56 protein-coding genes, 1 tRNA gene and 1 pseudogene (2 of these 58 running past the window's edge) are annotated in these 56,627 nt (G+C 69.6%); 27 read left to right on the forward strand and 31 right to left on the reverse strand.

All coding sequences use genetic code 11. The features are described 5' to 3' along the window. Positions 1-102, forward strand: partial view of a hypothetical protein gene (locus G6N25_RS06230; protein ID WP_083074017.1) — the 3' end only. 384 nt of this gene lie to the left of the window's left edge; the window shows 102 of its 486 coding nt (coding positions 385-486); its start codon lies off the left edge, out of view; its stop codon occupies positions 100-102. A 382-nt stretch (positions 103-484) separates the two neighbouring features. Here G6N25_RS06230 and G6N25_RS06235 read toward each other — a convergent pair whose 3' ends face one another. The 5 genes and pseudogenes from G6N25_RS06235 to G6N25_RS06255 all read right to left on the reverse strand — a co-directional run bounded on the left by G6N25_RS06235 (position 485) and on the right by G6N25_RS06255 (position 4,850). Beyond that, complete coding sequence (locus tag G6N25_RS06235; protein WP_083074018.1) at positions 485-865, reverse strand: type II toxin-antitoxin system VapC family toxin; 381 nt, start codon at positions 863-865, stop codon at positions 485-487. Next, entirely contained in the window at positions 862-1,104 is a 243-nt protein-coding gene (locus G6N25_RS06240) for an AbrB/MazE/SpoVT family DNA-binding domain-containing protein (RefSeq protein WP_197745670.1), read from the reverse strand. Before G6N25_RS06240 ends, G6N25_RS06235 begins: the two co-directional genes overlap by 4 nt. Positions 1,105-1,253: 149 nt before the next feature. Continuing rightward, a complete protein-coding gene (locus G6N25_RS06245) occupies positions 1,254-2,345 on the reverse strand; it encodes a galactokinase (RefSeq protein ID WP_083074019.1) in 1,092 nt (363 codons plus the stop codon). Next, on the reverse strand, positions 2,342-3,418 hold the full coding sequence (galT, locus tag G6N25_RS06250) for a galactose-1-phosphate uridylyltransferase (RefSeq protein ID WP_179961652.1): 1,077 nt from the start codon (positions 3,416-3,418) through the stop codon (positions 2,342-2,344). The genes G6N25_RS06245 and galT overlap by 4 nt, the downstream gene beginning before the upstream one ends. 140 nt (positions 3,419-3,558) lie before the next feature. Beyond that, positions 3,559-4,850: pseudogene (locus tag G6N25_RS06255) on the reverse strand (IS110 family RNA-guided transposase). A 406-nt stretch (positions 4,851-5,256) separates the two neighbouring features. Here G6N25_RS06255 and G6N25_RS06260 point away from each other — a divergent pair. Genes G6N25_RS06260 through G6N25_RS06270 form a run of 3 tightly spaced genes read left to right on the forward strand, consistent with a single transcriptional unit; the run spans position 5,257 to position 9,454 of the window. Continuing rightward, positions 5,257-7,329, forward strand: a complete 2,073-nt coding sequence (locus G6N25_RS06260) for an FUSC family protein (protein WP_083074568.1) — start codon at positions 5,257-5,259, stop codon at positions 7,327-7,329. Between the two features lie 4 nt (positions 7,330-7,333). Further along, positions 7,334-8,500: an FAD-binding domain gene (locus tag G6N25_RS06265; RefSeq protein ID WP_083074577.1), complete on the forward strand. Its 1,167-nt coding sequence runs from the start codon at positions 7,334-7,336 to the stop codon at positions 8,498-8,500. A gap of 57 nt (positions 8,501-8,557) precedes the next feature. Then, positions 8,558-9,454 carry an NYN domain-containing protein gene (locus G6N25_RS06270; protein ID WP_083074567.1) on the forward strand — a complete coding sequence of 299 codons (897 nt, stop codon included), beginning with the start codon at positions 8,558-8,560 and terminating at the stop codon, positions 9,452-9,454. Here G6N25_RS06270 and G6N25_RS06275 read toward each other — a convergent pair. Continuing rightward, entirely contained in the window at positions 9,366-10,790 is a 1,425-nt protein-coding gene (locus tag G6N25_RS06275) for a cytochrome P450 (protein WP_083074576.1), read from the reverse strand. The two genes, G6N25_RS06270 and G6N25_RS06275, sit on opposite strands and share 89 nt — an antisense overlap. A 181-nt stretch (positions 10,791-10,971) precedes the next feature. On the opposite strand from G6N25_RS06275, the gene G6N25_RS06280 reads away from it, so the two are divergent. Further along, positions 10,972-12,207: a cytochrome P450 gene (locus tag G6N25_RS06280; protein ID WP_083074575.1), complete on the forward strand. Its 1,236-nt coding sequence runs from the start codon at positions 10,972-10,974 to the stop codon at positions 12,205-12,207. Positions 12,208-12,278: 71 nt separating this feature from the next. Continuing rightward, positions 12,279-13,610 (forward strand): hypothetical protein, encoded by a 1,332-nt coding sequence (locus tag G6N25_RS06285; RefSeq protein ID WP_232065928.1) that lies wholly within the window; start codon positions 12,279-12,281, stop codon positions 13,608-13,610. Positions 13,611-13,709: 99 nt separating this feature from the next. On the opposite strand, the gene G6N25_RS06290 is transcribed toward G6N25_RS06285, so the two are convergent. Continuing rightward, a tRNA-Tyr gene (locus G6N25_RS06290) sits at positions 13,710-13,795 on the reverse strand. 67 nt (positions 13,796-13,862) lie between these two features. Here G6N25_RS06290 and G6N25_RS06295 point away from each other — a divergent pair. After that, complete coding sequence (locus G6N25_RS06295; RefSeq protein ID WP_083074565.1) at positions 13,863-14,354, forward strand: YajQ family cyclic di-GMP-binding protein; 492 nt, start codon at positions 13,863-13,865, stop codon at positions 14,352-14,354. Between the two features lie 10 nt (positions 14,355-14,364). Beyond that, positions 14,365-15,843, forward strand: a complete 1,479-nt coding sequence (locus tag G6N25_RS06300; RefSeq protein WP_083074564.1) for a flavin-containing monooxygenase — start codon at positions 14,365-14,367, stop codon at positions 15,841-15,843. Positions 15,844-15,858: 15 nt separating this feature from the next. Here G6N25_RS06300 and G6N25_RS06305 read toward each other — a convergent pair whose 3' ends face one another. Next, on the reverse strand, positions 15,859-17,295 hold the full coding sequence (locus G6N25_RS06305; protein WP_083074563.1) for a trypsin-like peptidase domain-containing protein: 1,437 nt from the start codon (positions 17,293-17,295) through the stop codon (positions 15,859-15,861). 163 nt (positions 17,296-17,458) lie between these two features. Between G6N25_RS06305 and G6N25_RS06310 the strand changes: the two genes are divergently transcribed. Together G6N25_RS06310 and G6N25_RS06315 are read left to right on the forward strand one after the other, a co-directional pair. Next, positions 17,459-18,484: an NAD(P)H-dependent glycerol-3-phosphate dehydrogenase gene (locus tag G6N25_RS06310; protein ID WP_083074562.1), complete on the forward strand. Its 1,026-nt coding sequence runs from the start codon at positions 17,459-17,461 to the stop codon at positions 18,482-18,484. A 218-nt stretch (positions 18,485-18,702) separates the two neighbouring features. Next, positions 18,703-20,232 carry a SulP family inorganic anion transporter gene (locus tag G6N25_RS06315; protein ID WP_083074561.1) on the forward strand — a complete coding sequence of 510 codons (1,530 nt, stop codon included), beginning with the start codon at positions 18,703-18,705 and terminating at the stop codon, positions 20,230-20,232. Here the strand turns inward: G6N25_RS06315 and G6N25_RS06320 are convergent. The 3 genes from G6N25_RS06320 to grcC1 all read right to left on the reverse strand — a co-directional run bounded on the left by G6N25_RS06320 (position 20,229) and on the right by grcC1 (position 22,648). Continuing rightward, positions 20,229-20,585, reverse strand: coding sequence for a type II toxin-antitoxin system HicB family antitoxin (locus G6N25_RS06320; RefSeq protein WP_083074560.1), 357 nt, complete (start codon positions 20,583-20,585; stop codon positions 20,229-20,231). The genes G6N25_RS06315 and G6N25_RS06320 overlap by 4 nt on opposite strands. Positions 20,586-20,666: 81 nt before the next feature. Next, the gene (gene htpX / locus G6N25_RS06325; RefSeq protein ID WP_083074559.1) at positions 20,667-21,527 is read right to left on the reverse strand and encodes a zinc metalloprotease HtpX; all 861 of its coding nucleotides are present in this window, start codon (positions 21,525-21,527) and stop codon (positions 20,667-20,669) included. Between the two features lie 104 nt (positions 21,528-21,631). Continuing rightward, positions 21,632-22,648, reverse strand: coding sequence for a nonaprenyl/(2E,6E)-farnesyl/geranylgeranyl diphosphat synthase (grcC1, locus tag G6N25_RS06330; RefSeq protein WP_083074558.1), 1,017 nt, complete (start codon positions 22,646-22,648; stop codon positions 21,632-21,634). Between the two features lie 21 nt (positions 22,649-22,669). Here grcC1 and menJ point away from each other — a divergent pair, with 21 nt between their 5' ends. The 3 genes from menJ to G6N25_RS06345 all read left to right on the forward strand — a co-directional run bounded on the left by menJ (position 22,670) and on the right by G6N25_RS06345 (position 25,022). Then, a complete protein-coding gene (menJ, locus tag G6N25_RS06335) occupies positions 22,670-23,899 on the forward strand; it encodes a menaquinone reductase (protein ID WP_083074557.1) in 1,230 nt (409 codons plus the stop codon). 70 nt (positions 23,900-23,969) lie between these two features. Continuing rightward, entirely contained in the window at positions 23,970-24,659 is a 690-nt protein-coding gene (locus G6N25_RS06340) for a class I SAM-dependent methyltransferase (protein WP_083074556.1), read from the forward strand. 24 nt (positions 24,660-24,683) lie between these two features. Further along, positions 24,684-25,022, forward strand: a complete 339-nt coding sequence (locus tag G6N25_RS06345) for a DUF732 domain-containing protein (RefSeq protein WP_083074555.1) — start codon at positions 24,684-24,686, stop codon at positions 25,020-25,022. A gap of 53 nt (positions 25,023-25,075) precedes the next feature. On the opposite strand, the gene G6N25_RS06350 is transcribed toward G6N25_RS06345, so the two are convergent. From G6N25_RS06350 to G6N25_RS06380, 7 genes are read right to left on the reverse strand one after another with little or no spacing between them, the layout of a single operon-like run. After that, the gene (locus tag G6N25_RS06350; RefSeq protein WP_179961653.1) at positions 25,076-25,801 is read right to left on the reverse strand and encodes a demethylmenaquinone methyltransferase; all 726 of its coding nucleotides are present in this window, start codon (positions 25,799-25,801) and stop codon (positions 25,076-25,078) included. Between the two features lie 51 nt (positions 25,802-25,852). Then, a complete protein-coding gene (locus tag G6N25_RS06355; protein ID WP_083074554.1) occupies positions 25,853-27,007 on the reverse strand; it encodes a glycosyltransferase family 4 protein in 1,155 nt (384 codons plus the stop codon). 39 nt (positions 27,008-27,046) lie between these two features. Beyond that, the gene (locus tag G6N25_RS06360) at positions 27,047-27,568 is read right to left on the reverse strand and encodes a DUF3592 domain-containing protein (protein WP_083074553.1); all 522 of its coding nucleotides are present in this window, start codon (positions 27,566-27,568) and stop codon (positions 27,047-27,049) included. Continuing rightward, a complete protein-coding gene (menD, locus tag G6N25_RS06365; RefSeq protein ID WP_083074552.1) occupies positions 27,565-29,202 on the reverse strand; it encodes a 2-succinyl-5-enolpyruvyl-6-hydroxy-3-cyclohexene-1-carboxylic-acid synthase in 1,638 nt (545 codons plus the stop codon). The genes G6N25_RS06360 and menD overlap by 4 nt, the downstream gene beginning before the upstream one ends. 36 nt (positions 29,203-29,238) lie before the next feature. Continuing rightward, complete coding sequence (locus tag G6N25_RS06370; protein ID WP_083074551.1) at positions 29,239-30,027, reverse strand: alpha/beta fold hydrolase; 789 nt, start codon at positions 30,025-30,027, stop codon at positions 29,239-29,241. Then, positions 30,024-30,941, reverse strand: a complete 918-nt coding sequence (locus G6N25_RS06375; protein ID WP_232065929.1) for an o-succinylbenzoate synthase — start codon at positions 30,939-30,941, stop codon at positions 30,024-30,026. The genes G6N25_RS06370 and G6N25_RS06375 overlap by 4 nt, the downstream gene beginning before the upstream one ends. Positions 30,942-30,991: 50 nt before the next feature. After that, positions 30,992-32,596, reverse strand: coding sequence for an amidohydrolase (locus G6N25_RS06380; protein WP_083074549.1), 1,605 nt, complete (start codon positions 32,594-32,596; stop codon positions 30,992-30,994). A gap of 356 nt (positions 32,597-32,952) precedes the next feature. On the opposite strand from G6N25_RS06380, the gene G6N25_RS06385 reads away from it, so the two are divergent. The 11 genes from G6N25_RS06385 (at position 32,953) to G6N25_RS06435 (ending at position 42,334) form a co-directional block, all read left to right on the forward strand. Continuing rightward, positions 32,953-33,264, forward strand: coding sequence for a hypothetical protein (locus tag G6N25_RS06385; RefSeq protein ID WP_232065705.1), 312 nt, complete (start codon positions 32,953-32,955; stop codon positions 33,262-33,264). A 47-nt stretch (positions 33,265-33,311) separates the two neighbouring features. Continuing rightward, positions 33,312-34,913 carry a fatty-acid--CoA ligase FadD8 gene (gene fadD8, locus G6N25_RS06390; protein WP_083074548.1) on the forward strand — a complete coding sequence of 534 codons (1,602 nt, stop codon included), beginning with the start codon at positions 33,312-33,314 and terminating at the stop codon, positions 34,911-34,913. A gap of 135 nt (positions 34,914-35,048) precedes the next feature. After that, positions 35,049-35,504: a nitroreductase family deazaflavin-dependent oxidoreductase gene (locus G6N25_RS06395; protein WP_071512108.1), complete on the forward strand. Its 456-nt coding sequence runs from the start codon at positions 35,049-35,051 to the stop codon at positions 35,502-35,504. Continuing rightward, positions 35,501-36,403: a 1,4-dihydroxy-2-naphthoyl-CoA synthase gene (locus tag G6N25_RS06400; protein ID WP_083074547.1), complete on the forward strand. Its 903-nt coding sequence runs from the start codon at positions 35,501-35,503 to the stop codon at positions 36,401-36,403. The genes G6N25_RS06395 and G6N25_RS06400 overlap by 4 nt, the downstream gene beginning before the upstream one ends. A gap of 105 nt (positions 36,404-36,508) precedes the next feature. After that, complete coding sequence (locus G6N25_RS06405) at positions 36,509-37,393, forward strand: SDR family oxidoreductase (protein WP_083074546.1); 885 nt, start codon at positions 36,509-36,511, stop codon at positions 37,391-37,393. 21 nt (positions 37,394-37,414) lie between these two features. Then, positions 37,415-37,819, forward strand: a complete 405-nt coding sequence (locus G6N25_RS06410; RefSeq protein WP_083074545.1) for a VOC family protein — start codon at positions 37,415-37,417, stop codon at positions 37,817-37,819. Positions 37,820-37,916: 97 nt separating this feature from the next. Further along, on the forward strand, positions 37,917-39,173 hold the full coding sequence (locus G6N25_RS06415) for an inorganic phosphate transporter (RefSeq protein ID WP_083074544.1): 1,257 nt from the start codon (positions 37,917-37,919) through the stop codon (positions 39,171-39,173). Next, on the forward strand, positions 39,170-39,469 hold the full coding sequence (locus tag G6N25_RS06420) for a hypothetical protein (protein WP_083074543.1): 300 nt from the start codon (positions 39,170-39,172) through the stop codon (positions 39,467-39,469). The genes G6N25_RS06415 and G6N25_RS06420 overlap by 4 nt, the downstream gene beginning before the upstream one ends. Positions 39,470-39,522: 53 nt before the next feature. Beyond that, positions 39,523-39,825: a DUF3349 domain-containing protein gene (locus G6N25_RS06425; protein WP_083074542.1), complete on the forward strand. Its 303-nt coding sequence runs from the start codon at positions 39,523-39,525 to the stop codon at positions 39,823-39,825. A 68-nt stretch (positions 39,826-39,893) separates the two neighbouring features. Continuing rightward, positions 39,894-40,970 carry an o-succinylbenzoate--CoA ligase gene (menE, locus tag G6N25_RS06430; protein WP_232065930.1) on the forward strand — a complete coding sequence of 359 codons (1,077 nt, stop codon included), beginning with the start codon at positions 39,894-39,896 and terminating at the stop codon, positions 40,968-40,970. Between the two features lie 11 nt (positions 40,971-40,981). Beyond that, positions 40,982-42,334 (forward strand): hypothetical protein, encoded by a 1,353-nt coding sequence (locus G6N25_RS06435; RefSeq protein ID WP_083074540.1) that lies wholly within the window; start codon positions 40,982-40,984, stop codon positions 42,332-42,334. Between the two features lie 143 nt (positions 42,335-42,477). Here G6N25_RS06435 and G6N25_RS06440 read toward each other — a convergent pair whose 3' ends face one another. The 3 genes from G6N25_RS06440 to G6N25_RS06450 are packed head-to-tail and all read right to left on the reverse strand — an operon-like array spanning position 42,478 to position 45,415. Next, positions 42,478-43,140 (reverse strand): TIGR04282 family arsenosugar biosynthesis glycosyltransferase, encoded by a 663-nt coding sequence (locus G6N25_RS06440; protein WP_083074539.1) that lies wholly within the window; start codon positions 43,138-43,140, stop codon positions 42,478-42,480. Continuing rightward, positions 43,137-43,793 carry a glycosyltransferase family 2 protein gene (locus G6N25_RS06445; RefSeq protein WP_083074538.1) on the reverse strand — a complete coding sequence of 219 codons (657 nt, stop codon included), beginning with the start codon at positions 43,791-43,793 and terminating at the stop codon, positions 43,137-43,139. Before G6N25_RS06445 ends, G6N25_RS06440 begins: the two co-directional genes overlap by 4 nt. 17 nt (positions 43,794-43,810) lie before the next feature. Then, positions 43,811-45,415 (reverse strand): hypothetical protein, encoded by a 1,605-nt coding sequence (locus tag G6N25_RS06450; RefSeq protein ID WP_083074537.1) that lies wholly within the window; start codon positions 45,413-45,415, stop codon positions 43,811-43,813. 254 nt (positions 45,416-45,669) lie between these two features. Between G6N25_RS06450 and G6N25_RS06455 the strand changes: the two genes are divergently transcribed. Then, positions 45,670-47,121: a DUF7937 domain-containing protein gene (locus G6N25_RS06455; protein WP_083074536.1), complete on the forward strand. Its 1,452-nt coding sequence runs from the start codon at positions 45,670-45,672 to the stop codon at positions 47,119-47,121. Here G6N25_RS06455 and G6N25_RS06460 read toward each other — a convergent pair. Next, a complete protein-coding gene (locus G6N25_RS06460; protein ID WP_083074535.1) occupies positions 47,118-48,146 on the reverse strand; it encodes an NAD-dependent epimerase/dehydratase family protein in 1,029 nt (342 codons plus the stop codon). The genes G6N25_RS06455 and G6N25_RS06460 overlap by 4 nt on opposite strands. Next, the gene (locus G6N25_RS06465; RefSeq protein ID WP_197745671.1) at positions 48,143-48,919 is read right to left on the reverse strand and encodes an S-methyl-5'-thioadenosine phosphorylase; all 777 of its coding nucleotides are present in this window, start codon (positions 48,917-48,919) and stop codon (positions 48,143-48,145) included. Before G6N25_RS06465 ends, G6N25_RS06460 begins: the two co-directional genes overlap by 4 nt. Positions 48,920-48,953: 34 nt before the next feature. Between G6N25_RS06465 and G6N25_RS06470 the strand changes: the two genes are divergently transcribed. Then, positions 48,954-49,826 (forward strand): 1,4-dihydroxy-2-naphthoate polyprenyltransferase, encoded by an 873-nt coding sequence (locus G6N25_RS06470; RefSeq protein ID WP_083074533.1) that lies wholly within the window; start codon positions 48,954-48,956, stop codon positions 49,824-49,826. 22 nt (positions 49,827-49,848) lie between these two features. Here the strand turns inward: G6N25_RS06470 and G6N25_RS06475 are convergent, their stop codons facing one another. Beyond that, a complete protein-coding gene (locus G6N25_RS06475) occupies positions 49,849-50,187 on the reverse strand; it encodes a DUF4229 domain-containing protein (RefSeq protein WP_083074532.1) in 339 nt (112 codons plus the stop codon). A gap of 46 nt (positions 50,188-50,233) precedes the next feature. Between G6N25_RS06475 and G6N25_RS06480 the strand changes: the two genes are divergently transcribed. Then, positions 50,234-50,386 carry a hypothetical protein gene (locus tag G6N25_RS06480; protein WP_142272675.1) on the forward strand — a complete coding sequence of 51 codons (153 nt, stop codon included), beginning with the start codon at positions 50,234-50,236 and terminating at the stop codon, positions 50,384-50,386. A 5-nt stretch (positions 50,387-50,391) separates the two neighbouring features. Here G6N25_RS06480 and G6N25_RS06485 read toward each other — a convergent pair whose 3' ends face one another. The 7 genes from G6N25_RS06485 to hemL all read right to left on the reverse strand — a co-directional run. Beyond that, positions 50,392-51,687, reverse strand: coding sequence for a MinD/ParA family ATP-binding protein (locus G6N25_RS06485; RefSeq protein WP_142272674.1), 1,296 nt, complete (start codon positions 51,685-51,687; stop codon positions 50,392-50,394). Positions 51,688-51,724: 37 nt separating this feature from the next. Further along, positions 51,725-52,696, reverse strand: coding sequence for a c-type cytochrome biogenesis protein CcsB (gene ccsB / locus G6N25_RS06490; RefSeq protein WP_083074531.1), 972 nt, complete (start codon positions 52,694-52,696; stop codon positions 51,725-51,727). Further along, entirely contained in the window at positions 52,693-54,273 is a 1,581-nt protein-coding gene (locus tag G6N25_RS06495) for a cytochrome c biogenesis protein ResB (protein ID WP_083074530.1), read from the reverse strand. The genes ccsB and G6N25_RS06495 overlap by 4 nt, the downstream gene beginning before the upstream one ends. Positions 54,274-54,383: 110 nt before the next feature. Beyond that, positions 54,384-55,163, reverse strand: coding sequence for a cytochrome c biogenesis CcdA family protein (locus tag G6N25_RS06500; protein ID WP_083074529.1), 780 nt, complete (start codon positions 55,161-55,163; stop codon positions 54,384-54,386). Next, positions 55,160-55,798: a TlpA disulfide reductase family protein gene (locus G6N25_RS06505; protein WP_083074528.1), complete on the reverse strand. Its 639-nt coding sequence runs from the start codon at positions 55,796-55,798 to the stop codon at positions 55,160-55,162. Before G6N25_RS06505 ends, G6N25_RS06500 begins: the two co-directional genes overlap by 4 nt. Continuing rightward, positions 55,795-56,403, reverse strand: a complete 609-nt coding sequence (locus G6N25_RS06510; RefSeq protein ID WP_083074527.1) for a histidine phosphatase family protein — start codon at positions 56,401-56,403, stop codon at positions 55,795-55,797. The genes G6N25_RS06505 and G6N25_RS06510 overlap by 4 nt, the downstream gene beginning before the upstream one ends. Next, positions 56,403-56,627, reverse strand: partial view of a glutamate-1-semialdehyde 2,1-aminomutase gene (gene hemL / locus G6N25_RS06515; RefSeq protein ID WP_083074526.1) — the final stretch only. Its footprint extends 1,152 nt past the window's final position; only the last 225 of its 1,377 coding nucleotides appear in the window; the start codon falls outside the window, past its right edge; it ends in the stop codon at positions 56,403-56,405. The genes G6N25_RS06510 and hemL overlap by 1 nt, the downstream gene beginning before the upstream one ends.

Genomic DNA, 56,627 nt, shown 5'->3' on the forward strand with positions numbered 1-56,627 from the left:
GGGTTGAAATTCCGCGACCGGCGGATACCGACGCTCGACGAGTTCGCCGAAGCGGTGGACCGGCTTCACCTGGTGGCGATCCGGTTCACCCCAGCCGGGTAGCACCCGATATCACCGACCGCGCCAGGACCAGCCGTAGAGCGAATTGGATTGCACGAAAAGGTGTTTCATGACGAGCAACAGTTGCTCTACCCTTCCCTGCCTGCGGCTCGAGGCTCCTAAGCCTAAGAAGCCCACCCCAGCCCCCACGCACCAACCTCACCCCGCGCGGCGTTCACTGGCCATGCCGATCCGTATCGGAAACCAAGCGAGGCCATCGCGTGTCGCGGATTCATCGACCAAGCACCGACCGCGGGTGGGCGTCGGCTTCTGAATTCGGAAGCCAGGAACGCCCGGAAACGGATGGCGGCTTTTCGTTGGCGTCCTGCCGTCTGACAATCGAACGGTTGCAGGATTGCTGGCCGTTGCGACGCACCTTGCTGCTTTACCGCAGCAGGCGGACCCGGATGGGCAGGTCGAGCTGGGACCAGGCGCGATCGGCGGTCAGTACCTCGGCGGGCGTGCTGCGCACTGTCAAGGCGAGGCAGCAGCGATCGCCCAACGACAACCCACGTCCGCCGGACAGGGATCGCATTGCCCCGGCCAGTTCGGCATCGCCTTCGGTCAACGGCTCGATCGTGACGCCGGCGGCGACGAGCAATTCACGGACCGGGCGAGCATCGAGGCCGACATCAACCAGCTTGCCAATGACTTCGGCGAGGTTCGCTGCGCCCAGCAACGCAGAATTTAGTTCGGTTGCGACCAGGTCGGCGCCGGGCTCGTCGTGAACGAGTGCCAGCACCGCAGACGCATCCAGGACTGTCACTCGGCCTCAGCGGCCAGGCGCCGCTCGGCAAGCAACTCCTCGACAAGCGAGCGGTCCTTCGCCAGTCCGGCTCCCAGGGCACGGAGCTCAGCCACGGCGTCCTGCGGCCGTTCGAGCACCAACCGCCGACCGCTCACATGCAGGTGCACGCGATCGCCGGGAGCCAGGCCCAACGCGATCCGGATGTCCGCCGGGATCACCAGCCGACCTTGCTTACCCAACACCAATGTGGCATCCATAGCCCAACCATGCCACACATTGGCATGGGGTGCCACGAGGTTGCGCTGAAGGAACCGCGGATAGCGCAACGGCACCGGCCGACGGCAAGCGCCTCGAACATCGGCTAGGCGGCGATGCGGTCGCCGGCGCTCGGCCGGCAAGAAGTCGCTCACCGACATGGCCCCGCGCCCGCGGCCGCACGGGTTCGGCTGATCACCGGCCGCTCGAACCCGGCGTCACCCACCGCCCGGCGCACCGCCTCGCCGACCGCTTCCGCCCGGTCGGCCGGCACCAGGGCGATCACACAGCCACCGAAGCCGCCGCCGGTCATCCGCGCTCCCAGCGCGCCCGCGCGAACGGCGGTATCGGCGATCAGGTCGATGTGCTCGGTGGTGATTTCGAAATCGTCGCGCATGGACGCATGTGAGGCGGTCAGGAGGCCACCGGCCGCAGTGAAGTCCGAATCATTCAGTGCGGCAACAAAATCGAGCACTCGACGATTCTCGGTCAGCACGTGGCGAGCGCGACGGGCGTCGACCGGGTCGGCCACCGCGCTCAATACCGAGGGCCCGCGGTCCTGCACCTCACGCAGTGACGCGGCCCCGAGATCCGCGGCCGCCCGCTCGCACGACGCGCGCCGCGCCGCGTAGTTGCCGCCGGCGTGACGGTGCGGTGCCCGCGAGTCGATCAGCAGCAGCGCAACGTTCTGAGCGTCCGGGTCGAAGGCCACCGGCGCGACGGTGAGGTCACGGAAGTCGATCAGCAGCGCCGTCGACGGCTCCCCGAACAGGGAGGCCAGCTGGTCGAGCAAACCCGTTGGGGCGCCGACATAGTCGTTTTCGGCGCGCTGGGCCAACCGCGCCCGCTCTTTGGCGTCGATGCGCGCGCCGGCGGCCGACGCGATCGCGCCCAGCACCGCGCATTCCAGCGCCGCCGAGGAGGACAGGCCCGAGCCCATCGGCACGTCGCTGGTGATCGACATCGCGCCGCCAGGCACCGCGTGGCCGGCCTGGCGCAGCGCCCACATCACCCCGGCCACGTAGCCGGCCCAGCCGGTCACGCCGCCCGGCGCGGTGTCGAGCGGGATGCGCACCGGGCCGTCCGCGCGATCGCTGCCCACGGTGATGGCGTCGTCGCCGTCGGGGGTGAAGGTCGCCACGGTGCGCTGCGGGAGCGCGATCGGCAGCGCGAATCCCAGGTTGTAGTCGGTGTGCTCGCCGATCAGGTTGATCCGCCCGGGCGCGGCGTAGCGGACGGTCATCCGAGTTCTCGCAGCCGCCGGGCCACGCTTTCGGGTGTGACGTCGCTGATGAACGCGTCCATCGCAGACTCGGAGGCCGCCAGGTACTTGAGCTTGGTGGCGCTGCGCCGGATCGACATCAACTCGACGTGGAAGTAGCCGTCGGCCTGGGCCTCGGTGCCGGCGTACTGGTGCAGCGCCGAAATGTAGGGAAGCGGAGCCGAATACATGCGGTCGAACCGGCCCAGCACGTCGAGATACACCCGCGCGAACCCGTCGAGCTCGTCCTCGTCGAGCTCAAGGAGGTTGTGCACGAACCTGTTTGGGTAGATGTGCACCTCGACGGGCCAGCGCGCGGCGAACGGCACGAACGCCGTGAACAAGTCGGTGCGCGCGACGACGCGACCGCCGTCGGCGACCTCGCGCGCCAGCAGGTCGGCAAAGAGGTTGCGGCCATACAGCTTTCGATGTTCGCGCGCCTGCCCTAGCATGGCGGCGGTCCGCGGCGTCAGATAGGGGTAGCCGTAGATCTGACCGTGCGGGTGGGTGAGCGTCACCCCGATTTCCTCGCCGCGGTTTTCGAAGCAGAACACCTGCTCGATGCCCGGCGCGGCCATCAGGTCGGCGGTGCGGTGCCGCCACGCGTCGACGACCAGCCGGGCGTGCGCCGGTTCCAGCTCCGCGAACGACCCGGTGTGGTCGCTGGAAAAACAGATCACCTCGCAGCGGCCATACCCCGGGGCGGACACGAAGCCGTCACCCGCGGACGTCAGCTCACCGGCGCCGGCCAGGCTCGGGAACCGGTTCTCGAAGACGACGACGTCGTAGCCGGGGGCGGGCACCTCGCTGGTCAGGCCGGTCGGGCCGGGACACAGCGGGCACTGGTCAGCGGGCGGCTTGTAGGTGCGGTCCTGGCGCAGCGCCGCGATGATCACCCACTGCCCCGTCGACCGGTCGAACCGCAACTGCGACTGGCCGGGTTCTCGCTCCGGCAGCGGTCTGCGGTCTTCGACCGGTGCCGGGCGGTGGCCGGGCAGCGCGAAGAACAGCAGGTCACGGCCGTCGGCCAGCTTCGCCCGCGTCGGCGCTGTCACGATGTCGAAGACTAGCTTGGAGATGTGCTGCCCGCCCGCGAGGAGACACAGAATCGCACGCGCGGCGGCCGGACAGTGCGAGTCTGCGTCTCACTCGAAAATGTGGTGACCCGAAGCGGGTGAGTCGCTGGCCCCTGGTGTTAGGCGACTTCGGTGAGTGGTTCGAGGATGACGTTGTATCCCAGGGCTTCGAGCTGCTTGATGGCGTTGGCCTTGGTCTTGCTGGGGTGGTGGCGGGTGTAGTAGCCGGGGCCGGGGTCGCGGTAGAAAGCGCCGTTGATCAGCATGTTGTAGGCGTCGGTGAGCATCTTGTGTTCCAGGGCGACCAGGGCGATCATGCCCGCTGGTGAGCTGTGCTGGGCTTTGGTTCTGTTCCTGCGTTTTGGCTGGGGTGGGCGGCTGCCGGCGATGCGTCGGTAGCGGGCGTTGTAGTAGGTGTCTTTGCTGCGGGCCGCCGAGAGGGCCGCGACCCCGAGGGCGGCTTTGAGGTAGCGGTTGCCCGCTCGGGTGGCCGCTGATTTGACCCGGCCCGCTGATTCGTTGCAACCGGGCACCACCCCAGCCCACGACGCCAGGTGCGCCGCAGTGGAAACACGCTCATGTCCGCGCCGGTCTCGGCGATGAACACATCGGCCACGATCGTCGAAAAGCCCGGGATGCTCATGAGTAACTCCCGGATGGCTTGAAAGGGTTGGATCGCCTCCTCGATGCGTTCATCTAGGCGGGCGACGTCGGCGTCGTGGGCGTCGATGCGATCCAGATACAACCGCGTCATGAACGCGTGATGGTCGTTAAACCGCCCGCGCAGCGCCTCGGTGAGCGCGGGGATCTTCTCCCGCAGCCGTTGTTTGGCCAGATCAGCCAGCACCGCCGGATCGCGCTGCCCGGCGATCAGCGCCTCGAGCATCGCCCGCCCGGAGACCCCGACGATGTCAGAGGCCACCGCCGACAGTTTGATCCCGGCGTCTTCGAGCAGTTTCTCTAGCCGCTGAATCTCCTTGGTACGCGCCCGGGTGATCATGGTGCGCGCCCGCGTCAGATCGCGTAACTCCCGAATCGGCTGCGGCGGCACGAACGAGGCGCGTACCAGCCCGTGTGCGCCCAGGTCAGCCAGCCACATCGCATCCGAGACATCGGTCTTGCGGCCAGGCACATTACGCACCGCCTTAGCGTTGGCCAAGATCACCGGCAGCGCATCTTCAAGCAGGTAGTAAAACGGCTTCCAATAATCCGACGTCGATTCGATCACCACACAGCTGACCTGCTCAGCCAGCAGATGCTCGCGCAACGCCAGGATCTGGCTGGTGGTCGAACCCCACGTGCTCACCGTCGTCGTGGTGGCGCGCCGACCCTGACCCTGAACCCGGACACAGACCTTGGCGTCCTTCTTGGAAACATCAAGGCCTGCACACCGCCGATGGACCACCTCCATGATCAATCACCTCATCATCTAGAACCTGTTGTTAATCAGCGTGTTCCGGGAAGAGTGAAAACAAACAGGAGTCTCACTCGCGTGCTCACAGGCAACAAACCACGGCCCCCGCACAACCACGGGGTACCCTTCGTCCCAAGCTGCTCGGCGTGCTCACGACAACACAGACGCAACGGGATCCACCGAAACACCCCTCCAGCGTCAACCCCGCCAGCACGCCAAGCAACCACCTAGCCACGCCGAACGACACCACCAAATTTTCATCCCCCACGGCGGGGCCTCAGCCCCCCAGATAGCTGCTCGCGGATAGAAGCCGCGGATAGGAGAGGGGTACCCGATAACCGTTTTCTATGAAAGAGCCCGAGACTGGTGGATCGGGTCCGACCCCGGCCTGCTGCGGCTGCGGATGGCGACCCGGACGACGGCCGCGCTCGGCTGTTCCCTGCTGATCCTCTACCTTCTGACCAGGGCCACGGGGCAGCCCCTGAGCGTTGCTCTCCTGGGTGTCGTCATCTCGATGATCGCGGCACGATCCGTCAACGAGCCCGACCCACGTCAGCAACGGATCACAATGGCGCTGCTGCCGCTGCCGGCCACGGTTGCCATCACCGCCGCCGCACTGCTCGCGCCCCACAAGGTGCCCGCCGACGTCGTCTTCGTGATGGTCGTGTTCGCCGCGGTCTATGTCCGCCGCTTCGGGGGGCGCGGGCAGGCGCTGGGGATGGTCGCGTTCATGGCCTACTTCTTCACGCTGTATCTCCAGGCCCACATTTCGGAGTTGCCCTGGCTGATCGGGGCCGTCGCCGTGGGAACGGCGTGCACGTTTGTGATGACCACCTACGTGCTGCCCGATCGGCCAGAACGCGTGCTGCGAGCCACCATTCGTTCGCTGCGAGCGCGGATGGCCATCGTGGTCGACACCACCGCCGACGCGCTACGCACCGGCCGTCTCGACGAACGGCGCCTGCGTCGGCTGCGGGCGCGCATCGTGCGGCTCAACGAAACCACCCTGATGATGCAAAGCCAGATCGAAGACAACGCCGACCCCGCCATTCTCTGGCCCGGAGTGACCAGCGAACAGCTCGCCCCCTGGCTGTTCGACGCCGAACTCGCCATCGAATGGGTCGCCACCGCGGGGAGGCAAGCCGCCGCCGCCGACATCCCCACCGCCACCCGCGCCGAACTGGTCGGGGCGCTCACGCTGCTGGCGCAGGCGATTCGGCTGCCGGAACCCGGCGGGCTTCAGCGGGCCGCCGGCCAGGCCCAACGGATTCTTGACCGGCAATCCACGGCGGCCGACGACCCCGCGGTGCACCGCCTTGCCCGGGCGATCATCAACGCGGCGACGGCGACCACCGAAGTCCGCGCACTCGTCGAGGGCACCGCCACACGGACCGCGCTGGAGCGCGACACCGACGTAGACGAGCAACGGGGCCAAGGCCTGCGCCCGACGACCCGGCAGGCCATCCAGGTGGCGATCGCCGCGTCGCTGGCCATCGTCGCCGGCGAGGTGGTGTCGCAGTCCCACTGGTACTGGGCGTTGATCGCGGCGTTTGTGATCTTCGCCGGCACCAACTCGTGGGGCGAAACCCTGACCAAGGGCTGGCAGCGGCTGATCGGCACCGTCCTCGGCGTGCCCTGCGGCGTGCTGGTTGCCACGCTGCTCTCCGGGCACACCGTCGCATCGCTCGTGACGATCTTCGCGTGCCTGTTCTGCGCCTTCTATTTCATGCGGGTGACCTACAGCCTGATGAGCTTCTGGATCACCACGATGCTGGCGCTGATGTACGGGCTGCTCGGCGAATTCACCTTCGACCTGCTGCTATTGCGTATCGAAGAGACCGCGATCGGCGCGGTCATCGGTGTCACCGTCGCGCTGCTGGTGCTGCCCACCAACATCAGACCGGCAATCCTCAGCGACACCCGCGCCTTCTTGGTGACCCTGTCCGCCCTGATCGAGGCGTCCGTGGCCGCCATGTTCGGTGGCGACGACGCCGCCAGCCCCACCGAGCGGGCGCGTCAACTCGATCGGGACCTGCAGCAGTTCCGAGTCACCGCCAAGCCGCTGCTTGCTGGGGTCGGCGGCGTCGCCAGCCGGCGAAGCATCCGCCGCGGCCTGCGGCTGTTCACCGCGTGCGATCATTTCGCACGATCCCTGGCGCGCAACGCCGAGCGGTACCGGGATGCCGCCGGCTCACCAGAACTGGCCGATGCGTTTACGTCGGCCGCGGCACAGACCCGACGCAATATCGACGCGCTGGCCGCGGCCATCGACGCCGCCCACGCCCCGACCATCGTCTCGGTGACCGATGAGCTCGATGCCGCCGAGACCCTGGCCCGGGAACAGGACGGCGACGGCGAACTGCGGACCGATACCCGCCGACTCCTCACCGCGGTGCATGCGCTTCGTCAGATCGAATGGGTTGTCGTCGCCGCGGCGAGTGACCTCGGCGCGCGCGACGGCCCAACGGCAGAATAGGCGCATGCGGATCGCCATCAGCGGCGCCGGCGTAGCCGGTGCGGCGCTTGCCCACTGGCTGCATCGCACGGGCCACACCCCGACGCTGATCGAGCAGGCACCGAGATTCCGTACCGGCGGCTACATGATCGACTTCTGGGGTGTCGGCTATCAGGTGGCCAAACGCATGGGCATCGAAAACCCCGTCCGCGCAGCCGGATACGAGATCCAGCGGCTGCACTCCGTCGGCTCCCGCGGCGAGGTCAAGGCGGACGTGGACGTCGAGGTCTTTCGCCGCATGGTCGGCGACGACTTCACCAGCCTGCCCCGCGGCGACCTGGCCGCCGCCATCTACACCACCATCGAGGACAGGGTCGAAACGATCTTCGGTGACAGCATCGCCGCCGTCGACGAGCGCGGCGACGGTGTCTCGCTCACCTTCGAGAAGGGCGCGCCGCGCGATTTCGACCTGGTGATCGGCGCCGACGGGCTGCACTCCAACGTGCGTCGCCTCGCCTTCGGGCCGGAGGTGGACTTCGAGCACTACCTGGGCTGCAAGGTCGCGGCCTGCGTGGTCGACGGCTACCGGCCCCGCGACGAGTTGGTCTACGTCATGTATGCCACTCCCGGCCACCAACTGGCACGTTGCGCGCTGCGCGGCGACCGCACCATGTTTCTGTTCATTTTCCGCGCGGAGCACGACGATCCCGGAGTTTCACCAAAAGACCAGCTGCGCAACGAATTTGGTGACATAGGCTGGGAGAGTCGGGAGATCCTGGCGACGCTGGACGACGTGGACGACCTCTATTTCGACGTCGTCAGCCAGATCCGCATGGACCGCTGGTCGCGCGGCCGGGCGCTGCTGATCGGCGATGCGGCCGCGTGCATTTCGCTGCTGGGCGGCGAGGGCACCGGCCTGGCGATGACCGAGGCCTACGTGCTGGCCGGCGAACTGGCGCGGGCCGGCGCCGATTACCGCCGGGCCTTCGACGCCTACGAGGCGCGCCTGCGTCCCTTCATCAAGGCCAAGCAATCCGGCGCCGCGAAGAACATTCCGTTTTTCGCGACGAGGACCCGCTTCGGCCTGTGGTTCCGCATCGTGGCGATGCGCACCATGAACTTCGGCCCGCTGGCAAGGCTTTTCGCCGGCACCGTGCTCGACGACTTCGAGCTCCCTGACTACGGCATATAGCCGGCATTTAGCCGAGGGGCTGTTCTTCGGATCCCGGCGTCGGACAAGATTGAGGGCATGACCGAACCAGGCGCGGCCCGCGTGGCGGTCTACCTCGACTTCGACAACATCGTGATCTCGCGGTACGACCAGGTGAATGGGCGCAACTCGTTCCAGCGCGACAAGGCCAACGGACTCGAGCAGTATCCCGAACGTCAGGCCCGGGCCACGGTCGACGTCGGCGCGATCATCGACTTCGCGTCGTCGTTCGGGACGCTGGTGCTCACCCGCGCCTACGCGGACTGGTCGGCGGACGTCAACGCCGGGTATCGCGGACAGCTGGTGGCCCGCGCGGTCGATCTGGTGCAGCTGTTCCCGGCGGCGGCCTACGGCAAGAACGGCGCCGACATCCGGCTGGCCGTCGACACGGTCGAGGACATGTTCCGGCTGCCCGATCTGACCCACGTGGTGATCGTGGCGGGCGACTCCGACTACATCCCGCTGGCGCAGCGTTGTAAGAGGCTCGGCCGGTATGTGGTGGGCATCGGGGTGGCCGGCTCGTCGAGCCGGGCGCTGGCGGCCGCCTGCGACGAGTTCGTGATCTACGACGCGCTGCCGGGGGTTCCGGTGCTCGAGCCCGAGGCCGAGCCGGCCGACGCGGGGGCGGCCAAGCCTAAGAAGCGGACCGAACGCACCGAGTCGGCCAAACGCGAGGAGCCGGAGGAGGCGCCCGACCCGCAGGCCGCCGCCACCGCGCTCCTGACGCGCGCGCTGCAGATCGGCCTGGAGAAAGACGACGTCGATTGGCTGCACAATTCGGCGGTGAAGGCGCAGATGAAGCGGATGGACCCGTCGTTCAGCGAAAAGTCTTTGGGATTCCGGTCATTCAGCGATTTTCTGCGTTCGCGGTCCGATGTCGTCGAGCTGGACGAGAGTTCGACGACCCGGATGGTGCGGCTGCGGGGACAAGGCTGAGCGTCTCCGGCCCGGTCCCCGCGTCCCTCATCGCCCGGACCTTGATGCGTGCGCCGCGGTGCGGCACCAGGATGACGTGCTTGAGCTTCTGCCGCTCGCCGGCCGCCGTGGTGGTGCTCAGGTCGACCCGACGCAAAATCTCGCGCAACACCACGCGCATCTCGACCATGGCGAATCCGGCGCCCAGGCAGCGCCGGTTGCCGCCGCCGAACGGGAACCACGTGGTCGGGCTCAGTGTGGCGCCCAGCATCCGGTCCGGGTCGAATCGGTCCGGATCGGGATATATCGCGTCGCTGCCGTGCACCAGCCCCATGCCGGGCGCGACCAGCACCCCTGCCGGCAGCCGATACCCGGCCAGCTCGACCGGGGCGGTGAGCACGCGGCCCACGTCGAACACCGGCGGACGGACCCGCAGCGTCTCCTTCGCCAGCGCGTCGAGATACTCGTCGCCGGCCGGGTCGCCCGCCGAGCTGGCTTCGGCCGCCCGCACCGCCTTGGCCAACACGGCGGGGTGGCGGGTCAGGCGTTCAAGCGCCCACGACAGCCCCGTCGCGGTGGTGTCATGCCCGGCCACCAACAGCGTCATGAGCTGGTCACGCAATTCGCGGTCGGTCATTCCGCCGGCGCGGACCAGCACGGCCAGCACCGCGGTGCTCGCTTCCAGGTTGGGGTCGGCGCGGCGGTCGGCGATCTCCGCGTAGAGCAGACGGTCGGCCGCCGCGATTCGACGGCGCAGTCCCCGCCATGGCCAGTAACGAAGCAGCTTCGGGTTGACCAGCGCCACCGTCGACCACGGACCCACCCTGAGCAGCCGCGGCATGACCTTGCGCAGCGCGGCGAGCCGGGCCGGGTCCGTCGCGCCGATGACCGTCCGCAGAATCACCTCCAGCGTGATCTCGGACATCTTGGGCGCCGCCGCGAAGCTTTTTCCCACCGGCCACCCGGCGATGTTCGCCGCCGCGATCTCGGCCATCAGCCCGGCTTGGCCCGCGACGGCGTCGCGATGGAACGGCGGCAACATCAGACGACGCCGCTCCCGATGCGCGTCCTCGTCGATCACCAATATCGAAGTGTTGCCGAGCAACCCGCTCAAGAGCGAATTCGCTTCGCCGGCATGAAAGACGCGTGGGTCGCCGGCGAACACCGTCCTGATGTCGGCGGGATCGGCCAGATACACCAGCGTGCCGATCGAGGCGATCCGCAGCGTGAAAATGCTGCCGTAGCGACGTTTACAGGCGGCGACGAAGCGCGGTCCGTGGCGCACGCTCAATGCCGCCTGGGCCGATCGGGGAAGCCGTGGTCCGGGCGGAAGCGCGGTAGGAGTGGCCTTGCCCATCGATATCATCCTACGACCGGTGTCCAGGATGCGCTAAGCCGTAAGCGCACCAACGCTTTTGCGGCCCTGCGTCTTGATGACGATCGTCTTCGGCGACCGGGGTCGTTGACAGTCCCCCGGGGTGGCCATACATTGTGTGAAAGTCGTCGCGAGCTGGACCCTCGACCCCGAGGAGACCGTCATGGCCGTCGGTACCGCTCCCGCAAGCGTTTTCGACGCCGATCTGCCGACGTTCACGTATGGCACCGAGGAAACGCCCGCGGAGGTCTACCCCCGTCTGCAGGCGGCGCAACGGCAGGCCGCGGTCGCCCTGGGGCCGTTCGGGCCCGAAGTGCTCTCCTACCGTCTTGTGCGGTCCGTCCTTCGGGATACCCGATTCCAGATCCCGCCCGGGTTGAATTTGCTCGCCCAGGGCATCACGTCAGGTCCGTTGTGGGACAAGGTGGTCAACAGCCTGCTGTGCCTGGAAGGCGACGCACACCATCGGCTGCGCAGCCTGACATTCAAGGCGTTCGCGCCGCGGGCGACCCTGCGCCTGCACGACACCATGGTCGGCGTGATGGACGAGCTGGTCGATCGGGTCGCCGACGCGGGCCGCTGTGACGTCGTCGCCGACATCGCGCGCCCCTATCCGGTCCCGATCATCTGCGCGTTGCTCGGCGCGCCGCGCGAGGATTGGCAACGGTTTTCGTTGTGGGCCGACGACGTCTTCAAGGCCTTCAGCTTCATTGGCGATCTCCGCGAGGTCGAGCCCGTCGTTATGGGTGCGTGGCGGCAGCTCGACGACTATGTCGACGACATGGTGGCCCGGCGCCGGCACAGCCTGACCGACGACCTGCTGTCCGACCTGATCCGCGCGGAGGATGACGGTGACTGCCTCAACGCCGCCGAGCTGCGCATGCTCGCGGGCGGCCTGCTGCTGGCGGGGACGGACACCACCCGCAACCAGGTGGCCGCGTCGGTGCACGTCCTGTGCGAGCACCCGGAGCAGTGGGAGCTGCTGAGCGGGCATCCCGAACTGGCGATGCGCGCGGTCGAGGAAACGATGCGCCACTCGCCGATCGCGTGCGGAACCCTTCGCCTGGTGGTCGAGGACGCCGAGCTCGACGGCTACCTCTTCCCCGCCGGCACGATGGTCCTGGTGAATACCGCTGCGGCCAACCGCGATCCCGCGGTATATGAGGAGCCGGACCGCGTCGACATCACCCGCGAGGGGTTGCCGCCCATCCTCACCTTCGGCGGCGGCGTGCACTACTGCCTCGGCGCCAACCTGGCCCGGCGTGAGATCGCCGAGGCGCTGAGCGTCCTCGCGGGCCGGATGCGGAACCCGCGCATCGCCGGACCGGTGCCCTGGAAGCCGATGGTCAGCCTGAGCGGGCCGAAGAGTTTGCCCATCGAGTTCGACGCGGACCGATAGCCGCCGGGCTCGCGGTTACTCCGGGGCGGCCTTACGCTCGTTAGTTACGCGAGCTCAACGGGGGGTTGTCGATGCGTGGAATTAGGGGGAGAACTGTGTCCAGACACAGGTTTGCCCTCGTCGCGCTGGCGTTTTGTGCCGTCATCGGGTCCTGTTCGGAAACCGTGGCTCCGCCCGCGGCCACACCTACCACCTCGACTTCTACCAGCCGGGCTCCCTCACCGGCTCCGGTGACGGGCCCTTTGCAGAAAGACTGGAAAAGCTACGGCGGGACGGCGTACTTCGGTTGTCCGGACAAATTTTCACCGGGCAAATCGGCACTCCAGGACATCCGCCCCAAAGTCTTCGACACGAAAACGGGCCAGTACGTGGCGCCGGGAATCCCCGCGCTGGCCCCCGGGGAGGATTTGACCGGCGGCATGTGCGCGCTGACGGGCGCCGCGGACGATATGAAAGTCGTCTATCTGGTGACGACGATCAAAACGGCGCGAGCGGCAGAACCCGAAGCCAGCACGACGACCGCGTCTGTTTTCGATTTCCGGACGGGCCAGCCGCTGGTGACACGGGAGCTGCGCCCGCCGGCCGCCGACCTGAAACTGGCCGCGCCGAACGGCTGGGAGCTCGCCTCCACCACGTCCGGCGTGGCATGGGTGAACGCCTTCACCGACGGGCACGGCGCCGCGTCGCCGCCTCGGACCGTAATCCTTTCCCCCTCGGACCTTTCGATGATGTGGAACGACCCACAGCCGGGCCGGGTGTGGCAGGACGTTCTTTCGTTTCCACGAAACACCGACCCGAGCAAGACGTCGGGAGCGGAGCTGCGCCGCCCGAGCGGGGAAGCGATTTATCAGGATAACGACATCTCGACCGTCGACGCCGAATTGTCCGACGGGCCGGACAAACTGGTCAAGATCACGCGCTGGGATTCGCACGACCCACCGGCGATGTCGACGATGTTCTACGACCTGAACGCCAAGTCCGTCATCAAGATCGGTGATTCGGACAGGATTTCCGGCGGCGGATTGGCCGCGACGTTGTCGGGCGGGAAGTTGTTCGTCGACGCTCGCGACTCGGACAATTCGCAGTTCGGGTTCGGGGTGTGGAACCTGCGAGCACAGCAATGGGATTTCCTGAAGACCCGGGATGACGCGAAGAAGATGTCGATCGCCAAATTGGCGTTCTTTGAAGACCACCTCTACGTCACGAACGTGGGCAACACGTTCGCTATCCTCGCCCTGCCCGCTACCGAACCGATCTCGACGACCTGGTCCGTCCGGCCCTTCGCCCGGATATCCGGCTGGACGCTGGTGTGCCGCGGCGAGAATGCCGCCTTCAACGGCGACTGCAAGGACATCGTGATGGTGCAAGACCAGGACGGCCACTTTCCCGGGCCCTGGTTCTGAACCTGGACGGGTTTCGACTGACTCTGCGGCCACCAGGCAAAAGTACGAGTAGAGACCCTGGTGGACGCAGAGTCAAAAACGAAACCCCGGGCCTGACCTTGGTGGCAGGTACAGGATTCGAACCTGTGTAGGCGTAAGCCGACGGATTTACAGTCCGCTCCCATTGGCCGCTCGGGCAACCTGCCGCCTAGCAGGGTACAACGAGCGGGTAGACAGGGCACAAATGGCTAACCGGATGAAGGGACAGATCGGATGGCTGATTCATCGTTCGACATCGTCAGCAAGGTCGACCGCCAGGAGGTCGACAACGCGCTCAACCAGGCCGCCAAGGAGCTGGCCACGCGCTTCGACTTCCGCGGCACCGACACCAAGATCGCGTGGAAGGGAGATGAGGCCATCGAGCTGACGTCGTCCACCGAGGAGCGCGTCAAGGCCGCCGTCGACGTCTTCAAGGAGAAGCTGATCCGCCGCGACATCTCGATGAAGGCCTTCGACGCCGGCGAGCCGCAGGCCTCCGGCAAGACCTACAAGGTCGCCGGCGCCCTCAAAGAAGGCATCAGCAGCGAGAACGCCAAGAAGATCACCAAGCTCATCCGCGACGAGGGGCCCAAGAACGTCAAGACCCAGATCCAGGGCGACGAGGTCCGCGTGACCAGTAAGAAGCGCGATGACCTGCAGGCCGTCCAAGCGCTGCTGAGGAACGCCGACCTGGACGTGGCGCTGCAGTTCGTCAACTATCGGTAGACGGGGCCTGATGGGGATGTACGCCGACCACTTCGACGTCATCATCGTCGGCGCCGGCATTTCCGGCATCGACGCGGCCTACCGGATCACCGAGCGCAACCCGGGGCTGACCTACACCATCCTGGAGCGGCGCGCGCAGATCGGCGGCACCTGGGACCTGTTCCGCTACCCCGGCGTCCGCTCCGACAGCAGCATCTTCACGCTGTCGTTCCCGTTCGAGCCGTGGACCCGTAAAGAGGGTGTGGCCGATGGCGTCCACATCCGCGAGTACCTGATTACCACCGCGCACAAGTACGGCATCGACCGCCACATCCGGTTCAACAGCCATGTCCGCTCGGCGGATTGGGATTCCTCCACCGACACCTGGACGGTCACCGTCGAGCGGGACGGCGCCCGGAAGGACTACCGCGCGAGGTTCGTGTTCTTCGGCAGCGGCTACTACAACTACGACGAGGGCTACACCCCGGACTTCCCTGGCATCGAGCGGTTCAACGGCACGGTCGTGCATCCGCAGCACTGGCCGGAAGACCTGGACTACGCCGGCAAGAGGATCGTGGTGATCGGCAGCGGGGCCACCGCCGTCACGCTGATCCCGGCGCTGGCGGAAAAAGCCGCGAAAGTCGCGATGCTGCAGCGCTCGCCGACGTATTTGATGTCGGCGTCCAAATACAGCGGATTCGCCGCGGTCGCTCGTAAAGCGTTGCCCCGTAGGGCTTCTCATCTGGTCATCCGGATGTACAACGCCTTGACCGAAGCGGTGTTCTGGTTCGTGTCCCGCAAGGCGCCGCGGTTCGTCAGGTGGTTGTCGCGGCGCGTCGCCATCAAGAACCTGCCCGACGGCTACGACGTCGACACCCACTTCAAGCCGCGGTACAACCCATGGGACCAGCGGATGTGCCTGATCCCGGACGCCGACCTGTACACCGCGATCGCCGACGGCCGCACCGAGGTGGTCACCGACCACATCGACCGCTTCGACGCCACCGGCATCGCGCTCGAATCCGGCGGGCACCTCGACGCCGACATCGTCGTCACGGCGACCGGCCTGCAGTTGCAGGCGCTGGGCGGGGCGACGATCAGCCTCGACGGCGAACAGGTCGATCACCGCGACCGCTTTGTCTACAAGGCGCACATGCTCGAAGACGTGCCCAACCTGTTCTGGTGTGTGGGCTACACGAACGCGTCGTGGACGCTGCGGGCCGACATCACAGCGCGGGCGACGGCAAAATTGCTGGCGCACATGGCATCCCACGGTTACACCCACGCCTACCCACACCGGGGCAACGAACCGATGGACGTCAAGCCGTCGTGGGACATTCAGGCCAACTACGTGAAGCGGTCGGGGCACGCGCTGCCCAAGTCGGGCACCAAGAGGCCATGGAATGTGCGGCAGAACTACCTCGCCGACGCCATCGACTACCGGTTCGACCGCATCGAGGAGGCGATGGTGTTCGGCCGGGCGGCCCACCCCGCGCCGCTGACGGGCTAGGGCGACGCTAGGGCGTCAAAGGACTTGGTCGGCGCCCAATGCCGATTCCCCGAAGTGGATGGGCTTCCCGCAATTGGGGCAGAACCTTTCGGCGGGATGATGTTCCGCCCCGCAACTCGAACAGAAGTGTGGCTCGATCGCGATCGGCTCCTCCGCTGCGGCCGGAGCCGGGGGCGCCGGCGGCCGGCGCCGAAATGGCTGGAAGGCGGAAACCCTGGCCGCGGAGAGATGCGGCCAGCGGCGCTTGACCACCATGAAGGTCACACCCGCGCCGGCGGCGAGCACCAGCACGACGCCGCCGACGGTGTACCACACCAGGTTTGCGCCATCCAACACCGAGTCATCGCCGTACTGCTGGCGCAGATTGGCTGCGCTCGTTCGCAGATCGGCCAGGCCTGGATAGTCGGGCGACATCGACAGCGTCTGGTCGAAATCATCGATGGCCTCGGTGTAGCGGCCCGAGTAGTAATGGTTGAGCCCCTTGCGGTAGTACACATCGGCGGGTCCGAGCGTCGCCTTGACGCCCTTGCTGGCCAATATCGCGGCCAGGCCGTCGGCGGGCGCGACGAAGTTAAAGGCCTGGGGTTCGCCGACGGGGGCGAAGCTGTTCACGCCGATCACCTTGCCGTCGAGGTCGACGGTCGGGCCGCCGCTCATGCCCTCCGAGACCGCGGCATCGATTTCATACTCGGGAACCGAACCCATGGTCGACTTCTTGCTGACCTTGCCGCTCTTGTTCGTCGGGTCCAGCGATGGGCCGGTGATGTTTTCGGTGCTCTGCGAGAAACCCACGGCCAGAACGGATGTCCCGATGCTGACGTCGGCGTCGGTCCCCAGCTGAGACGACGGCAGGTTGTGCTTTTCCACCTTCAGAAGAGCGACGTCACCCTTGCTGATCGGCCGAAAATCGACGACGTTGGCGGGGATCTTCCCCGCGATCTTCGTCCCGTTGCCGTACACCAGCGTGAGGCCGATTTCGGGGCCCCGGCCGGGGGTGTCGCCCTCGACCGTCGCGTTCTTCTGAAGCCACGCCAACGCCGCGGTCCGGTCACGCGATTCGGGCGCATGCGGAAACTGAGTGATGTACTCGGTGGCGGCCCGTTTGAGGATCAACAGCTTGGCGCTCTCCGGGTCGACGCAATGACCTGCCGTCGCCACCCAACCGTCGGGATTGATGACGAAACCGGTGCAGCCCCAGGTCGCGATGAACGGCATGCTCGTGCCCGGGCCGAACTGCGAGAGGATCTGGCCGTCGGGCAGCCGGACCTGGCCGTAGGCTTGACCGGCGAGGTACATCACGGCCGGCCGGATCATGGCCGCCGCCCTCTCCTCCGGGTTGGCCCGTGGACGGCCGTCATCGGCAAACGCGACGCCCGGGAAGCCGACCAGAACCGCAAGTGCGGCCGCCGACAGCGCCGCGAATACGCGGCCGCAACGAGCGCGTCTGCGCATGGTTCCTCCTCGCGTCGAGCCTGTCCTGTTGACGATCCGGCACGTCGCGCGGCGGAGGTAGGGACGGAAGTCCCATGCCGGGGGGCCGTTGGTTTCGACTACCGCCGTCCGGCGGTTGGTGAACTCCTTCTAAATCTCCGATGTCGGCAATACGCTGATCGACATGGCAGCCGAGAAGCGTGAACCCAGAGTCGTCGTCCTCGGTGGCGGTTCCTGGGGGACCACCGTGGCGTCAATCTGCGCGCGGCGCGGTCCGACGTTGCAGTGGGTGCGCTCCGAGGCGACCGCCAAGGACATCAACGAGGAGCACCGCAACCACCGCTATCTCGGCAAGGACGTCATCCTGAGCGAGACGCTCCGCGCCACCACCGACTTCACGGAGGCCGCCAACTGCGCCGACGTCGTCGTCATGGCCGTGCCCTCGCACGGCTTCCGGGGCGTGCTCACCGAACTGGCCAGGGAGCTGAGGCCGTGGGTGCCGGTCGTGTCACTGGTCAAGGGGCTCGAGCAGGGCACCAACACGCGGATGTCGCAGATCATCGAGGAAGTGCTGCCCGGCCACCCCGCCGGCATCCTGGCCGGGCCGAACATCGCCCGCGAGGTGGCCGAGGGCTACGCCGCCGCCGCGGTGCTGGCGATGCCCGATCAGCACCTGGCGACCCGGCTCTCGGAATTGTTCCGCACCCGGCGCTTCCGCGTGTACACCACCGACGACGTCGTCGGGGTGGAGATGGCCGGCGCGTTGAAGAACGTCTTCGCGATCGCGGTGGGGATGGGCTATTCGCTGGGCATCGGCGAAAACACCCGCGCACTGGTGATCGCGCGCGCACTGCGCGAGATGACGAAGCTGGGCGTGGCGATGGGCGGAAACCCCGACACCTTCCCCGGGCTGGCCGGTCTGGGCGACCTCATCGTCACCTGCACCAGCCAGCGCAGCCGCAACCGCCACGTCGGCGAACAACTCGGTGCCGGCAAGCCGATCGACGAGATCATCGCGTCGATGAACCAGGTCGCCGAGGGCGTCAAGGCCGCCAGCGTGATCATGGAATTCGCCGACGAGTTCGGCCTGAACATGCCGATCGCCCGCGAAGTGGACGCGGTGATCAACCATGGCTCGACCGTCGAGCAGGCCTATCGCGGTCTGGCCGCCGAGGTTCCCGGACACGAGGTGTACGGCTCCGGGTTCTGATTTCTCAACCCATTCGCGCGTAACGAAAGATTTGCATTCGATATGCGCGCGGCCCGTCGGCTTGACCCGCTCTTCGCGCGCAAAATACCGTCAGACGAGGTAGCCAGGCTTTGACCTGCCGCCGGTGCGCTTGTAATCGTTTGTGCGCCAAGAAGCTACGCCGACGCGACGGGGCGGATATCGGCATCCCCGCTAAGACCTGACGAGGATAACGACCGATGCAACACATCGAACAGCCCGGCGATCAGCGTGTTGGCCGGATACGCTCCGTTGTTCGGCACGACTTGCCCGCGTCTCTCGTGGTTTTCCTGGTCGCGCTCCCGTTGTCGCTGGGGATCGCGATCGCCTCCAACGCGCCGGTGCTGGCCGGCCTGATCGCCGCGATCGCCGGGGGAATCATCGCCGGAGCCATCGGCGGATCGCCGCTGCAGGTCAGCGGGCCCGCGGCCGGCCTGACCGTGGTGATCGCCGACCTGATCTCCAATTTAGGTTGGGGCGTAACGTGTTTGATCACCGCGGCCGCGGGGGTCCTGCAGGTCCTGTTGGGGCTCAGCCGCGTCGCACGGGCCGCGCTGGCGATCTCGCCCGTCGTCGTGCACGCGATGCTGGCCGGCATCGGGATCACGATCGCGCTGCAACAAGCGCACGTGCTGCTGGGCGGAAAGTCCAAAAGCTCCGCCTGGCACAACCTCATTGGCCTGCCGGGCCAAATCGTCGGCGCGCACCGGCCCGGGGTCCTCCTGGGCGCGCTGGTGATCGCCATCCTGATCGCCTGGCGGTGGGTTCCGCCTCGATTGCGCCGTGTTCCGGGGCCGCTCGTCGCCATTGTGGTGGTTTCGGTCATCTCGGTGGTCTTCCCGTTCCATGTGCGCCGGATCGACCTCGACGGGTCGCCGCTGGATGCGCTGCGGCTGCCCGACATTCCGCACGGCAACTGGGGCGCGGTCGCGATCGGCGTGATCACCGTTGCGCTCATCGCCAGCGTCGAGAGCCTGCTGTCAGCCGTGTCCGTCGACCGGATGCACACCGGCCCGCGCACCGACTTCAACCGCGAGTTGATCGGACAGGGCGCCGCCAACGTCGTGTCCGGGAGCGTCGGCGGGCTACCGATCACCGGTGTAATCGTCCGCAGCTCAACCAATGTCAACGCGGGCGCGAGATCCCGCGCCTCCGCGGTCATGCACGGTGTGTGGATCCTGCTGTTCACGGTGCCATTCGCGGAGTTGGTCGAAGAGATCCCGACCGCGGCGCTCGCCGGCCTGCTGATCGTGATCGGGGTTCAGCTGCTGAAGCCCGCCCACATCGAAACCGCAATGAAGCACGGCGATCTCGCCGTCTACGTCGTGACCGCGGTCAGCGTCATTTTCCTCAACCTGCTGCACGGCGTGCTGATCGGACTCGCGCTGGCCATCGCGCTGACCGGATGGCGGGTGATCCGGGCCAGGATCGAGGGCAGGCCCGTCGGCGACGAGTGGCACGTGACGATCGAGGGGGCCGCATGCACCTTTCTCGCCCTGCCCCGGCTGACCCGCGTGCTGGGTTCGACCCCCTTCGAAGCGGTTGTCACCGTTCATATTTCGGTCCACTACCTCGACCACGCCGCGCATCAGGCGATCGACGACTGGCAGCGCCAGCATGAGGCCACCGGCGGCACGGTTCGGATTCGGGGGATGGCCGAGACCGGCCACCTCGCCCGTCGGCGCCCCCGGGACCTGGTCGAGCCCGAAAGGCCCGAAGCGGCAGCCTAATCGAACCCCGAAAGCCCAAAGGTGTCGCTCGGCGTTCGCCCGCTGAGCTTCTGAACTATCCGCTGGTTCATCGAAACCCTCTCCTCGATGGCCTCCAGGGCGAGCCGGGCGTGCAACTGCGGTGATGTCCTGACGATGAAGGTGCCGCTGTAGTTTCGGTCGGAAAGGGGTATGGGGGCCGATTCTCCTGTTGCGCGCATCCCATCCACGTGCTCATGCGTGGCCTGTTCGATGGCGGCGACGGCCTCCGGCGCGGTCGCCGCTTCGCGCCTCAGATAGGGCAACTCGACGCACACGCCCATGTACTGGCCGTAGTCGGGCGACCATTCCGCGCGGTAGGTGTAGCGGTCCACGCCGGATTTGATAGCACATGCGCTATCGAGTTCGTAAGTCACTTATCCCCAAGAAAAGGCAGGCTCTTCGGGCGGATCCAACTATCGCCCGGCCATCTCCTCCAGCCGGCGGATGCGGTCCTCGATCGGCGGGTGCGTCGAGAACAGCGACCCGATCCGCTCGCCCGCGCGGAACGGGTTGGCGATCATCAGGTGCGCCTGGCTGGCCAGCTGCGGCTCCGGCGGCAGCGGGGCCGCCTGTACGCCGCCGGAGATCTTGCGCAGGGCCGACGCCAAGGCCAGCGGGTCGCCGGTCAGCACGGCACCCGACTCGTCGGCCTGGTATTCGCGTGAGCGTGACACCGCCAGCCGCACCACCGTCGCGGCGATCGGGCCCAGCAACGAAACCAGCAGCAGCGCAAAAGGATTCTCGCCATCCCGGTTGCCGCCGAACATGCCCGCCCACATGGCCATGTTGGCCAGCGCGGTGATCACCGACGCCATCGCGCCCGCGATGCAGGAGATCAGGATGTCGCGGTTGTAGACGTGCGAAAGCTCGTGCCCGAGCACCGCGCGCAGCTCGCGCTCGTTGAGGATGTCCAGGATGCCGGTGGTGCAGCACACCGCGGCGTTGCGGGGGTTGCGGCCGGTGGCGAACGCGTTGGGCGCGTTGGTGTCGCTGATGTACAGCCTCGGCATCGGCTGGTGCGCGGCGGTGGCCAGCTCGCGCACGATCCGATACATCGCCGGCGCCTGCAGCTCGGAAACCGGCTGCGCGTGCATGGCCCGCAGCGCCAGCTTGTCGCTGTTGTAGTAGGTGTAGACGTTCATGCCGATGGCGAACAGCACCGCGAACAGCATCGCCGTCCGGCCGAACAGCGAGCCGACAAACACGATCAACGCGGACATACCGACCAACAGGGCGAACGTCTTCAGCCTGTTGGCATGGGGATGCCAGGTCATCGGTGTCCTCCTCGGAACACTCGGGAAAACTCAATTATTGGTGACTACTGCTCATTGAACGCCCCGGATGACCTTCCTGGTTCCGCGACCCGCGGCGGGCAGCACTAGCCGTGCCGGCTCACCGTGTAGTCGACCAGCGTCGCCAGCGCGTGCCGGCCGGGAACGTCGGGCAAAAAGGCCAGCTCCTGGCGCGCTTGCTCCGCATACTGCGCCAGGAAGTGTTTGGCCTTGGCCATGCCCGGCGACGCCCGCAGCAGCGCCAGGGCCTCGGTCACCGCCCCGTCGTCGTCGACCGGTCCGGCCAGCAGCTCGCGCAGCCGCGCCGCCTCGGGCCCGGGTTCGCGCAGCGCGTAGACCATCGGCAGGGTGTGCACCCCTTCGCGCACGTCGGTGCCCGGCAGCTTCCCGGACTCGTGGGAGTCGCTGTCGATGTCGATGATGTCGTCGGAGATCTGAAAAGCGGTGCCGACGATGCCGCCGAGGCGGCTCAACCGCCGCACCTGGTCGCCGTCGGCGCCGGCGAACATCCCGCCGAATTCGCCGGCCGCGGAGATCAGGCACGCCGTCTTCTCGTACACCACCTTCAGGTAGTGGTCGACCGGATCGGCCCCCGCGGCCGCTCCGGTCAAGCCCCGGGTCTCGCGCATCTGCCCGGTCACCAGTTGGGCGAACGTCTCGGCGATCAGCCGCACCGCCTCCGGCCCGAGCCGCGACACCAGGCGCGACGCCGTCGCGAACAGGTAGTCGCCGGCCAGGATCGCGACGTTGTTGCCCCAGCGGACGTTGGCGGTGGGCGTGCCGCGGCGGACCTCCGCCTCGTCCATCACGTCGTCGTGATAGAGCGTGGCCAGGTGCACCAGTTCGATGACGGCGCCCGCGATGGTCACCTCCCCGGCATCCGGGTTGGGTCCGGTGTGGGCGGACAGCACGGTGAACAGCGGCCGGAACCGCTTGCCGCCGGCCTTGAACAGGTGCGTGAGCGAGTCGGTCATCACCTCGTCGGCGCTGTGCAGCTCGGTGTCCATGAGCCGCTCGATCCGCCCGACGCCGTCGCGCACGGTCGCGGCGAAGGCGGCGTCTCCGAAGTCAATACCCGCCACCACCGTCGCCGGAGTCCTCACCCGACCAACATACTGGTGGGCATGCGGACGGCAGCCCTCAAGGCCCAAGTGGTGGTCGTGGGCGCCGGACCCGCCGGTTCGGCGGCGGCGGCCTGGGCCGCCCGCGCGGGCCATGACGTCCTGGTCATCGACTCCGCCAGCTTCCCCCGCGACAAGCCCTGCGGCGACGGGCTGACCCCGCGCGCCGTCGCCGAGCTGGAACGACTGGGGCTCGGCGACTGGCTCGACACCCGCATCCGGCACCGGGGCCTGCGGATGAGCGGATTCGGCGGCGAGGTGGAAGTCGACTGGCCCGGCCCGTCGTTCCCGTCGACCGGCAGCGCGGTGGCCCGCCTGGAGCTGGACGACCGCATCCGCAAAGTCGCCGAGGATTCCGGGGCGCGGATGCTGCTCGGCGTCAAAGCCGTTGCGGTGCATTATGACTCGTCGCGGCGGGTGGCGTCGCTGACGCTCGCCGACGGCACCGAGGTGGGCTGTCGCCGGTTGATCGTGGCCGACGGGGCGCGGTCGTCGCTGGGCCGCAAGCTGGGCCGGCGCTGGCACCAGGAGACCGTGTACGGCGTCGCCGCCCGCGGCTATCTGGCCACCGAGCGCAGCGACGACCCCTGGCTGACCTCGCATCTGGAGCTGCGCTCCCCCGACGGCGCCGTGCTGCCCGGCTACGGCTGGATCTTCCCGCTGGGCAACGGCGAGGTGAACATCGGCGTCGGGGCGTTGTCGACGTCGAAACGGCCGGCGGATCTGGCGCTGCGGCCGCTGATCTCCTACTACGCCGACCTGCGCCGCGACGAGTGGGGCTTCACCGGCGGCCCCCGGGCGGTGTCGTCGGCGCTGCTGCCCATGGGCGGCGCCGTGTCCGGGGTGGCCGGGCCGAACTGGATGCTGATCGGCGACGCCGCGGCGTGCGTCAACCCGCTCAACGGCGAGGGCATCGACTACGGCCTGGAGACGGGGCGGCTGGCCGCCGAACTGCTGGACTCACGCGACCTGACGCGGGTGTGGCCGTCGGTGCTGCAGCATCACTACGCCCGCGGATTTTCGGTCGCCCGCCGGCTGGCGCTGTTGCTGACGTTCCAGCGGTTCCTGCCGGCGACCGGGCCGATCGCGATGCGCTCGACGGGGCTGATGACGATCGCCGTGCGGGTGATGGCCAACCTTGTCACCGACGACGATGCCGACTGGGTGGCGCGGGCCTGGCGGGGCGGCGGGCGGTTGTCCCGGCTGATCGATCGCCGAACGCCGTTCAGCTGAGCCAACTATGGCACCCGGGTGCCATATCAACCCCGTTGACATGTATCAACCAGATTGATATATCTGGAGCATGACCGAAACAGATTTCCAATTCGAATCCGCCTACCGCGGTGAGTCCGCGCAGTTCGGCGAGGGAGTAAGGCCGCCCTGGAGCATTGGCGCCCCGCAACCCGAGCTCGCCGCCCTGATCGAACAGGGCAGGTTCCACGGCGACATCTTGGACGTCGGCTGCGGCGAAGCGGCCATCTCGCTGCATCTGGCGGAGCAAGGACACGCCACCGTCGGCCTGGACCTGTCTCCCACCGCGATCGACCTGGCCCGCCGCGAGGCCCAGAAGCGGGGACTGACCAACGCCACCTTCGAGGTCGCCGACATCGCCGATTTCACGACCTTCCCGCCGGGATCCGACGGCCGGTTCGGCACCATCGTCGACAGCACGTTGTTCCACTCCATCCCGGTGGAGGCACGCGACGGCTACCAGCGGTCGATCACGCAAGCCGCCGCGCCCGGCGCCTCCTACTACGCCCTCGTCTTCGACAAGGCCGCGGTGCCCGAGGGTCCCATCAACGCCGTCACCGCCGACGAACTGCACGACGTGGTGTCCAGGTACTGGGTCGTCGACGACATCAGGGCCGCCCGCCTCTACGCCAAGGCGCCGAAGGACTTTTTCGGCATGACCAGCATCGTCGACGTCCGCGAGGAGCCGAACGGGCTGGTGTCGGTCGGTGGCTGGCTGCTGTCCGCGCGCCTCGGTTCCTAACCGACCAGGTGTATAGTCCAGCTAATGAAGCGTATGGGGCTGGCCGCGGGCGCCGCCGCGGCGGCAGCAGCAATCGCGCTGGCAGCGCCGGCGCAGGCCGACGACTATGACTACCCGTTCAAACAAACCGTCAATGGCTTCGGCGTGTACGGACCGCAGGACCAGCTCGCGTGGCTGGGCAAGATCAGCTGCGACCGGATCGGCCGGGGCGTGGACGGCGACGCGTACAAGTCGGCCAATTTCATCCAGCGCAACCTGCCCAGGGGCACCACCCAGGGCCAGGCGTTCCAGTTCCTGGGCGCCGCGATCGACCACTACTGCCCCGCCCAGGTCGGCTTCCTGCAACAGGCCGGCGCTCACTAGGTTATGGTGCCGACCCGCGGCGCCCGGCGCCAGCGCCGCGCTTGCGATCGGCACTAGGTCTGATGGTGCCGACCCGCGGCGCCCGGCGCCAGCGCCGGCTTGTCCGCGGCGTGTAGGGCCACGATGCCGCCGGTCAGGTTGCGCCAGCGCACCGCCGACCACCCGGTCGCCGAGATCTCGTGCGCCAGCGCGGCCTGGTCGGGCCAGGCCCTGATCGACTCGGCCAGGTACACGTAGGCCTCGGGATTGCTGGACACCGCGCGCGCCACCCGCGGCAGCGCCCGCATCAGGTATTCCTTGTAGGCGGTGGCGAGCACCGCATTGGTGGGTGTGGAGAATTCGCATACCACCAACCGGCCGCCGGGGCGGGTGACGCGGAACATCTCGCGCAGCGCCGCCCGCCGGTCGGCCACGTTGCGCAACCCGAAACTGATGGTGACCGCGTCGAACACCGCGTCGCCGAACGGAAGCTTGGTGGCGTCACCGGCGACCTTCGGCACCTTGCGGCCGGCGCCCGCCGCCAGCATCCCGACCGAAAAATCGGCCGCCACACACCACGCCCCGGATCTCCTCAGCTCGACGGTCGACACCGCGGTGCCCGCGGCCAGGTCCAGCACCTTCTGACCGGGCCCGACCCCCAGCGCCGACCGGGTGGCTCGCCGCCAATACCGGTCCCGGCCCGCCGACAGCACGGTGTTGGTCAGGTCGTACCGGCCGGCGACGCCGTCGAACATCGACGCGACGTCCCGGGGGTCCTTGTCCAAGGCCGCGCGGCTCACGACTCGACGGTACAGCGCGCGGGTGCTCTTCGGCGCTTCCCGCCGTGCGGGTCATTCCCCCTGCGCGTATCGCTTGGCGAACATGCGCCGCCGGGCGAGGGGCGACAGCACCGCCTCGTAGTGGCCGAGCAGCTCGTCGCAGATGACCGGCCAGCTGCGGCCCAACACACTGCGCCGCGCCGCGGGCGCGTAGCGGTGTCGTTCCGCGAGCAGGTGCGCGACGGCCTCGGGCAGCCGCGCCTCGAACTCGTTGACGGGCAACAGCAGTCCGGTGCGATACGGGGCGACCAGGTCACGTGGTCCGCCGGCGTCGGGGGCGATCACCGGCAGCCCCGACGCCATCGCCTCCTGCACGGCCTGGCAGAACGTCTCGTGCTCACCGGTATGCACGAAGACGTCCATGCTGGCATACGCCGCGGCGAGCTCGTCGCCGTACAGCGCGCCGGTGAAAACCGCTGTGGGCATTGCGGATTGCAGCTTGACCTGATCGACGCCGTCGCCGACGATGACGAGCTGCACGGAACCGGTGGCGTGCAGCGCGGTCAGCCGCTCGACGTGCTTTTCCGGCGCGAGCCGTCCGACGAACCCGACGATCGGCTTGCCGGTCGGTGACCACCGCCGCCGCAGCGCCTCGCTGCGCGCCGAGGGCGCGAACCGCAGCACGTCGACCCCGCGCGCCCACCGATGCACCCGCGGAAAACGGTGGGCAACAAGCGATTCCATCGTCACGCTGGACGGAGCCAGGGTGCGGTCGGCGAGGCCGTGCAGGTGGCGGAACCACGCCCACGCCGCCCGCGTCGTCATCGGGATGCCATAGCTCGCCGCAAAACCGGGGACGTCGGTCTGATACACCGCAACCGTCGGCACCCCGAGCCAGCGCGCCGCTTTCACGCCGCCGTAGCCCAGCAGCGCCGGCGACGCCAGATGCACGACGTCGGGATCGAATCCGCGTAGCACGCTCACCATTCGCGGCATCGGCACACCGAGCGGCAGCGTGGTCACCTTCGGGAACATGCGCGACGGCACCCGGTGCACCCGGACGCCGTCGTGAATGCGGTCCGCACGGGGTTGGCCCGGCGGGTTGTCGGGCGCGATGACGAGGGCCTCGTGACCGGTTCGCCGCAGATGCTCCAGGACGCGCAGCACCGAGTTGCTGACACCGTTGACATTGGGGAGGAAGGATTCGGCGACGATCGCAACGCGCACGACACCCACGATGTCAGCGTCGGCTGTCGGAAAGGTTGCCTACGGGCATACGTCGTGCGAAATCTGCTGGTCGCGGCGGTCCAACCACCTGTCCAGCAGCGCCAGACCTATCAGGGCCGCCGCCGCGACGAGCCAGGCCACCACCGCGATGGATCCGGCCGGGATGATCGCCAGCCCGGCGTTGCGATGTTGCACCCGAACCAGGTTCGGGTCGTTCTTGTTGTATTCGACGTAAATCCGCATACCCGTCGACAATTGGGACGGATACAGCACGCCGAGCTCGGGCCGATAGGTGACGCGCTCGGGTGTGACGAATTCGATGGTGGAGCGCCGCGGCCCGGCGCTGAGCACCTCGGCCTGCGCCACCCCCATATTGTGTCGAATCGCAAGGTCGTCGCGCCAGGCACCGGCCACCAGCAGCACCGACTGCAGCGTGACCAAACCGGTCACGATGAGCACCCCAATCCGCGCCCACCGCAACACAATTCTGGTGAGGGTGGCGGGCCGTTCGTCGGTGCGTCCATGAATCAGAAAGCGCAGCAACGCTTTTGGTGATATCACAGGGCCGCCTTGATGGCGGCGTGCAGCTGTCGCAGCGAGGACCGGTCCGCCTTGACCTCCAACACCCGCATGCCCGCCCCCGGCTCGTCGAGGGCCGCGTTCAGCTGGTCGACCTCGATCTGCCGGCTCTCGACGTGGTAGGCGCGGCACAGCGCGCCGACGTCGACGTCGTGCGGGGTGCCGAAGATCCGCGAGGACACGTCGGAGAACCGCGGGTCGCCCTGCTCGAGGAGTTCGAAGATGCCGCCGCCGTTGTCGTTGGACACCACGATGGTCAGCCGCCGCGGCGTCGGCTCGGTGGGGCCGATCAGCAGGCCGGAGCTGTCGTGCACGAACGTCAGGTCGCCGATCAGCGCGACGGTGCGCCCGTCGTGTGACCCCTCAAATGCCAGGGCCGCCCCGATCGCCGTGGACACGGTGCCGTCGATGCCGGCGACCCCGCGGTTGGACCGGACCTCGATGCCATGGGTGTCCAGTCCGACCAGCGCGGCGTCCCGGACCGGGTTGGACGCCCCCAGCACCAGCTGGTCCCCCGGCCGCAGCGCGTCGGCCACGGCCGCGGCGACATGCAGCCCGGTCGTCAGCGGGTGCGCCTTGAGCTGACCGCGCACGGCCTCGTTCGCGTGCCCGTTCATCTCCGCGCAGCGGCGCAGCCACACCGGGTGCGGCGCCCCGGTGGTGACCGCCTGCGTGCCGGTGGCCTGCGAGTTGCCCGAGACGTCCGGCCAGCGCGGCCCGGTGGTCAGCGCGTACACCGGCACCTGCGGGTCGGCCAGCAGCGTCGACACCGGGCGGTGCAACGTGGGTCGGCCCAGCATGATCACCTGCTTCGGGCGCAGCAGCGGCAGCGCCAGCGGGTGCAGCGGGTTGGCCGGGGCCGGGGCCGTCGGCTCGGCGACGGTCGGCAGCTGCGCCAGGTTGGGGTGTGCGCCCGCGCCGTGCCCGGCGATGACGACCGTGTCGGGCGACAGGTCGATGTCCAGCGGCTGGTCGAACGTGACCGGCGGGGTGTAGGTCCACGGCTTTCCGTCGGACCGGCCCGGCGGGGTCGCCGGACCGTGGGGTTCGGGATCCGGCACCAGCGGTTCCCGCAGCGGGATGTCGAACTGCACGGGTCCGGCGTTGGCGCTGCGAGATCCCGTGGCGGCCACCAACACTCGGCAGGTGGCCGATCGCCAGGTGGCGTTGAGCGCATCCAGCCGCTCGGGCGCGTCCTCGGCCAGGCCCAGGCTGATGGTGGCGCGGACCTGGGTGCCGAAGTAGCCCAGCTGCTCCATGGTCTGGTTGGCCCCGGTGCCCAGCAGTTCGTAGGGCCGGTTGGCCGACAGCACGATCAGCGGCACTCGCGCGTAGTTGGCCTCCACCACGGCGGGGCCGAGGTTGGCGACGGCGGTGCCCGACGTCATCGCGACGCACACCGGCGCGCCGGCCGCGATCGCCAACCCGATGGCCAGGTAGCCGGCGGTGCGCTCGTCGATGCGCACGTGCAGGCGGATCCGGCCGGACCGGTCGGCGTCCTGCAGCGCGAACGCCAGCGGGGCGTTGCGCGACCCGGGGCACAGCACCACGTCGCGGACGCCGCCGCGGATCAGCTCGTCAACGACGACGCGGGCCTGTGTCGTCGAGGGGTTCACTCCTACAGGGTGTCATAACCGGAAGATCCCGGCCGGTCAGGCCCGGACGCCGGCGAAGAACTGCAGGGCCGCGGCGTTGACGGCCTGCGGGCGCTCCAGGAACCCGAGATGACCGGTGTCGGGTATCTGCAGGTAACGGCCGTTGGGCATCGCATCGGCGACCTCCCGACCCAGGTAGGGCGGCGTCACCACGTCGTCGGCGAAGCCGATCACCAGCGCCGGCGCCGCGATGCTGCGGTAGGCGGGTAACCGGTTGGTCCGCGGGGCGACGTCCAGCTGGCATCGCAGCCCCGGGGTCTGCTTGATCGGCCAGGTGGAAAACATCGCGATCCAGTCGCCGACGGCCGCGTCGTCGTTGATGGTTTTTCGCGAAAAGCTTTCCAGCAACCGGGCTCTCGCGTCGTAGGCGGGGGGCAGCCGGGTCCCGGACTCGTAGAGGTCGGCCTCGGCATCGTGAAAGAACTGGCGGGCGCGGTCCAGGCGGCCGCGGGTGGCCATCAGCACCGCCGCGGTGACCAGCTCGGGCCGCGACACCATGAGTTCCTGCGCGATGAACGAACCCATGGACACCCCGACGATCCGGGCCGGGGCGGCGCCCAGCGACTCGATCAGCGCGGCGGTGTCGGCGACCATGGTTTGCGTCGTGAATCCTTCGGCGTTCTCGGTGGCGCCGATCCCGCGGTTGTCGAAGGTGATGACCCGGTATCCGGCGGCCAGGAACGCCGGGACCTGATGGGGGTGCCAGGTGCGTCCGGCGCCGCCGCGGCCGGCGATGAAAACGACGGGTTCACCGGACCCGCGATCGTCGTAAGCCAGGTTAATCACCCGGACGACGGTACAAGCAGCGGATGGCAGGCCTTGACCCGGTCGATCCACCACTGCCGCCGCTCCGGGGGCGCGGCCAGCGCCCGCAGCCGCGCCGGGTCGGGCGTCACCGGCCCGACCGCCAGGCTGCCGTCGACGGGCGCGGCAACGTCGGCGACGTCCTCTAGGAACAGCCCGCCGGTGCCCAGCCCGCAGGCATGACGAAGCCGCGGCAGGGCCGCCGCCGCGGTCAACCCGGCGGCGATCCCCACCGCCGAGTCGAGCGCGCTGGAGACGACTATCGGGACATCGATTTGGGCGGCGATGTCGAGCAGCGCCGAAATACCGCCCAGCGGAGCGACTTTCAGCACCGCGATGTCGGCGGCGTGGGCGCGGACCACGGCGAGCGGGTCGTCGGCCTTGCGGATGCTTTCGTCGGCCGCGATCGGCACGTCGACCCGGCGGCGCAGCTCGGCGAGCTCATCGACGGTGGCGCAGGGCTGTTCGAGGTATTCCAGCGGGCCGCCGGCGGTCAGCGCGGCCGCGGCCCGCGCCGCCTCCTCGACGCTCCAGCCGCCGTTGGCGTCCACCCGCACGGTCGGGACGAGTTCGCGCACGGCGTTGACCCGATCCACGTCGTCGGCCAGCGCCTGCCCGGGCTCGGCGACCTTCACCTTGGCCGTGTGGGCCCCGGGGAACCGGGCCAAAATTTCGGGGACCCCGGCGGCCGGTACGGCGGGCACGGTGGCGTTGATCGGGACGCGGTCGCGCAGCGTCGGCGGCGGCTCGCGGTAGGCGGCCTCGATGCCCGAGGCGAGCCAGTGCGCGGCCTCGGCGGGCGCGTATTCCACGAAGGCCCCGAACTCGCCCCAGCCCGCGGGGCCGTCGATCAGCGCGACCTCGCGGGTGGTGATGCCGCGGAAGCGCACCCGCATCGGCAGGGCCACCACATGCAGGCGGTCGAGCAGGTCGTGTAGCGCCGGTGTCACTGTTGGTAGACCTGGCGGCCCGCCAGATACGTCGCGCGCACGTCGAGGTCGGCGATTCGCTCCGGCGGCACCGTGCGGGGATCGGCCGACAGCACCACCAGGTCGGCGTACTTGCCGACCTGAAGCGACCCGACGATGTCGTCGGCGAACAGCTGCCAGGCGGCGTCGATGGTCTGCGCGCGGATGGCCTGTTCGACCGTCAACCGCTCCTCGGGCGCCAACACCCGCCCGCTGGGCGCGGTGCGGGTCGCGGCCACGCTGATGTTGCGCAGCGGCTCCTCGGGCGTGACCGGCGGATCGTTGTGCAGCGAGATGCGCATGCCGGTGGCCACCGCGGATCCCGCTGGCATCCAACGTGATCCGCGCTCCGGGCCGAACAGTCCGTCGACGAGGACGTCGCCCCAGTAGTGGATCTGGTCGACGAAGATGCTGCACGTGACGCCGAGGTCGGCCGCCCGTTGGAGCTGGTCGGGGCGGATGGCGCCGACGTGTTCGAGCCGGAGCCGGTGGTCGTCGCGCGGATTACGTTGCAGCGCTTGTTCGTAGACGTCGAGGATGGTGTCGACGCCGGCGTCGCCGTGCACGTGGCAGGCCATCGGCCAGCCCCGCGGAAAGTAGGCGCCGACGATTTCGGTCAGCTGCTCGCGGGTGTAGTTGGCGTGCCCGCAGGAACCGGGCGGCACCCCGATGGTGCGGGTGGCGGCGGTGTCCAGGTACGGGAAGGACAGGGCGATGTTGCCGACCCACGGCGAGCCGTCCACCCAGATCTTGATGCCGACCTGGCGCAGCATGTCGTCGCCCTCGCCGGGGGTGGCGTCGGTGTGCATCTGCGGGTTGGAGATCTCGTAGGTGCGCAGCCGGACCGTCAGCTCACCCCGCAGTTGCTCGACCAAGGGCCGAAACCCGGGGTCGAAGGCCATCTCCGAGCAGGTGGTCAGGCCCGCGCGGTTGAGCCGGGCGCACTCGGCGCGCAGCATCGCCGGGTAATCGCCGGGCGTGATGGCGCCGCCCAGCAGCGGGAAGACCGCGCCGGTTTCCACGGCGGTGCCGTCGAGTTCGCCCTGGCCGTCGCGGCCGTACTTGGCGCCCTTGGGATCTGGAGTGTCGCGGGTCAGGCAATTGAGCCGGGCGGCCTGCGAGTTGAAGTAGGCCTTGTGCCCGGAGTTGTGGATGATCACCAGCGGCCCGTCGGGTGCGATCTCGTCGAGCCAGGCCAGCGTGGGTTCCGGAAGCCCGTTCTGCAGCAACGGATCCCAGCCGTTCAGGTAGGCCCCGGCGGATCCCCGGGTTTTGGCCTCGCGGGCGACGGCCTCGACCACGTCGTCCGCGTCGCTTATGGTCACCGGCCGGATGTCGACGATCCGGTCCGACAGCGCGATGGCCTCCATCAACGGATGCCCGTGCGCCTCAACGAAACCCGGCATGACGCAGCCGTCGCCGACGTCGATGGTGTGGGTGTTCGGGCCGATGTGGTCGGCGACGTCCGAAAGGGCGCCGACGGCGACTATCCGGCCGTCGGCCACGGCGAGCGCCTCGGCGGTGGGTCGCGCGTCGTCGACGGTCAGGATGGTTCCGGTGATGACGGCATCTGCCTGCGCCATGGGTAGGAATCGTACTGATCCGGCAAGCTCGCGGGTGGGTTTGGCGTCCCGGGTTCGCGACGTGAGGGATTCTCCGGCCAACGCGGGGGCCGCCGAATTCGGTGGATCATTAAGTGGCCGAGGTTGCGAGCGGTCTGGTCCGTACGTTCGTCGGGCGTTGTGACCAGACGCCGCTGGCGCCGAGTCTGCGCTGGTGGCATCGAGCCTGCGTCCACGGCTAGCTTTTCGCCTCGGGCGCCGCCACCACCGCAGTCTCGACGCCCGGCGAACAGCGCCCCGACGAACTCCCGGACGAGATCGCTGGATCGGTCGCAGTGACTGGCTGGCGGGCGATAAGCGTGCTTAAGCTCTGGCCTGTGCAGCAGACGTTGCGGGTGGATACCGCGGGTGTGCAGGCGATGGCCGCTCGCTGGGGTGGTTTGGTGGGCGAGCTTCACGGCACGGTAGCCCCGGCGGGCCGGGGGTTGTGGTGTCAGGTCAGCGCGGCCGCGGTCCACGCCGCCCATGGTGATGTTGCGGCCTTCACCGCGGGGCTGGCCGCACGGGTGGGTGCGCGCGCCGCCGGCGTCGCCCACGCCGATACCCGCTATCTGGCCAACGAGGCCGAGTCGGCCACCGAGCTGGCCGCGGTGGCCGGAGCAGAATATGGTCCCGGCGATCGGGGGTGATCGAGGGCGCGGCCGACGTGAATTGCAACACGTTCTAGTCTTGCCCCATGAGTGACGAGCTGCTGCGCAACCCGACCCATAACGGCCACATGCTGGTGGGCGCCCTCAAGCGCCACAAGAACAAGCCGGTGCTCTTCCTCGGCGACACCACCCTGACCGGCGGCCAAATGGCCGACCGGATCAGCCAGTACACCCAGGCGTTCGAGGCGCTGGGTGCGGGCACCGGCGTCGCGGTCGGCCTGCTCTCGCTCAACCGCCCCGAGGTGCTGATGATCATCGGCGCCGGCCAGACCCGGGGCTATCGGCGCACCGCGTTGCACCCGCTCGGGTCGCTGGACGATCACGCCTACGTGCTGTCCGATGCCGGCGTCAGCTCGCTGATCATCGACCCCAACCCGATGTTCGTCGAGCGCGCGCTGGGGCTGCTGGAAAGGGTGCCGTCGCTCAAGCAGATCCTGACCATCGGTCCGGTGCCCGAGGCGCTGCGGGGTGCCGCCGTCGACCTGTCGGCCGAGGCGGCGAAGTACGAGCCGCAGCCGCTGGTCGCCGCCGACCTGCCGCCGGACCAGATCATCGGCCTGACCTACACCGGTGGCACCACCGGCAAGCCCAAGGGCGTGATGGGCACCGCGCAGTCGATCTCCACCATGACGATGATCCAGCTCGCGGAATGGGAGTGGCCCGAGGAGCCGCGGTTCCTGATGATCACCCCGCTGTCCCACGCCGGGGCCGCGTATTTCCTGCCGACGCTGGTCAAGGGCGGCCAAATGTACGTGCTGCCCAAGTTCGACCCCGCCGAGGTCCTGAAAACCATTGAAGAGAAACGGATTACGGCCACGTTCGTGGTGCCGTCGATGCTGTACGCGCTGATGGACCACCCGGATTCGCACACCCGCGACCTGTCGTCGCTGGAGACGGTCTATTACGGCGCGTCGGCGATCAACCCGGTGCGGCTGGCCGAGGCGATCCGCCGGTTCGGCAAGATCTTCGCCCAGAACTACGGGCAGTCCGAGGCCCCGATGGCCATCACCTACCTGGCCAAGGGCGATCACGACGACACGCGGCTCACGTCGTGCGGGCGCCCGACGCTGTTCGCGCGGGTGGCGCTGCTCGGCGAGGACGGCAAGCCGGTGCCGCAGGGCGAGCCGGGCGAGATCTGTGTCAGCGGGCCGCTGTTGGCCGGCGGCTATTGGAACCTGCCGGAGGAGACGTCGCGCACCTTTAGAGACGGCTGGCTGCACACCGGCGACATGGCCCGCGAGGACTCCGACGGCTTCTACTACATCGTCGACCGGGTCAAGGACATGATCGTCACGGGCGGCTTCAACGTGTTCCCCCGCGAGGTCGAGGACGTGGTCGCCGAGCACGCGGCCGTCGCGCAGGTGTGCGTGGTGGGGGCGCCGGACGAGAAGTGGGGCGAGGCCGTCACCGCGGTGGTCGTGCTGCGCGACGACGCGGCCCGCGACGACGCGGCGATCGAGGCCATGACCGCCGAGATCCAGGCCGCGGTCAAGGAACGCAAGGGCTCGGTGCAATCGCCCAAGCGGGTGGTGATCGTCGACTCGCTGCCGTTGACCGGGCTGGGCAAGCCCGACAAGAAGGCGGTGCGGGCGCGGTTCTGGGAGGGCGCCGCCCGCGCGGTCGGCTAGGTCCGCGAGCAGACACAGAATCGCACTGCCAGGGCACCTGGCGTGCGATTCTGTGTCTGCTCGCGTTAGGGGCAGCCGGGCGCATGGCACCGAACCCTTTCTGGAGGCGCCGACGGCCTGACTACTGTGGCAGGCATGGCAAACGCTGACGGTCTCAAGCCGCCCTGGTGGCTGAAACCGGCGAACAAGCTCTTCATCCAGCTGTCCCGGCTCGGCCTGAGCTTCGGCGGCGAAAGCCCGGTGGTGTTGACCGTGGCGGGCCGCAAGTCCGGGACTCCCCGGTCGACGCCGGTGACCCCGATGACGGTCGACGGCAAACGGTACGTCGTCGGCGGTTTCCCGGGGGCGGATTGGATCCGAAACGTCCGCGCCGCAGGCGAAGTCACGCTCAGGCGCGGCCGCACACAAGAGCGGGTGCGCATGGTGGAGTTGTCCGCCGACGACGCGCGGCCGTTCCTGCGGGCCTTCCCGACCGAGGTACCCACCGGCGTCGGTTTCATGAAGCGGTCCGGGTTGGTCGAGGAGGGACGCCCCGACGAATTCGAGGCGTTGGCCGGCGTCTGCCCGGTCTTCCGCGTGGATCCGCTGTGAGCGACAACCCCTTTGATGCGCGAGCCTGGCGGCCCGTCGACGGGTTCGGCGACCTGACCGACATCACCTACCACCGCCACGTCGAGGACGCCACGGTGCGGGTGGCGTTCGACCGGCCCGAGGTGCGCAACGCGTTTCGGCCGCACACCGTCGACGAGCTGTACCGCGCGTTGGATCACGCCCGGATGTCCCCCGACGTGGGCGTGGTGCTGCTGACCGGCAACGGGCCGTCGCCGAAGGACGGCGGCTGGGCGTTCTGCTCCGGCGGCGATCAACGCATCCGCGGCCGGTCCGGCTATCAGTACGCGAGCGGGGACACCGCGGACACCGTTGACGCGGCCCGCGCCGGCCGGCTGCACATCCTCGAGGTGCAGCGGCTGATCCGGTTCATGCCGAAGGTGGTCATCTGCCTGGTCAACGGGTGGGCGGCCGGCGGCGGCCACAGCCTGCACGTGATCTGCGACCTCACCCTGGCCAGCCGCGAGCACGCCCGCTTCAAGCAGACCGACGCCGACGTCGGTAGCTTCGACGGCGGCTACGGCAGCGCGTACCTGGCCCGCCAGGTGGGCCAGAAGTTCGCCCGCGAGGTCTTCTTCCTGGGCCGCGCCTACACCGCCGAGCAGATGCACCGCATGGGCGCGGTCAACGAGGTCGTCGAGCACGCCGAGCTGGAACGCGTCGGCCTGCAGTGGGCGGCCGAGATCAACGCGAAATCGCCTCAGGCGCAACGGATGCTGAAGTACGCGTTCAACCTGCTCGACGACGGGCTGGTGGGCCAGCAGCTGTTCGCCGGCGAGGCCACCCGGCTGGCGTACATGACCGACGAGGCCGTCGAGGGCCGCGACGCCTTCCTGGAGAAGCGGGCCCCGGACTGGGACCCGTTCCCGCGGTATTTCTGAGGTCGACTCGCCGAGCGTCACGCTGGCGTGGCTCTCGCGCGCGAGAGCCACGCTGGCGTGACGCTCGGGGCCGGCGGTGGCGGGCGCCGCCTACACTCGCCACCTGTGAGCAAGAGTCCGCTTCGCCGGTTGACCGACCAGATCGTGCTGGCCACCATGCGGCCGCCCATTGCGCCGCAAGTGCTGGTCAACCGGCCCGCGATCAAACCCGTCGACCTCGACGGCAAGCGCATCCTGCTCACCGGGGCGTCGTCGGGCATCGGCGAGGCCGGGGCCGAGCAGCTGGCCCGCCGCGGCGCCACGGTGGTCGTCGTCGCCCGCCGCGGCGACCTGCTCGACGCCCTGGCGGACCGGATCACCAAAGCGGGCGGCACCGCGATATCGATTCCCTGCGACGTCTCGGACATGGACGCCGTCGACGGACTGGTCGCCGACGTCGAGAAGCGCATCGGCGGCGTCGACATCCTGATCAACAACGCCGGCCGGTCCATCCGTCGGCCGCTGGCCGAGTCGCTGGAACGCTGGCACGACGTCGAGCGGACCATGGTGCTCAACTACTACGCGCCGCTGCGGCTGATCCGCGGGTTCGCGCCCGGGATGCTCGAGCGCGGCGACGGCCACATCATCAACGTCTCGACGTGGGGCGTGCTGTCGGAGGCCTCCCCGCTGTTCTCGGTGTACAACGCGTCGAAGGCGGCGCTGTCGACGGTGAGCAGGGTGGTCGAGACCGAATGGGGCCGCAAGGGCGTGCACTCGACCACGCTGTACTACCCGCTGGTGGCCACCCCGATGATCGCGCCGACGAAGGCCTACGAGGGCATGCCCGCGCTGACGTCGGAGGAGGCCGCCGAGTGGATGGTGACCGCGGCGCGCACCCGGCCGGTGCGGATCGCACCGCGGATGGCGATCGCGGCCAAGGCGCTGGACACCTTCGGGCCCCGCTGGGTCAACACGCTCATGCAGCGGCAAAGCATCCAGCCGGCGCGCTGAAGACGTGATAGACACGAGGCTATGGAGATCCTGGCCAGCCGGATGCTGCTTCGGCCGGCGGATTATCAGCGGTCGCTGGGCTTTTACCGCGACCAGATCGGACTGGCGATAGCCCGCGAATACGGCGGGGGCACAGTGTTTTTTGCGGGCCAGTCGTTGCTGGAGCTGGCCGGCTACGGCTCCCCCGACCACTCCCGGGGACCCTTCCCCGGTGCGCTGTGGCTCCAGGTCCGGGACATCGCGGCGACCCAGGCCGAGCTGCAGGGCCGGGGCGTGTCGATCGCCCGCGAGGCGCGCCGCGAATCCTGGGGCCTGCGCGAGATGCACGTGATGGATCCGGACGGAATCACGCTCATTTTCGTCGAGGTCCCCGGAGATCACCCGCTTCGCCGCGACACTCGCGGCCAAGCGGGTACGTCCGGTTAACGAAGAGCTAACATCTGACGACAAGTCACGGTACACCTGCGTTTGAGCTATCTCTCCATTCGACAATTTAATCCTCCAACTACCAGAATCAGGCGCTGTGAACATCGATTTGTTCCTCTTGATCATTGTCGTAATCACGGCACTCGCTTTCGATTTCACCAACGGCTTCCACGACACCGGCAACGCGATGGCAACCTCCATCGCGAGTGGCGCGCTGGCGCCCAAGGCCGCCGTCGCGCTGTCCGCGGTGCTCAACCTGGTGGGCGCGTTCATGTCCACCGCCGTCGCGGCCACCATCGCCAAGGGCCTGATCGACGGGCACATCGTGACGCTGGAACTGGTGTTCGCCGGCCTCGTCGGCGGCATCGTCTGGAACCTGCTGACCTGGCTCCTCGGCATCCCGTCCAGCTCCTCCCACGCGCTGATCGGCGGCATCGTCGGTGCCACGATCGCCGCCGTCGGCGGGCACGGGGTGCTCTGGAAGGGCCTCGTGTCCCACGTGCTGATCCCGGCCGTCGTCGCCGCGATCCTGGCCATCGCCGTCGGGGCGATCGCGACCTGGCTGGTCTACCGGGTCACCCGCGGCCTCGACACCAACCGGACCGAGGCCGGGTTCCGGTACGGCCAGTGGGGCTCGGCTTCGCTGGTCTCGCTGGCGCACGGCACCGGCGACGCGCAGAAGACGATGGGCATCATCTTCCTGGCGCTGATGTCCTACGGGTCGATCAGCAAGAGCACCGCGGCGCCGCCGCTGTGGGTCATCGTCGGTTGCGCCCTGGCCATGGCGGCGGGCACCTACCTGGGCGGCTGGCGGATCATCCGCACCCTGGGCAAGGGGCTGGTGGAGATCAAGTCGCCGCAGGGCATGGCCGCCGAATCGTCTTCGGCCGCAGTCATTCTGCTGTCCACCCACTTCGGTTACGCGCTGTCGACCACGCAGGTCTGCACCGGTTCGGTGCTGGGCAGCGGGCTGGGCAAGCCCGGCGGCGAGGTCCGCTGGAGCGTGGCGGGCCGGATGGTGACCGCGTGGCTTGTCACGCTTCCGTTGGCCGGGCTGGTCGGGGCGATCACCTATTGGATCGTGCACCTCATCGGGGGATACCCCGGCGCGATCATCGGCTTCAGTTTGCTGGTCGCGGTCTCCGCCGTCATCTACATCCGGTCGCGCAGGGTCAAGGTGGACCACAAGAACGTCAACGCCGAATGGGAAGGCAGCCTCACCGCCGGCCTCGAGGACGCGGACGGCCATGCGCCGCCGAGCGATACCGGCCCCACCGCAGGCACCCCGGCGGCGAAGACGCCGTCGCGCTCCGGGTCCGACGACCCCACGGTTAGCGCGGGGAACATCTCATGAGCCACTTCAGCGAATGGTTCAACTACCAGGCCTCCCTGAGGATCCTGGTCTTCTCCCTGCTGGCCGGCGCCGCGCTCCCGGGGCTGTTCGCCCTCGGGCTCCGGTTCCAGGCCGTCGGCGCGGGCCAGGGCACCACCGACGGCAGGGCACCCCAGAAGAATCCGGCGCTGTTGGCGGTCGCGTGGTTGATCTACGCGGTGGTGGTCGCGGTGATCGTCTTCGCGCTGCTGTACATTTCCCGCGACTTCATCGCGCATCAGACCGGCCAGGCTTTCCTAGGAGCCAAACCCAAGTAGCATTGAATCGTTGTCCACCGAACTGCCGATCCCCCGCGCGGAGAGATAGCACCGTGAACCGATTCCTCAATTCGGTCGTCTCGTGGTTGCGCGCGGGTTATCCGGAGGGCGTGCCGCCGACCGACACCTTCGCCGTGCTGGCGCTGCTGACCCGCCGGCTGGGCAACGACGAGGTCAAGGCCGTGGCCCAGGAACTCATGGAGCGGGGCTGCTTCGACAACATCGACATCGGTGTGGCGATCACCCAGATCACCGACGAGCTGCCGTCGCCGGAAGATATCGAGCGCGTGCGGGCGCGGTTGGCCACCAAGGGGTGGCCGTTCGATGAGCCGCGCGACGCCGAGGATCACGCATAGCCGTCCTGCGCGCGCTCGGCGTCGCATCGGGTTCCGCCGTCTCGTCGCTGATGCCCGCGCTGGAGCGGGTGCTGGAGGGCCGCGATCCCCCGCTGGTCGCGGTGCCGGCCGATGACGTGGGCTTACGGGTGGGCTTGCGCGTGGGAGAGGCCATCGACGACGACGTGGCCCTGGTGGCGGTGACGTCGGGAACCACCGGTACACCCAAGGGCGCCCTGCTGACCGCCGCCGCCCTGACCGCCAGCGCGTCGGCCACGCACGACCGTCTCTGCGGGCCGGGCGGCTGGCTGCTGGCGCTGCCGCCGTATCACATCGCGGGCCTGCAGGTGCTGGTCCGCAGCCTGCTCGCCGGCTCGACGCCCGTCGAGCTGGACGTCACCGCAGGCTTCGACGTCACCGAATTGCCCAGCGCGGTAAGGCGATTGGGCTCGGGCCGGCGCTACACGTCGCTGGTCGCCGCCCAGCTGGCCAAGGCGCTCGCCGACCCGGCGGCCGCGGGTGCGCTCGCCGAACTGGACGCCGTGCTGCTGGGCGGCGGACCGGCGCCGCGGCCGGTCCTCGACGCCGCCGCGGCGGCGGGCATCGCGGTGGTCCGCACCTACGGGATGAGCGAGACCGCGGGCGGTTGCGTTTACGACGGCGTCCCCCTCGACGGGGTGCGGCTGCGGGTGTCCGACGACGGGCGCGTCGTGGTCGGCGGCGCGACGCTGGCCAAGGGCTACCGCAACCCGGTCGATCCCGACCCGTTCGCCGAGCCGGGCTGGTTTCGCACCGACGACCTGGGCGCCGTCGACGATTCCGGGGTGCTGACCGTGCTGGGCCGCGCCGACGACGCGATCAGCACGGGCGGGTTGACGGTGCTGCCGCAACCGGTCGAGGCCGCGCTGCGCACCCATCCCGCCGTCGGCGACTGCGCGGTCTTCGGTGTCGCCGACGACCGGCTGGGGCAGCGGGTGGTCGCGGCGGTCGTGGTGCGCGAGGGCCGTGACGCTCCGACGCTGGAGGCGCTGCGGACCCACGTCGCGCGCACCCTGGACGCCACCGCCGCGCCGCGCGAGCTGCACGTCGTCGACGCGCTGCCGCGCCGCGGCATCGGCAAGGTCGACCGCGCGGCGTTGATGCGCCGGTTCGGCGGCGGTCAATAGGCTGGACGACCGTGAAGGTCGCGCGACGGGAATCACTGGCCGTCGCGGTCGGGGTCGTCCTGGTGGCGGCGGCGTTCGTGCTGCCGCGACTGCACTGGGGCGTCAGGCCGCGGCTCGATGTCGGCCAGGAGCGGTTCGCCACACACGCCGGGGCCGCGCCGATCTTCGGGGCGTGGGAGATCCACGCCAGCTGGGGAACCGGGCCGGCCATCCTGATCGCCGTGGCCGCCGTGGTGTGGGGACCGCGTGTCGCGCAACGCCTTTCGTGGCGGACGCTGACGCTGGGCAGCTGGGCCACCGCGTGTCTTTGGGCGTTTGCGCTCGCCATGATCGACGGCTGGCAGCGCGGCTTCGCCGGGCGATTGACCACCCGGGACGAGTACCTGTCGCAGGTGCCGACCGTCACCGACATCCCGGCCGCTTTGCGCACCTTCTCCAGCCGGATTCTCGACTATCAACCGGACTCCTGGGTCACCCACGTGTCGGGGCATCCGCCGGGAGCCCTGCTGACGTTCGTCTGGCTGGACCGCACCGGCCTGCACGGCGGCGCCTGGGCCGGGCTGCTGTGCCTGCTGGCCGGATCCAGCGCGGCGGCGGCCGTGGTGATCGCCGTGCGCGCGCTGGCCGACGAGCAGACCGCGCGACGTGCCGCGCCGTTCGTCGCGGTGGCGCCGACGGCGATCTGGGTCGCGGTCTCGGCGGACGGATACTTCGCCGGGGTCGCGGCGTGGGGCCTCGCGCTGCTGGCCGTGGCGGTGCGCCGGCCGGTTCGGTTCGCCGCTCTGGTCGCGGCCACCGCCGGCCTGCTGCTGGGCTGGAGCGTCTTCCTCAACTACGGCCTGATCCTGCTGGGGTTGCCCGCGTTGGCCGTGCTGATATCCGCGTCCGATTGGCGAGCGGTGCTGCGGGCGCTCGGCCCGGCGGCGCTGGCGGCGGTGGCGGTGGCGGTGGCCTTCGCCGTTGTGGGGTTTTACTGGTTCGACGGCTATGCGCTTGTGCAGCAACGCTATTGGCAGGGGATCGCCAGGGATCGGCCATTTGCGTATTGGGGCTGGGCCAACCTGGCGTGCGTGGTGTGCGCGATCGGGTTGGGCAGCGTCGCCGGAATCGGCCGCGCGGTCGACGTGGCCGCCCTTCGTCGTCGCTCCGGCTTCCACCTGGTCTTGCTGGCCATGCTCGCGGCCATCGTCTGTGCGGACCTGAGCATGCTGAGCAAGGCCGAGGTCGAACGGATCTGGCTGCCGTTCACCGTCTGGCTCACCGCGGCGCCCGCGCTGCTGCCGGTGCGGTCGCACCGTTTGTGGTTGGCGCTCAACGCCGCCGGGGCCCTGCTGGTGAACAGCGTCATCGTCACGAACTGGTGAGCGAGCCTGCGCGCTCGTCTCGTCTCGTCTCGTCTCGTCTCGTCTCGTCTCGTCTCGTCTCGTCTCGTCTCGTCTCGTCGAGACTGTAATTCTGCAGGCCCGCACTCGCACTTTGTCTGCTGATTTACAGGCTCGGCGATGACTCAGAGGCCGGCCGCGCGGGTGGCCCGCGCGAAGCGGCTGGCGGGTCCGCAGGCAAGGCGCACCGCGGCGACGTCGTCGACGACGTCGATGTCGGTCAGCCGCTGCACACGTATGACGTCAATTCCGTTGTCGCGCAATGCCTTCAGCGTGAGTTCGCCGGTGTCGGGTTGAGACATCGGGACGGCGCGCAGGCATTCGGCCATCGTCGGCGCCCCCACCCCGAGCACCCACCAACCGCCGTCGTGGGCCAACCCCAGCACCGCCTGCGCGCCGAGCAGCCGACGCGCGCAATCGGTCAACAGTTCGGCGGTTACCTGCGGTGTGTCCATTCCGATTTGCAGCACCGGATAGCCGTCAGCCGAATCGGCGTGGGCGTTGGCGAGGCGATCGGCGAAGCCGTCACCGCGCTGCGGGATCACGGTGAAGGACTCGAGCCGTTGGCGAATCTCGGCGGCGCCCGCCGCCGCGGCCAGGTCGCCGGTGAGGGCCACCACGCGCGCCGCGACCGGCGCGGCGGCCACGGCATCCAGCGTGTCGAGCAGCGCGGCCGCCGCGATCTCCGCGGCGACCCGGTCACCGACCGCCGCGGCGAGCCGCGTCTTGGCCCGGCCCGGCTCCGGCGCCTTGGCGACCACCAGCATCGTCACCGGCAGGACGCTCACGAAATCACCTTCCAGAAGTCCAGGATCGCGGTGACGCTGCCCCGCAGCGAACCGCTGACCTTCGACTTGCCGCCCGTGCGGGGACCGTAGCTGACGTCGAGCTCGACCACGCGCCAGCCGGCGGCCGCCGCGCGCACGAGCAGCTCCAGCGGATACCCCGATCGTCGGTCGCCGACGCCGAGGTTCAGCAGCGCCTCCCGCCGGGCCACCCGCATCGGCGCGATGTCGTGCACCGGCAGGCCGTGCCGGGTGCGCAGCCGCCAGCTCATCACCGCGGTGCCCACCCGGGCCACCCACGGCCAGTGCAGCCCGGGCACCGGCCGGCGCCGGCCGATCACCAGGTCCGCGCCCTCGTCGAGCGCGGCGACCAGCCGTGGCAAGTCGCCCGGGTCCATCGAGCCGTCGGCGTCGATGACCGCGACGATCGGGGTCGTCGCGGCGACCAGGCCCGCGTGCACCGCCGAGCCATACCCGGGCCGTGGTTCGGCGACCACGCGAGCGCCGTGGCGGCTCGCCACGGCCGCGGTGTCATCGGTGCTGTTGTTGTCGACGACCAGCGCCCGATAGCCGGGCGGAATGGCCGCCAGCACCGCCGGCAACGACTCCTCCTCGTTGAGGCAGGGCAGCACCACCGTGACCGTGTCGTCGGGCATGACCCCAGAGCCCGCGATCAGAACCCGTGACGGGTGTGAGGCTGCTGCGGGGTCGCCGGCTGCTGCGAATGCGTCTGGGGCGGAAGGGTTTGCTGCGTTTGCGTGTGCGTGGGCTGCGGCGCCTGTGTGGTGGTCGGGGGAGAGTACGTGGTGGTCGGCGGAGAGTACGTGGTGGTCGGCGGAGAGTACGTGGTGGTCGGCGGTGAATACGTCGTCGTCGGGGGTGAATACGTGGTGGTCGGGGGTGAGTAGGTCGTCGTCGGCGGCGAATACGTCGTGGTTGGCGGCGCGTGCGTCGTCGTCGGCGGGGAGTACGTCGTCGTCGGAGGCGAGTACGTGGTCGTGGGCGGCGCCGTCGGGCGCGTATACGGGGGCGGGTTCGGTGGGTGCCAGCCGGGGAACGGGATGATGATCGGGATCGGAATCGGCACACCCGGGTTCGGGTTCGGCACGAAACCGGGGGTGCCCGGCGTCTCCGGACCGACCGGGGCGGGGGCGACCGGCGGTGGGCCGCCCACGACGGGCGGCTGCTGTGGAACCGAGCCCCCGCCGGCGGGAGCCGGAAGGGTGCCGCCCTGGAATCCGGCGTTGGGCGCTTCGGGCGGGGGCGGCGGCACCGGCGCCTGCTGCTGCGTCGGCAACAGCGGCATGAACTTGCCCGGCGCGGCGTTCTGGTGTCCCACCACCGGCTGTTGGCTCGCCGCCGGCCGGATGGCGATGGCGACCGCGGCGGCCAACGACGCGAATCCGATGATCGCAAAGGCGATGACGGCATTGCCGATCAGCAACGATCGCCTGCTGAGCCGCGCGGGCCCGGTCTCGGCTTCATCGAAGTCGACGTCGCCGTCGCCGTACTCGTCGAGCCCACCGGGAAACGCTTCGGCATCGTCGGCCTGCGAGTACGCCAGCTGCGGTTCCTCGGCAGCCGGCCCGGCGGCCGGCGCCATCGCGGTCGCGTCCGCTGCCGCCGCCAAGGGCATGGCCGCCAGCGCCGCGCCGCGGGCGAGCGCGAAGGTGGGGTCGTCGGGGACCTCCACCCGCATGGTCGACTCGCCGCGAAGCTGGTCGGCGACCCTGGTGAGTTCGGCGGATGCGCCCACCAGGTAGACGTCCTCCACGGCGCCGGGCCGGTCGTTGAGCCGGGCCATGATCGTGTCCAACGCGGCGGTGGCGTCAGCGCCGGGGCCGCCCCCCAGGGGCTCCCTGGCCAGCAGGGTCGGCGGCGCGTCCCCGTCACCGGCCGGACCCACCACCGACAGCGTCGCCGTCTCGTCGTCGACCACCAACACACCGCCGGCCCGGCCCGCCGCGCGCATCAACGCCGTCACGGCCTGCGACTCCGACAGCACCGCGACATCGTGGACGCCGGAATCTTCCAGCGTCCGGCGGAGCTGGTCCGCCTTCGCGTCGTCCGGCCAACACAGCCGGGTGGCGACCAGCCGATGGTTTTCGTCGGCCAGCAGCCGATTCGTGCCCAGCACGGTTTCGGCCAGCGTGGAGATCGGATTGTCGGCCAGGTCGACGACGGATTGATCGACGACGTCAGCGCCTCGCCCGCCCGGCCCGACCAGCGCCAGGCGGGCAACGGGGCCTGTCACCGCAACCCCCAAAACGACGTCCATCCCGGCTCTCCTTCGGCTGGCTACCCCACGACCAGCATGTCCCGGCATCATTACACTGCGATACCGTCGGCAGTAACAGTCGTTCGGGCGACAACGTTCGCCCATGCGCGAAGCGCACGTTCTCGGCACTGCCGCGCCGCCCGAACGGAGATTATGTTTCCAAGTGAGCAACGCGACCGGTGCGGCAGGGCGTTCCCCCGCCTGGCCACCGAAGCCACCTCGCCGATAACCCTTCTCGACACCCGGGGGTCACCGTGAGCCAGAGCAGCGACGACGCCCCGACCGGTCCCATCCGCGGGCAGACGCGGCGGTGGAACGTCGTCGGCGACCTGACCGCGGCCGCCCTGCTCGTCGTCGCGCTGGTGTTGCCGTGGAGTCTGTATTTCGGGATCGGAATACCCGGCAGCAACAAGGCCCTGTTGGCCGCGCTGTTCGCGGTGACGCTGCTGTCCCTGGTTTCCGTCGCCGCGGCCGGTTCCTGGAGGTCGTCGAGCGCGGTGGCGGGCCGGCTTCGGCTGGCGCTCAACGTCCCCTACGCGCTGCTGGTGATTGGCTTCGTCGTGTTCGACGCGGTCGAGACGGTCCGGTCCGGTGGCACCGTGAACGTGCCGGGCGGCGTGGGGCCGGGCGCCTGGCTGGGGATTGCCGGCTTGCTGCTGAGCGCGCGACCGGCGATCACCGCCCCGGCGCCCGAGGACGGCACGTCCGGGCCCGTCCGGATCATCGGCTACGCGTCGATGGTGGGCGCCGCGCTCAGCTTCGCCTTCAACCTGTATTGGCGGGTGCGGTACGCGCTGCACGGCACGGGCGGCTCGGCCGACTTCGGCAAGCAGAACATCGCGGTGATCGCGACCGCGGTGGTGTACGGCGCGGTGGCGTTGATCGCCGTTCTGGTGGGGTCGAGGTGGCTTTTGCGCAGCACCAAGGCTTCTCGGCTGGCGACGGTCGCGCTCGGCGTGTCGACCCTGGTCGCCGGGGCCCTCGTGTGGGTCCTTCCCGTGGGCCGTGACGTCGACGCGTTCCACGGCATAGCGCAGAACACGTCGACGGCAGGGGTCGGGTTCGAGGGCTATCTGGCGTGGGCGGCGGCCGGGGCGATCTTCGCGCCCTCGGCACTCTTCGCGCTGTCCGCCCGCCGGGACACGTCGCCGACCGAGGAGAACGCGTGGCGGGCGGCGGCCCGAAATGGCTTGCTGCTCATCATCGTATGGTGCCTGGGGTCGGTGGCCATGAGGCTCACCGACCTCGCCGTCGGGGTGACCCTGAGCTACCCCTTCTCGCGCTACGACAGCCTGGTGCTGGCCGCGTTCGATCTGGCCACCGCGGTCCTTGCGATCTGGCTGCGCATCAACCTCGGCAACGACTCGGTCTCCGCGAGACTGATCTCGTCGCTGTGCGGGCTCGTCGCCACGCTGAGCATCTCGCGCGTCGTCGTGGGCGTCGCGCTGGCGCCGCGTTTCGCGGAATCGCCCGGTGCGCCGGCGGCGAATCCGGTCTACGGGAACAACCTCGCCCAGCAGATCACCAGCACCTTCGATGTGGCGCTGTGCGCGCTCGCCCTGTGCATCCTCGCGGCGGCGATCGTCGCCGGCCACCTCGGCGATCGACGGCCGCGACGCCGAGGCCGCCGCGCCGCCGCGCGGCAGGTCCCCGTCCACCAGCCCAGGATCTTCCGGCCGCCGCAACACCCGGCGGGAAGGAGCTAACGCAAAGGCGCGAAAGCGAATTCGCGCAGGCCCCGGTGCGGGTCGACGGCCGCGCGGAAACCCAGCACCTCGGCGGCCCGGCTCGGATCGGCGACGATGTGGCGCACGTCGCCGCCGCGGTACTGTCCGGTGATCACGGGCGTGACCGAGCCGTCTCGCGCGTCGCACAGCGCGGTGGCCACCTCCAGGATCGAGATGGGTTGTCCCGAGCAGACGTTGACCGCGGTGAAGCCGTCTCGATCACCCATGGCGGCGAGGTTGGCGGCGGCCACGTCGTCGACGTGGACGAAGTCACGCATCTGACCGCCGTCCTCGAAAACCCTTGGCGGTTCACCCCTTTCGAGCGCCGAGCGGAAGATCGCCGCCACCCCGGAATACGGGGTGTCGCGCGGCATCCCGGGCCCGTAGACGTTGTGGTAGCGCAGCGCCACCACCGAACCGCCCGTCGCCTCCGACCACGCCAGCGCGTAATGCTCCTGCGCGGCCTTGCTGGCCGCGTACAGGCTGCGCGGCCGCAGCGCGGCGCCCTCGCCGACCAACAGCCACGTCACGTCGACCCCGCATGCGGGACAACGGTGTTCGAAGATCCCGGCGTCGAGGTCGGCGCGCCGCCGCGGCGGCGGGTCGACCGACCCGTGTTCGGGACAGGCGTAGTGGCCCTGCCCGTAGACCACCATCGACGACGCCAGCACCAGGCGGCGCACCCCGGCGGCGAACATCCGTGCCAACAGGACCGCGGTCGCGTAATCGTTGTGGCCGCCGTAGGCAGGGGCGTCGGCGGCGTCGACGCCGGCGCCCACCATCGCCGCCTGATGGCACACGAGGTCCACCCCGTCCAGCAGCGGCGCCAGCGCGTCGCCGTCGCGGATGTCGACCCGGTGACATCCGGCCGGCGGCACCGGGTTTGGGCCGTGCGCGGCGGGCAGCAGCGCGTCGACGGCGACGACGTCGTGACCCGCCGCGCGCAGCGCCGCGTCCACCCGCGACCCGATGAAACCGGCCGCGCCGGTCAGCAGCACCCTCACGGCAGCTCGACCGGCAACGTGACGCCGGTGTGCGGCTGGCAGTGCGTGCACGTGCGCTCGGCGGCGACCCGGCCGATCGCCGCGCGCATCAGCCTTTTGAACGCGCCCATGTTCTTCTCGAATTCGGCGAACACGTCGGCGGCCTTCACGCCGTCGCCGGCCTGGATACCGGCGTCCAGATCGGTCACCAAAGCGATTGCCGCATAGCATATTTCGAGTTCGCGGGCCAGCACGGCCTCCGGGTACCCGGTCATGTTGACCAGGCCGAACCCGGCGGAGGCGAACCACCGGCTTTCCGCGCGGGTGGAAAAGCGCGGCCCCTGGATCACCACCATGGTGCCGCCGTCGACCACGCCGGGCAGGCCGGTGGCCGCGGCCCGCAGGGTCGGGCAGTACGGATCGGCGAAGTCGACGTGGACCGCCCCGGAGTCGAAGTAGGTGTCGGCGCGGCCGGTGGTGCGATCGACCAGCTGGTCGGGCACCACCACCGCGCCCGGACCGTTCACCGGGTCCAGGCTGCCGACGGCGCACGGGGCAAAGACGCGCCGCACGCCGAGCTTGCGGAGCGCCCACATGTTGGCGCGGTACGGCACGGTGTGCGCGGAGAACTGGTGCGTCGCCCCGTGCCGGGGCAGGAACGCGACCTCGTGCTCGCCGACGGCGCCGATCGCGACCGCGGCGCTGGGCCGGCCGTACGGGGTGTCCACGTCGATGCTTCGCAGGTCGGACTCGAAGAAGGTGTAGAAGCCGCTGCCGCCGATCACTCCGAGCATCCGCCCATTGTGGCGCATAGGGCAGGATGCCCTGGTGGCCAGTTTTGCGCAGTGGATCTCGGGCGCGCGACCGCGGACGCTGCCCAACGCGGTGGCGCCGGTGGTCGCCGGCACCGGCGCCGCGGCGTGGCTGCACTCCGCGGTGTGGTGGAAGGCGCTGCTGGCGCTGGCCGTCGCGGTCGCGCTGATCGTCGGCGTCAACTACGCCAACGACTACTCCGACGGCATCCGCGGCACCGACGACGACCGGGCCGGCCCGGTGCGGCTGGTGGGCTCGCGGCTGGCGACCCCGCGATCGGTGCTGACGGCGGCCGTGACCAGCCTGTCGGTCGGCGCGGCGGCCGGGCTGGCGCTGGCGCTGCTCAGCGCGCCGTGGCTGATCCTGGTCGGCGCGGCCTGCATCGCCGGGGCGTGGCTGTACACGGGCGGGTCAAAGCCGTACGGCTACGCGGGTTTTGGCGAGGTCGCGGTGTTCGTGTTCTTCGGGCTGGTCGCCGTGCTCGGCACCGAGTACACCCAGGCCTTGCGGGTGGACTGGGTGGGGCTGGCGCTGGCGGTGTCGATCGGCGCGCTGTCGTCGTCGGTGCTGGTGGCCAACAACCTGCGGGACATCCCGACCGACGCGCGGTCGCAGAAGATCACCCTGGCGGTGCGGCTGGGCGATGCCCGCACCCGGGTCCTCTACCAGGCGCTGCTGGCGACCGCCGGAGTCCTGACGCTGGTCCTCATGGCGGCGACGCCATGGTGCGCGGTGGGGTTGGCGGCCACGCCGCTGGCCCTGCGCGCCGCGGGTCCGGTGCGATCCGGCCGCGGCGGGCCCGAGCTGATCCCGGTGCTGCGTGACACCGGGTTGGCGATGATCGTGTGGGCGACCGCGGTGGCGGCCGCCCTGGCCCTGGCGCACTGACCGTGCGCCCGCGCGGGCGCCATCAGTCCCGGTCCTCGCCGCGCAGCCGGGCTTGCAGCGCCTCGCGTTCCCGGCGCCGGCGTTCGCCGGCTACGGCCAGCGCGACGGTGGCGCGCCGACGCAGCGGGCCGAACAGCCAGATGCCCAGGGGCATCGCGATGATCAGGGCGAACAACGCGGCGACGACGACCGGGAACTGGGTGACCCCCAGCAGCCGCGCGACCCCGCAGATGGCGCCGGTAAGCACGGCCACCAGCGCCAACCGCGCCGCCGCGTAGAGCAAGACGTCGACCACCACACGATTTCCGGCGCGCTGCGCCGGGCCATCGCCAGTGCCGTTGTCGCTAGGTCTTTCTGACACAACCCGAGCCTACGGCGCGGGTATATTCGCTCAAAGGAGGTGTTGAGTGCTCTACCTGCTGCTCATCCTGATTCTGGGAACGCTGATCTACGTTGGCTGGCGCGCGGCGCGGTCACAGGCCAACCGGCCGAAGACCCGCGTGATCGGACCCGACGACGATCCAGAGTTCTTGCGGCGGTTGGGCCACGGAGATCGTTAACGCCCCTAGACCAGACCCGGGTTGCGCTGATCGCCGGGAAACCCCTCGGCGACGGCGGCGGCCAGCTCGGCGAGCGCTTCGCGGGTGCCCCGCCGCAACCGGTCCAGGCTGATCTCCGCGCCCTCTTCCAGGTGCGGGTCGAACGGCACCAGCCGCACCGCGCGGCAGCGCCGCGAGAAGTGATCGACCACCTTGTTCATGTCGACCTTGCCGGTGCGTGGACGCACCCCGTTGATGACCGCGATCGAATTGCGGACGAGTTCGCCGTGGCCGTGGGCGTCCAGCCAGTCCAGCGTTTGCGAGGCGCTGCGCGCGCCGTCGATGGATCCCGAGCTGACCACGATCAGCACATCGGCCTTCTCCAGCACCGACGACATCACCGAGTGCAGCAGGCCGGGGCCGCAGTCGGTGAGCACCAGGCCGTAGAACCGCTCCAGGATCTCCAGGGTGCGGGCGTAGTCGTCGGCGCTGAACGCCTCCGAGGCGGCCGGATCGGTCTCGGAGGCCAGCACCTCCAGCCCGCTCGGGCCCTTCGACGTGTAGCGACGGACATCGCTGTAGCGCTCGACGGTTCCGGCGTCGTGCAGCAGCTGACGCACCGTCGCCGCCGTCTCCAGCGGGATCTTTTGGCTCAGGGTGCCGCGATCGGGGTTGGCGTCGACGGCCACCACACGGTCGCCGCGGATGGCGGCGAAGGTGGACCCCAGGGTCGCGGTGATCGTCGTCTTGCCGACGCCCCCCTTCAGCGACAGCAACGCGATCCGGTAGCAACCGCGCAAGGGCCGGTTGACCTGGGCCACCAGGTTGTTGTGGCGGGCGGCCCGGGGGCTCTCCCCCAAGTTGATCAGGTGACCGGACAGCTCGTAGACCGTCCGGCGCCAACCCTCCGATGGCGGCGGTTTGACCGGTCGCAGCAGCACCCCGGTGGACAGCTCCGGATAGGGCGTGTGCGGCAGCGGCTCGGGGCGGTACGGCGCCGGGGCCTCGGCCGGGCCGTTGTAAGCCTCGGCCGGGCCGTCGTAGTAGGCCCCGTACGCGGTCGGGTCGACGCGCGGGATGCCGGTAACCGGGGTCGAATCCCAGGGTGGCATCCCCGCGGGCGGGGGTGCCGTCTGCCGCCGCTCGGGCCCGGGAACCCGCCGCTCGGTGCGGAATCCGGCGAAGGCCCGGGTCGGCGCTTCGGCGCCCGGCTCCGCCGGCGGTTCGGCGGTGCGCTCCTGGGGCGCCGGCTGGCGAGGCACCTGCGTGGTCTGCTGATCGGGCGCCCCCACGCCGGTCGTTGGATGGTCGGACACGTGCACTCCCCCTTGTTGTGCTACCTGCGTCGGTTGCTAACTGTCAGCCCACGCCCGCGTAGGAATGCAGGCCCACAGTCACCAGGTTAACGAAGAACAGGTTGAAGACCATGGCCACGAACCCCACGACGTTGATCCAGGCGGCCTTCCTGTCCCGCCATCCCGCGGTCGACCTGGCGTGCAGGTAGGCCGCGTAGACCACCCACGCGACGAACGACACCGTCTCCTTGGGGTCCCAGCCCCAATACCTGCCCCACGCTTCCTCGGCCCAGATGGCGCCGAAGATCACCCCGAAGCCGAACACCGGGAAGGCGAAGATCGTGGTGCGGTACGCGATGCGGTCCAGGGTCTGCGCGTCGGGCAGCCGCTGCACCATTCGTCCCAGCGCCCCTTCGTGGCCGGGATCGCCGAAGCGCGACGTGCGCAGCAGGAACAGGATGCTGGCGATGCCGGCGACCACGAACACCCCGGAACCCAGGCTGACCACCGACACGTGGATGGGCAGCCAGTAGGACTGCAGCGCGGGCATCACCGGGGCCGCGTTGGTGTAGAGCCAGCGCCCGGACACCGTGAGCAGGATCAGCACCGGCACCAGCAGGAAGACCCACAGCGGGCGGTATTGCGGGCGGCGCAGCACGATGGCGCCCGCCACCAGGCCGCACAGGCAGGTCAGGTTGATGAACTCGTACATGTTGCCCCACGGCACCCGCAGGGTGGCCAGGCCGCGCAGCACGATGCACGCCAGCAGCAACCCGGTGCCAAGGTAGGCCACCGCCAGCCCGGCCCGCCCGACGCGCTCGTCGAACGGCCGCTGGTCGGTGTCCTCGACGACGCCGGGGACGGCGCTGTCGGCGGCGACCGAGCCGGCCAGCACGCGCCGGTCCACCCGGCGGCTCCCGGCGTAGGCCAGCTCGAAGGCCAGCAGCAGCAGGGCGACCACCAGCGCCACCACGGCCGAGGTGAACGCCCAGTCGGAGTAGCGGGCCAGGCCGATGTCGACGTGCAGGGTGTTCATGTGACGTCCACCTGAGAACTCCTTCTGGACGTGGGGGTTTCGGCCCGGCCGGCGGCGCCGGGCTCGCCGAGCCCGGCCAGCAGCCGCTCGGTCAACCGCTCGAACTCGTCGCCCCACCCCGAGTTGTCCGTGCGCGCCAGGCCACCCAGCTCGACGTTTACCGTACCGGCCGCCTCGCCGCCGGCCGCGGTGAGCCTGACCCACACCCGGCGGCGGCGCACCAGCAGCGACACCACCAGCCCGGCCATCATCGTGATGGCGAAGACGAGCACCCAGGTCTGGCCCGGGTCGTGGGAGACCTGCAGGTTGACGAACGGCACGGCCCCGTCGAAGCGGACGACGGTACCCGCTGCCGGCCCCTGATCGAGACGCACCTGTTCGCCGGCGCGCAGGTTGACCCGCTTCTCCTTCGTCAGCCGGCCCTGCTCGATCAGCCGGGGATCCAGCGCGAACAGCGACTGCGGCCGTCCCGTGTCCAGACCGGTGTCGCCGCGGTAGACGTCGACGGCCACCGCCGGGGCGTTCAGCGCGGGGAACCGCGACGACAGCAGGGCGCCGTCGAGCTGCTCGGTCGGCGCCAGCAGGCCCTGGATCGCGATCTCGTGGTCGCGGCGCTCGGCGGCGGTGGGATAGCTGCCGGCGGGCGGGTCGATGCGCGCCACCCCCGACGACAGCAGGGTCCGCGGGTTGTCGGGGCGCCACTGCACGGTCGACGTGCGCGTCTGCCCGTCCGGGAAGGTCACGGTGAAGGTGGGCGCGTAGCCGTGGCCCTGCAGGTACACCCGGTCGCCGCCGACCCGCAGCGGGTGGTTGACCTCCAGCAGGTAGTGCCGCCAGGTGTTGACCGTCAGGTCGTGGCCGGCCTGGTAGTCGATGTCGGCGGCGAACGAGGTGGCCTGCCCCGACGGCAGGTAGTGCGCCTGAAAGTCGTTGACCCGCAGGCAGAGTGGACGCAGCGACGTGCCGTCGACGGTGTTGCCGGCGCGGAACGAATCGAACGCGGCCGGCGATGCCGAGCAGAAGCCGGGGCCGCCGTCGGCGATGACGATGACGTTGCCCTCGTAGCCGAACAGCTTGCCGACGGCCACCGCGACCAGCAGACCCAGCAGCGAGAAGTGAAAGGCGATGTTGCCGAATTCGCGGAGGTAGCCCTTCTCGGCGGCGACTTCGACGGTGGCGTCATCGCGCCGCGTGGTGGTGCGCCAGCCGCGCAGCCTTCCGACGACGGTCGTGGCCAGGATTTCGGGGTCGCCGATGACGCGCGCGGCGGCGTGCTTGGGCAGCCGGGCCAGGTTGCGGGGGGCCGCCACCGGGGTGGCGCGCAGGCCGCGGGCGTGCTCGATCATCCGCGGGGTCAGGCAGCCGACCAGCGAGACGAACAGCAGCACGTAGACGGCGGTGAACCAGAAGCTGGAGAACACATCGAAGGCCTGCAGCCGATTCAGCCAGGGCCCGATCACCCGATGGGTCGCCAGGTAGTCGTCGACCTTGCCGGCGTTGAGGCTGCGCTGCGGCAGCAGCGCGCCGGGTATCGCGCCCAGCGCGAGCAGGAACAGCAGCACCAGCGCGGTGCCCATGGAGGTCAGCGCGCGCCAGGTGTTGCGCGCCCGTGCGCCAAGAGCCGCGAGCAGACGCAGAATCGCACCAAAACGCGCCGTTTTGTGCGATTCTGCGTCTGCTCGCGCGCTCAAATCGGCAGCCTCACGTCGGACACGAACGCGTCGCGCAGCCAGGAGACGAAGTCGTTCCACACCCCGGTGACCAGCAGGGCGCCGACCGCGATCAGCAGGACGCCGCCGACGATCTGGATGGCCCGGGTGTGCCGCCGCAGCCAGGCCAGGCCCGCCACCGCACCCGCCGACCCGAACGCCAGCAGCACGAACGGGATCCCCAGTCCGAGGCAGTAGGCGATCACCAGCACGACCCCGCGCGCGACGTTCGCGCCGTCGGTGGCCGAGGCGACGGCGATGACGCCCGCCAGCGTCGGCCCCAGGCACGGCGTCCACCCGAGCGCGAACACCGCGCCGAGCACCGGCGCCCCCGCGACCGTCGTCAACCGCCGGGGGCTGAACCGGGCCTGGCGCTGCAGGGCCGGGATGAGGCCCACGAACACCAGGCCCATCACGACGGTCAGCACGCCGCCGACCCGCTGCAGCGCCAGCTGGTTGGTGATCAGCGTGGTGGTCATGCCGAGCACGGCGACGGTGCCCAGCAGGAACACCGTGGTGAATCCGGCGACGAACAACGCGGCCGAGCCCGCGACCCGCCACCGGGCGCCCGGCGGGGCCTTGATCGCGCCGGGCCCAGGTTCCTCGTCGACGCCGACCACCGCGGCCAGGTACGACAGGTAGCCCGGGACCAGGGGCACCACACAGGGCGACGCGAACGACACCAGCCCGGCCAGCAGGCACGCGCCCAGCGCCAGCAGCAGCGGCCCGGCGGCGGCGATCTCGGTGAAGCCGGTCACTGCAGTCCGGACCGTCCGGGTGCGGCCTGGCCCGCCGGGGATTCCTGCGCCACCCGCTGCACCACGGGCTGCAGGTCCTCGGCCAGCAATTCGCGCAGGAACACCGCCGCGACCCGGTGCCGCCGGTCCAGCACCAGCGTCGACGGGATGACCGTGGCGGGGTACTTGCCGCCGAACGCGATCAGGGTCCGCATCGCCGGATCGTAGATGGACGGGTAGGTCACGTGGTGGTCGTCGACGAAGTCCAGGGCGGCCTGGCGGTTGCCGTCGCGGACGTCGATGCCCAGCAACGACACCCCCGAGCCCCGGGTGGCGTCGTGCACCCGCTGCAGCTGGCTGACCTCGGCCCGGCACGGCCCGCACCACTGGCCCCAGATGTTGATGACGACGACCCGCCCGGCAAAGGAGCCGGTGGGGTCGTCCAGCGACAGCGTGTGCGCCGGGTTGGCCAGGTCCGGCCCGGACAGCGGGCCGGGCCGGCCGCGGCTTGCTGGCGGGTCGTAGTAGATGTCGGTCTTCCCGCCGGGCGAGACGAATTCGAACGTGCCGCCCTGGGCGACGGCATCGCGGCCGGAGCAGCCGGAGAGGAGGGCCGCCAGCACGACCCCCGCCAGCGCCAGCCGCCGCATGGTCATGGCGCCGCCGGTTGGCGGTACTCGACGTCGACCAGGCGGTCGCCGTCGTAGACCAGGGTGGTGACCGAGCACAGCCCGCATTCCCGTCGTCGCGGGTCGTGCCAGAGCCGGCTGCCGGTCAGGTGTAGCCGCAGCGTCCAGACCGGCAGCTGGTGGCTGACGCACACCACCTCGTGGCCGGTGCCGCGGGCACGGGCCTTGTCCACCGCGGTCGCCATCCGGGCCGCGATCTCGTTATAGGGCTCGCCCCACGACGGGGTGAACGGGTTGCGCAACTGCCACCAGAATCGCGGGTCGCGCCAGGCGCCGTCGCCGGGGCCGACGCGGCGGCCCTCGAAGAAGTTGGCCGATTCGATCAGGTCGGGGTCGGTGTCGACGGGCACGTCGTGCTTGGCGGCGATGGGCGCGGCGGTCTCCTGGGCCCGCTGCAGCGGGGAGGCGATGACGGCGACGATGTCGCGGCCGGCCAGCGCGGCGGCGACCGCGTCCGCCTGCGCCCTGCCCTTCTCGGACAGGTGGAATCCGGGCAGCCGGCCGTAGAGGACCCCGCTCGGGTTGTGCACCTCGCCGTGGCGTATCACGTGGACCCTGGTCTGCTCGGCCATCAGGGCTTGTCCCCTCGGGCGGCGGCTTGGGCGGCCGCGGGCAGCGCGGCGGCGATGCGGCCGAACGCGTCGTCGTCCAGGGCCGTCGAGACGAACCACGCCTCGAAGGCGCTGCACGGCGGGTAGACGCCGGCGTCCAGCAGGGCATGGAAGAACGGCGGATAGCGCCACGTCTGGCTCGCCCGCGCCGACGCGAAGTCGGTCACCGGCGTTTCGGAGAAGAA

This window comes from Mycobacterium heidelbergense (genome assembly GCF_010730745.1).
Lineage (GTDB): Bacteria > Actinomycetota > Actinomycetes > Mycobacteriales > Mycobacteriaceae > Mycobacterium > Mycobacterium heidelbergense.

Excerpts from the sequence above, each read along its gene's own strand:
- G6N25_RS06240 (WP_197745670.1), bottom strand. The coding sequence starts at position 1,104 with ATGGATGCCACATTGGTGTTGGGTAAGCAAGGTCGGCTGGTGATCCCG.
- G6N25_RS06310 (WP_083074562.1), top strand. The coding sequence starts at position 17,459 with ATGGCAGCCGAGAAGCGTGAACCCAGAGTCGTCGTCCTCGGTGGCGGT.
- G6N25_RS06270 (WP_083074567.1), top strand. The coding sequence starts at position 8,558 with ATGACCGAACCAGGCGCGGCCCGCGTGGCGGTCTACCTCGACTTCGAC.
- htpX (WP_083074559.1), bottom strand. The coding sequence starts at position 21,527 with ATGACCTGGCATCCCCATGCCAACAGGCTGAAGACGTTCGCCCTGTTG.
- G6N25_RS06465 (WP_197745671.1), bottom strand. The coding sequence starts at position 48,919 with ATGCTCGGAGTGATCGGCGGCAGCGGCTTCTACACCTTCTTCGAGTCC.
- G6N25_RS06265 (WP_083074577.1), top strand. The coding sequence starts at position 7,334 with ATGCGGATCGCCATCAGCGGCGCCGGCGTAGCCGGTGCGGCGCTTGCC.
- G6N25_RS06395 (WP_071512108.1), top strand. The coding sequence starts at position 35,049 with ATGGCAAACGCTGACGGTCTCAAGCCGCCCTGGTGGCTGAAACCGGCG.
- G6N25_RS06280 (WP_083074575.1), top strand. The coding sequence starts at position 10,972 with ATGGCCGTCGGTACCGCTCCCGCAAGCGTTTTCGACGCCGATCTGCCG.
- G6N25_RS06285 (WP_232065928.1), top strand. The coding sequence starts at position 12,279 with ATGCGTGGAATTAGGGGGAGAACTGTGTCCAGACACAGGTTTGCCCTC.
- menJ (WP_083074557.1), top strand. The coding sequence starts at position 22,670 with ATGCGGACGGCAGCCCTCAAGGCCCAAGTGGTGGTCGTGGGCGCCGGA.
- fadD8 (WP_083074548.1), top strand. The coding sequence starts at position 33,312 with ATGAGTGACGAGCTGCTGCGCAACCCGACCCATAACGGCCACATGCTG.
- G6N25_RS06505 (WP_083074528.1), bottom strand. The coding sequence starts at position 55,798 with ATGACCATGCGGCGGCTGGCGCTGGCGGGGGTCGTGCTGGCGGCCCTC.
- ccsB (WP_083074531.1), bottom strand. The coding sequence starts at position 52,696 with ATGAACACCCTGCACGTCGACATCGGCCTGGCCCGCTACTCCGACTGG.
- G6N25_RS06295 (WP_083074565.1), top strand. The coding sequence starts at position 13,863 with ATGGCTGATTCATCGTTCGACATCGTCAGCAAGGTCGACCGCCAGGAG.
- G6N25_RS06305 (WP_083074563.1), bottom strand. The coding sequence starts at position 17,295 with ATGCGCAGACGCGCTCGTTGCGGCCGCGTATTCGCGGCGCTGTCGGCG.
- G6N25_RS06275 (WP_083074576.1), bottom strand. The coding sequence starts at position 10,790 with ATGGGCAAGGCCACTCCTACCGCGCTTCCGCCCGGACCACGGCTTCCC.
- G6N25_RS06420 (WP_083074543.1), top strand. The coding sequence starts at position 39,170 with ATGAGCCACTTCAGCGAATGGTTCAACTACCAGGCCTCCCTGAGGATC.
- G6N25_RS06380 (WP_083074549.1), bottom strand. The coding sequence starts at position 32,596 with ATGGCGCAGGCAGATGCCGTCATCACCGGAACCATCCTGACCGTCGAC.
- G6N25_RS06495 (WP_083074530.1), bottom strand. The coding sequence starts at position 54,273 with ATGGGCACCGCGCTGGTGCTGCTGTTCCTGCTCGCGCTGGGCGCGATA.
- G6N25_RS06245 (WP_083074019.1), bottom strand. The coding sequence starts at position 2,345 with ATGACCGTCCGCTACGCCGCGCCCGGGCGGATCAACCTGATCGGCGAG.
- G6N25_RS06345 (WP_083074555.1), top strand. The coding sequence starts at position 24,684 with ATGAAGCGTATGGGGCTGGCCGCGGGCGCCGCCGCGGCGGCAGCAGCA.
- G6N25_RS06410 (WP_083074545.1), top strand. The coding sequence starts at position 37,415 with ATGGAGATCCTGGCCAGCCGGATGCTGCTTCGGCCGGCGGATTATCAG.
- G6N25_RS06445 (WP_083074538.1), bottom strand. The coding sequence starts at position 43,793 with ATGCCCGACGACACGGTCACGGTGGTGCTGCCCTGCCTCAACGAGGAG.
- G6N25_RS06375 (WP_232065929.1), bottom strand. The coding sequence starts at position 30,941 with ATGCGGGTGCGCTTCCGCGGCATCACCACCCGCGAGGTCGCGCTGATC.
- G6N25_RS06260 (WP_083074568.1), top strand. The coding sequence starts at position 5,257 with ATGGCGACCCGGACGACGGCCGCGCTCGGCTGTTCCCTGCTGATCCTC.
- G6N25_RS06510 (WP_083074527.1), bottom strand. The coding sequence starts at position 56,403 with ATGGCCGAGCAGACCAGGGTCCACGTGATACGCCACGGCGAGGTGCAC.
- G6N25_RS06315 (WP_083074561.1), top strand. The coding sequence starts at position 18,703 with ATGCAACACATCGAACAGCCCGGCGATCAGCGTGTTGGCCGGATACGC.
- G6N25_RS06300 (WP_083074564.1), top strand. The coding sequence starts at position 14,365 with ATGGGGATGTACGCCGACCACTTCGACGTCATCATCGTCGGCGCCGGC.
- G6N25_RS06450 (WP_083074537.1), bottom strand. The coding sequence starts at position 45,415 with ATGGACGTCGTTTTGGGGGTTGCGGTGACAGGCCCCGTTGCCCGCCTG.
- G6N25_RS06340 (WP_083074556.1), top strand. The coding sequence starts at position 23,970 with ATGACCGAAACAGATTTCCAATTCGAATCCGCCTACCGCGGTGAGTCC.